The organism is Collinsella ihumii (genome assembly GCF_030385545.1).
Lineage (GTDB): Bacteria > Actinomycetota > Coriobacteriia > Coriobacteriales > Coriobacteriaceae > Collinsella > Collinsella ihumii.
In genome coordinates this window covers 1-57,671 of record NZ_JAUEIQ010000005.1, presented here as the reverse complement: position 1 = coordinate 57,671, position 57,671 = coordinate 1, and the positions used below count along the sequence as shown (strand labels likewise).

47 protein-coding genes and 3 tRNA genes (1 of these 50 running past the window's edge) are annotated in these 57,671 nt (G+C 60.8%); 27 read left to right on the top strand and 23 right to left on the bottom strand.

The features are described from left to right. A protein-coding gene (locus QVN30_RS06050) for an Hsp20/alpha crystallin family protein (RefSeq protein WP_087200864.1) crosses the window boundary here: on the bottom strand, window positions 1-155 show its start. It extends 274 nt beyond the left edge of the window; 155 of the gene's 429 nt are visible here — the first part of the coding sequence; it begins with the start codon at window positions 153-155; its stop codon lies beyond the left edge, outside the window. A 264-nt stretch (window positions 156-419) separates the two neighbouring features. Here QVN30_RS06050 and QVN30_RS06045 point away from each other — a divergent pair, with 264 nt between their 5' ends. Both QVN30_RS06045 and QVN30_RS06040 read left to right on the top strand, forming a co-directional pair. Next, complete coding sequence (locus QVN30_RS06045) at window positions 420-884, top strand: hypothetical protein (protein ID WP_289835789.1); 465 nt, start codon at window positions 420-422, stop codon at window positions 882-884. Between the two features lie 9 nt (window positions 885-893). Further along, the gene (locus tag QVN30_RS06040) at window positions 894-2,129 is read left to right on the top strand and encodes a cysteine desulfurase family protein (protein WP_289835788.1); all 1,236 of its coding nucleotides are present in this window, start codon (window positions 894-896) and stop codon (window positions 2,127-2,129) included. A gap of 103 nt (window positions 2,130-2,232) precedes the next feature. Here the strand turns inward: QVN30_RS06040 and QVN30_RS06035 are convergent, their stop codons facing one another. Continuing rightward, entirely contained in the window at window positions 2,233-3,927 is a 1,695-nt protein-coding gene (locus tag QVN30_RS06035; RefSeq protein ID WP_204570921.1) for a phospho-sugar mutase, read from the bottom strand. A gap of 1,486 nt (window positions 3,928-5,413) precedes the next feature. On the opposite strand from QVN30_RS06035, the gene QVN30_RS06030 reads away from it, so the two are divergent. Further along, window positions 5,414-5,923: a hypothetical protein gene (locus QVN30_RS06030; RefSeq protein ID WP_066830758.1), complete on the top strand. Its 510-nt coding sequence runs from the start codon at window positions 5,414-5,416 to the stop codon at window positions 5,921-5,923. A 330-nt stretch (window positions 5,924-6,253) separates the two neighbouring features. Here the strand turns inward: QVN30_RS06030 and QVN30_RS06025 are convergent. Continuing rightward, window positions 6,254-6,329, bottom strand: a tRNA-Ala gene (locus tag QVN30_RS06025). 64 nt (window positions 6,330-6,393) lie between these two features. Then, window positions 6,394-6,470 (bottom strand) — tRNA-Ile (locus QVN30_RS06020). 175 nt (window positions 6,471-6,645) lie between these two features. Here QVN30_RS06020 and QVN30_RS06015 point away from each other — a divergent pair. Beyond that, on the top strand, window positions 6,646-7,146 hold the full coding sequence (locus QVN30_RS06015) for a bifunctional nuclease family protein (protein WP_066830756.1): 501 nt from the start codon (window positions 6,646-6,648) through the stop codon (window positions 7,144-7,146). Between the two features lie 113 nt (window positions 7,147-7,259). Here QVN30_RS06015 and QVN30_RS06010 read toward each other — a convergent pair whose 3' ends face one another. The 8 genes from QVN30_RS06010 to QVN30_RS05975 form a co-directional block, all read right to left on the bottom strand. After that, the gene (locus tag QVN30_RS06010) at window positions 7,260-7,877 is read right to left on the bottom strand and encodes a helix-turn-helix transcriptional regulator (protein ID WP_289835787.1); all 618 of its coding nucleotides are present in this window, start codon (window positions 7,875-7,877) and stop codon (window positions 7,260-7,262) included. A gap of 304 nt (window positions 7,878-8,181) precedes the next feature. Further along, entirely contained in the window at window positions 8,182-10,950 is a 2,769-nt protein-coding gene (gene gyrA, locus QVN30_RS06005; protein ID WP_289835838.1) for a DNA gyrase subunit A, read from the bottom strand. A gap of 147 nt (window positions 10,951-11,097) precedes the next feature. Then, window positions 11,098-13,122, bottom strand: coding sequence for a DNA topoisomerase (ATP-hydrolyzing) subunit B (gene gyrB, locus QVN30_RS06000; RefSeq protein WP_289826852.1), 2,025 nt, complete (start codon window positions 13,120-13,122; stop codon window positions 11,098-11,100). Between the two features lie 126 nt (window positions 13,123-13,248). Further along, the gene (locus tag QVN30_RS05995) at window positions 13,249-13,800 is read right to left on the bottom strand and encodes a DUF721 domain-containing protein (protein WP_289835786.1); all 552 of its coding nucleotides are present in this window, start codon (window positions 13,798-13,800) and stop codon (window positions 13,249-13,251) included. Then, window positions 13,781-14,887: a DNA replication/repair protein RecF gene (gene recF, locus QVN30_RS05990; RefSeq protein WP_289835785.1), complete on the bottom strand. Its 1,107-nt coding sequence runs from the start codon at window positions 14,885-14,887 to the stop codon at window positions 13,781-13,783. The genes QVN30_RS05995 and recF overlap by 20 nt, the downstream gene beginning before the upstream one ends. 121 nt (window positions 14,888-15,008) lie before the next feature. After that, window positions 15,009-16,112 carry a DNA polymerase III subunit beta gene (gene dnaN, locus QVN30_RS05985; protein ID WP_087200879.1) on the bottom strand — a complete coding sequence of 368 codons (1,104 nt, stop codon included), beginning with the start codon at window positions 16,110-16,112 and terminating at the stop codon, window positions 15,009-15,011. A 241-nt stretch (window positions 16,113-16,353) separates the two neighbouring features. Beyond that, entirely contained in the window at window positions 16,354-18,075 is a 1,722-nt protein-coding gene (locus tag QVN30_RS05980) for a DnaA ATPase domain-containing protein (RefSeq protein ID WP_289835784.1), read from the bottom strand. Window positions 18,076-18,085: 10 nt separating this feature from the next. Then, window positions 18,086-19,291: an ATP-binding protein gene (locus QVN30_RS05975; RefSeq protein WP_289835783.1), complete on the bottom strand. Its 1,206-nt coding sequence runs from the start codon at window positions 19,289-19,291 to the stop codon at window positions 18,086-18,088. Between the two features lie 342 nt (window positions 19,292-19,633). Here QVN30_RS05975 and rpmH point away from each other — a divergent pair, with 342 nt between their 5' ends. The 9 genes from rpmH (at window position 19,634) to QVN30_RS05930 (ending at window position 25,855) form a co-directional block, all read left to right on the top strand. Beyond that, complete coding sequence (gene rpmH / locus QVN30_RS05970) at window positions 19,634-19,777, top strand: 50S ribosomal protein L34 (protein WP_022387171.1); 144 nt, start codon at window positions 19,634-19,636, stop codon at window positions 19,775-19,777. Between the two features lie 15 nt (window positions 19,778-19,792). Further along, window positions 19,793-20,125: a ribonuclease P protein component gene (rnpA, locus tag QVN30_RS05965; RefSeq protein WP_066830732.1), complete on the top strand. Its 333-nt coding sequence runs from the start codon at window positions 19,793-19,795 to the stop codon at window positions 20,123-20,125. Then, window positions 20,115-20,357: a membrane protein insertion efficiency factor YidD gene (gene yidD, locus QVN30_RS05960; RefSeq protein ID WP_066830730.1), complete on the top strand. Its 243-nt coding sequence runs from the start codon at window positions 20,115-20,117 to the stop codon at window positions 20,355-20,357. Before rnpA ends, yidD begins: the two co-directional genes overlap by 11 nt. A gap of 26 nt (window positions 20,358-20,383) precedes the next feature. Next, complete coding sequence (locus QVN30_RS05955; RefSeq protein ID WP_273355873.1) at window positions 20,384-21,154, top strand: YidC/Oxa1 family membrane protein insertase; 771 nt, start codon at window positions 20,384-20,386, stop codon at window positions 21,152-21,154. 42 nt (window positions 21,155-21,196) lie between these two features. Next, the gene (locus QVN30_RS05950; protein ID WP_087201010.1) at window positions 21,197-21,751 is read left to right on the top strand and encodes a Jag family protein; all 555 of its coding nucleotides are present in this window, start codon (window positions 21,197-21,199) and stop codon (window positions 21,749-21,751) included. A 115-nt stretch (window positions 21,752-21,866) separates the two neighbouring features. Then, window positions 21,867-22,637, top strand: a complete 771-nt coding sequence (rsmG, locus tag QVN30_RS05945; protein ID WP_289835782.1) for a 16S rRNA (guanine(527)-N(7))-methyltransferase RsmG — start codon at window positions 21,867-21,869, stop codon at window positions 22,635-22,637. Window positions 22,638-23,924: 1,287 nt separating this feature from the next. Continuing rightward, window positions 23,925-24,725 carry a ParA family protein gene (locus QVN30_RS05940; protein WP_066831096.1) on the top strand — a complete coding sequence of 267 codons (801 nt, stop codon included), beginning with the start codon at window positions 23,925-23,927 and terminating at the stop codon, window positions 24,723-24,725. Window positions 24,726-24,765: 40 nt separating this feature from the next. Beyond that, window positions 24,766-25,611, top strand: coding sequence for a ParB/RepB/Spo0J family partition protein (locus QVN30_RS05935; RefSeq protein ID WP_204586643.1), 846 nt, complete (start codon window positions 24,766-24,768; stop codon window positions 25,609-25,611). Next, entirely contained in the window at window positions 25,601-25,855 is a 255-nt protein-coding gene (locus QVN30_RS05930; protein ID WP_066830717.1) for a hypothetical protein, read from the top strand. Before QVN30_RS05935 ends, QVN30_RS05930 begins: the two co-directional genes overlap by 11 nt. Before the next feature lie 94 nt (window positions 25,856-25,949). On the opposite strand, the gene rlmN is transcribed toward QVN30_RS05930, so the two are convergent. After that, on the bottom strand, window positions 25,950-26,993 hold the full coding sequence (gene rlmN, locus QVN30_RS05925) for a dual-specificity RNA methyltransferase RlmN (protein WP_289835781.1): 1,044 nt from the start codon (window positions 26,991-26,993) through the stop codon (window positions 25,950-25,952). Window positions 26,994-27,129: 136 nt separating this feature from the next. Between rlmN and QVN30_RS05920 the strand changes: the two genes are divergently transcribed. Beyond that, window positions 27,130-28,092 carry a D-alanine--D-alanine ligase family protein gene (locus QVN30_RS05920; RefSeq protein ID WP_289835780.1) on the top strand — a complete coding sequence of 321 codons (963 nt, stop codon included), beginning with the start codon at window positions 27,130-27,132 and terminating at the stop codon, window positions 28,090-28,092. A 39-nt stretch (window positions 28,093-28,131) separates the two neighbouring features. Next, window positions 28,132-31,002, top strand: a complete 2,871-nt coding sequence (locus QVN30_RS05915; protein ID WP_289835779.1) for a helicase C-terminal domain-containing protein — start codon at window positions 28,132-28,134, stop codon at window positions 31,000-31,002. Between the two features lie 63 nt (window positions 31,003-31,065). Here QVN30_RS05915 and QVN30_RS05910 read toward each other — a convergent pair whose 3' ends face one another. Together QVN30_RS05910 and QVN30_RS05905 are read right to left on the bottom strand one after the other, a co-directional pair. Continuing rightward, window positions 31,066-31,986, bottom strand: coding sequence for a helix-turn-helix transcriptional regulator (locus tag QVN30_RS05910; RefSeq protein ID WP_289835778.1), 921 nt, complete (start codon window positions 31,984-31,986; stop codon window positions 31,066-31,068). Then, on the bottom strand, window positions 31,979-33,034 hold the full coding sequence (locus tag QVN30_RS05905) for a helix-turn-helix transcriptional regulator (protein ID WP_289835777.1): 1,056 nt from the start codon (window positions 33,032-33,034) through the stop codon (window positions 31,979-31,981). The genes QVN30_RS05910 and QVN30_RS05905 overlap by 8 nt, the downstream gene beginning before the upstream one ends. 283 nt (window positions 33,035-33,317) lie before the next feature. On the opposite strand from QVN30_RS05905, the gene QVN30_RS05900 reads away from it, so the two are divergent. Further along, the gene (locus tag QVN30_RS05900; protein WP_289835776.1) at window positions 33,318-37,274 is read left to right on the top strand and encodes a M28 family peptidase; all 3,957 of its coding nucleotides are present in this window, start codon (window positions 33,318-33,320) and stop codon (window positions 37,272-37,274) included. 45 nt (window positions 37,275-37,319) lie between these two features. On the opposite strand, the gene QVN30_RS05895 is transcribed toward QVN30_RS05900, so the two are convergent. Beyond that, window positions 37,320-37,562 (bottom strand): glutaredoxin family protein, encoded by a 243-nt coding sequence (locus QVN30_RS05895; RefSeq protein WP_289835775.1) that lies wholly within the window; start codon window positions 37,560-37,562, stop codon window positions 37,320-37,322. Window positions 37,563-37,706: 144 nt separating this feature from the next. On the opposite strand from QVN30_RS05895, the gene QVN30_RS05890 reads away from it, so the two are divergent. Then, a complete protein-coding gene (locus QVN30_RS05890) occupies window positions 37,707-37,862 on the top strand; it encodes a hypothetical protein (RefSeq protein WP_187119115.1) in 156 nt (51 codons plus the stop codon). Here the strand turns inward: QVN30_RS05890 and QVN30_RS05885 are convergent. The 5 genes from QVN30_RS05885 to QVN30_RS05865 all read right to left on the bottom strand — a co-directional run bounded on the left by QVN30_RS05885 (window position 37,859) and on the right by QVN30_RS05865 (window position 45,501). Continuing rightward, on the bottom strand, window positions 37,859-38,629 hold the full coding sequence (locus tag QVN30_RS05885; RefSeq protein WP_289835774.1) for a class B sortase: 771 nt from the start codon (window positions 38,627-38,629) through the stop codon (window positions 37,859-37,861). The genes QVN30_RS05890 and QVN30_RS05885 overlap by 4 nt on opposite strands. After that, a complete protein-coding gene (locus QVN30_RS05880) occupies window positions 38,630-40,111 on the bottom strand; it encodes an InlB B-repeat-containing protein (protein WP_289835773.1) in 1,482 nt (493 codons plus the stop codon). Window positions 40,112-40,414: 303 nt separating this feature from the next. Further along, the gene (locus tag QVN30_RS05875) at window positions 40,415-41,011 is read right to left on the bottom strand and encodes a hypothetical protein (protein WP_289835772.1); all 597 of its coding nucleotides are present in this window, start codon (window positions 41,009-41,011) and stop codon (window positions 40,415-40,417) included. A gap of 48 nt (window positions 41,012-41,059) precedes the next feature. Continuing rightward, a complete protein-coding gene (locus tag QVN30_RS05870) occupies window positions 41,060-41,578 on the bottom strand; it encodes a hypothetical protein (RefSeq protein ID WP_289835771.1) in 519 nt (172 codons plus the stop codon). Between the two features lie 14 nt (window positions 41,579-41,592). Further along, a complete protein-coding gene (locus QVN30_RS05865; protein ID WP_289835770.1) occupies window positions 41,593-45,501 on the bottom strand; it encodes a SpaA isopeptide-forming pilin-related protein in 3,909 nt (1,302 codons plus the stop codon). Between the two features lie 537 nt (window positions 45,502-46,038). On the opposite strand from QVN30_RS05865, the gene QVN30_RS05860 reads away from it, so the two are divergent. The 3 genes from QVN30_RS05860 (at window position 46,039) to purB (ending at window position 48,683) form a co-directional block, all read left to right on the top strand. Continuing rightward, window positions 46,039-46,692 (top strand): hypothetical protein, encoded by a 654-nt coding sequence (locus tag QVN30_RS05860; protein WP_289835769.1) that lies wholly within the window; start codon window positions 46,039-46,041, stop codon window positions 46,690-46,692. Between the two features lie 192 nt (window positions 46,693-46,884). After that, window positions 46,885-46,959 (top strand) — tRNA-Gly (locus tag QVN30_RS05855). A 380-nt stretch (window positions 46,960-47,339) separates the two neighbouring features. Beyond that, window positions 47,340-48,683: an adenylosuccinate lyase gene (purB, locus tag QVN30_RS05850; RefSeq protein WP_204538391.1), complete on the top strand. Its 1,344-nt coding sequence runs from the start codon at window positions 47,340-47,342 to the stop codon at window positions 48,681-48,683. 75 nt (window positions 48,684-48,758) lie between these two features. Here purB and QVN30_RS05845 read toward each other — a convergent pair whose 3' ends face one another. Continuing rightward, entirely contained in the window at window positions 48,759-50,315 is a 1,557-nt protein-coding gene (locus tag QVN30_RS05845) for a helix-turn-helix transcriptional regulator (RefSeq protein WP_289835768.1), read from the bottom strand. A gap of 123 nt (window positions 50,316-50,438) precedes the next feature. Here QVN30_RS05845 and QVN30_RS05840 point away from each other — a divergent pair, with 123 nt between their 5' ends. Both QVN30_RS05840 and QVN30_RS05835 read left to right on the top strand, forming a co-directional pair. Further along, entirely contained in the window at window positions 50,439-51,236 is a 798-nt protein-coding gene (locus QVN30_RS05840) for a YdhW C-terminal domain-containing protein (protein ID WP_289835767.1), read from the top strand. Between the two features lie 52 nt (window positions 51,237-51,288). After that, window positions 51,289-51,882: an iron-sulfur cluster assembly scaffold protein gene (locus tag QVN30_RS05835; protein ID WP_289835766.1), complete on the top strand. Its 594-nt coding sequence runs from the start codon at window positions 51,289-51,291 to the stop codon at window positions 51,880-51,882. Here QVN30_RS05835 and QVN30_RS05830 read toward each other — a convergent pair. Continuing rightward, window positions 51,852-52,064 carry a hypothetical protein gene (locus QVN30_RS05830; protein ID WP_289835765.1) on the bottom strand — a complete coding sequence of 71 codons (213 nt, stop codon included), beginning with the start codon at window positions 52,062-52,064 and terminating at the stop codon, window positions 51,852-51,854. The genes QVN30_RS05835 and QVN30_RS05830 overlap by 31 nt on opposite strands. A 258-nt stretch (window positions 52,065-52,322) precedes the next feature. Here QVN30_RS05830 and QVN30_RS05825 point away from each other — a divergent pair, with 258 nt between their 5' ends. From QVN30_RS05825 to QVN30_RS05805, 5 genes are all read left to right on the top strand, one after another. After that, a complete protein-coding gene (locus QVN30_RS05825) occupies window positions 52,323-53,045 on the top strand; it encodes a 4Fe-4S binding protein (protein WP_204538406.1) in 723 nt (240 codons plus the stop codon). 16 nt (window positions 53,046-53,061) lie between these two features. Beyond that, complete coding sequence (locus QVN30_RS05820) at window positions 53,062-55,302, top strand: aldehyde ferredoxin oxidoreductase (RefSeq protein ID WP_289835764.1); 2,241 nt, start codon at window positions 53,062-53,064, stop codon at window positions 55,300-55,302. 25 nt (window positions 55,303-55,327) lie between these two features. Then, window positions 55,328-56,008, top strand: coding sequence for a cytochrome c3 family protein (locus QVN30_RS05815; protein ID WP_066830664.1), 681 nt, complete (start codon window positions 55,328-55,330; stop codon window positions 56,006-56,008). Window positions 56,009-56,167: 159 nt separating this feature from the next. Continuing rightward, complete coding sequence (locus QVN30_RS05810; RefSeq protein WP_066830662.1) at window positions 56,168-56,434, top strand: TIGR03905 family TSCPD domain-containing protein; 267 nt, start codon at window positions 56,168-56,170, stop codon at window positions 56,432-56,434. Then, the gene (locus QVN30_RS05805; RefSeq protein WP_087200921.1) at window positions 56,431-57,642 is read left to right on the top strand and encodes a hypothetical protein; all 1,212 of its coding nucleotides are present in this window, start codon (window positions 56,431-56,433) and stop codon (window positions 57,640-57,642) included. The genes QVN30_RS05810 and QVN30_RS05805 overlap by 4 nt, the downstream gene beginning before the upstream one ends. Window positions 57,643-57,671 lie beyond the last annotated feature (29 nt).

Sequence of the window (57,671 nt, the reverse complement as noted above, 5' to 3'; positions counted from 1 at the left end):
ACCTCATAACCGTCGCCCGTATCCTCGACGTCGATGGGGAACGCCTTGCTCGCCAGCGGCGTGGAGGCGAGATCCATCATGTCATCGAACGCATCGAACAGCGAAGTCGTAGGACGAAGACCGAAAACCGAACGATAAGGAACCATGCTTGCCATATCAATCACTCCTTAGTGATGAGCCGCACCCCTCTTTGGGGCGAGGACTTCTTTTGTCGCTCTTGTTTATTCCCGTGACCCGGCAAGCTATTCATGCCAACACAGATTTTTTAAGCGTCACAGTATCATCAAATCTAAGTCATACTGACTAAGATTTAGCAAAGGAACCGTGTTGCGCATCTGAGGATATTCTTAAATGTGGAACCGCGGCCGCAGCTCACCCGTACAATATGGACAGCATCACCAACGGTTTGAAGGCTCACCATGGACGAACACACGGGCAATATTCCCATCCCATCGCATCAGAACGATCATGCTGGTGCCGAGGCCCCGCAGCCCGTTTTCCATCGCGCGGTGCGCCATATCACGCAGGAGCCGATCGACGACGTAGAGCCCGAATACGTCACGCGCCAACGCTACCAAACGCTTGAGGAGGCGCGTTCGCGCAGGGTGCACATGGGAACAGCCAGCAACGATGCCGACTATCTGCCCGCAACGCACGGAGCGGCGCGGTCGGGCTCGGCACTCCACCGTCAGCTTAAGGAGAAGACCGGCCCCAAGGGTCCCCGCAAACTTCACTACGAGCGCTACCTCGAGACGCCGAAGCCGGGAAAATCCATCTTCACCTCGCGACGTGAGCGCAAGCAGCGCCGCGCGCACCTCATCATCGGCATCATCGCGCTGCTCGCCGCGATCCTCGCCGTTGTGTGGTTCTTCTTCCTTCGATAGCGGGTCGATATGACAGAGACGACAGGCGGACAACTCCCCTATATCTACGCTGACAACGCCGCGACGACGCCCTTGTCCAAGCGGGCCCTTGACGAGATGATGCCCTATCTGACCACGAGCTTCGGCAACCCCGGCGGGATACATCGCGTTGCCAAGGAAGCGGCTTGCGCCCTCGGCGAGGCCCGGGCGCGCATCGCGCGGCAACTTGGAGCCGCGGCAGAAGAAATCTATTTCACGAGCGGCGGATCCGAATCCGATATGTGGGCCATTCAGGGCGCGACTCTCAGATATCGAGACCGATATGGGGCCGAGGCGCCCGCGTGCCTCATTACCAGCTCAATCGAACATCATGCCGTTTTGCATGCATGTCGCGCGATGGAGCGCTTCGGTGCGCGCACAACCGTGCTACCCGTCGACAGACAGGGACATGTGCGCCCTGACGATTTGAGAATCGCCCTTGAAGCGGCGCGGACAGAAGCGCGGCGGGCGGGCTGCGAGGCTCCGGGATGTGCTCTTGTTTCGATCATGCTCGCGAACAACGAGATCGGAACCATCGAGGATATCCCCGAGTTGGCGCGCATCGCCCATGAATACGGCATCCCCTTTCACACCGATGCCGTTCAAGCCGTAGGCCACATCCCCGTCGATGTGCACGAGCTCGGAATTGACGCGCTCTCGCTCTCGGCTCATAAATTCCATGGTCCGCGCGGCGTCGGGGCTCTCTACCTCAAGGATGGCTTCTCCATTCCGGCACTCATTGAAGGCGGGGGCCAGGAGCGCGGCGAGCGGTCGGGCACCGAAAACCTGGCCGGCATCGTCGGCATGGCAGCAGCGCTCGAGGAGTGCCGCGACAGACTTGTCGAGCGCATGGGTCGAATCACCTCTTTGCGCGACCGGTTGGTCTCCAAGCTCCAGGACGCCGTCCCTGACATCTACTACACGGGAGATCCGGTCAGGCGCCTGCCCTCCATCGCGTCGTTCGCCATTCACGACGTGGACGGCGAGCTGCTCGTTGTCCTGCTGGACCGTTCCGGCGTTGCGGCAGCGACGGGCTCCGCATGCTCAACGGGCTCAACCGAACCATCCCACGTCATAAGCGCGATTGGGATAACAGACCGTCGGTGGTCCCACGGGTCACTTCGCCTGTCGCTCGCCGATGATATCCGGGCTGAGGACATCGACATGCTCTGCGAGCGTGTGACGCGCTGCATCGAGCGAGCGCGACGCATCTCGGGCACGATGTAGTCCCCTCCCCTACCTCCATACTCCCAACCATCGCTTCTGACCTCGATACAAAAAGCGGGACGCTGATAGCGCCCCGCTTTTATCGGCATATGATGACAACCTATTAGGAAAGCAGCTCGCGACCGGCCGCCTCGATGGCATCGATCTGTGCGTCGGCAGCCGCGGCGTCGGCAGCCTTGGCGAAGATGTAGAGCTTGATCTTGGGCTCGGTGCCGGAAGGACGAACGATGGCCTTGTCCCCGCCCTCGAGATCGAACTCGATGACATTCGCGCTCGGCAGGCCGTTCACGCCCTCCTTGTAATCGACAACGCCCTCGACCTTGGAGCCCGCAATCTCCGCAGGAGGATTCTCGCGCAGCTCGGCCATGATGCCGGCCATCTTGGCCGCACCGTCGGCACCCGGATAGCTCAAAGAGATCGTCTTGTTGTGGTAGTAGCCGTACTTCTCGTACAGATCGCGCATTGCCTGAACCAGGTTCTTGCCCTGCAGCTTGTAGTACTGGGCCATCTGGCAGATGAGCATGGAGGCGTTGACCGCGTCCTTGTCGCGCACGTGATCGCCCGACAGGTAGCCGTAGCTCTCCTCGAAGCCGAAGATGAAGCGATCGACCTGGCCCGCGTCGGACAGGCCGGTGATGATGTCGCCGATGTACTTGAAGCCGGTGAGGCAGCGGCGCAGCTCAAAGCCGTACTCCTCGGCCAGCGCGTCGACCATAGCAGAGGACACGATGGTGGTCACCGCCACCTTGTCCTTGAGGTCCTCACCGCGCGCGGCACGCATCTTGCAGATGTAGTCGAGCAGCAAGACGCCCATCTCGTTGCCAGTCAGCAGCGTATAGTCGTCGCCATCCGCGCAAGCGACGCCGACGCGATCGGCATCGGGGTCGGTGGCAAGCAGCAGGTCGGGCTGAACCTCGCGGCACAGATCGATGCCCTTCTGCATGGCCTCGCGGATCTCGGGGTTGGGATACGGGCAGGTCGGGAAGTTGCCGTCGGGATCCTTCTGCTCGGGCACGACGGTGATATCGGTGATACCGACCTTGTTGAGGACCGTGGTCACGGGGATCAGGCCGGTGCCGTTCAGCGGGGTGTACACGAGCTTGAGCGGGGTGTTCTTGGACTGCTCCTCGGTCAGGTTGCAGACGGACTTGTCCACCACGGCGTCGTAGTAGGCATCGAGCACCGAATCATCGATCCACTTCACGAGCCCCTTTTCGACCGCCTCGTCAAAGTCCATGGTCTTGACGTCGGTGAACGGATTGGTGGCCTCCATGGCTGCGGAAATGGCATCGGCAGCCTCCGACGTGATCTGACATCCGTCGGGACCGTAGGCCTTGTAGCCGTTATACGGGGCGGGATTGTGGCTCGCGGTCATGCAGATGCCACCCGAGCACTCAAGATAGCGCGTGGCCCAGGACAGCGTGGGGACCGGCGAGATGCGCGGATATACGTAGGCGGTCACGCCGTTGGCGGCGAGAATGGCCGCCGTGGTCTTCACGAACAGCTCGCCGTTATTACGGCTGTCGCGAGCGATGGCAACCGTCGGGTTCTCGAAATTCTTGACAAGGTAGTCGGCAAAGCCTTGCGTGGCGCGACCGACCGTATAGATGTTCATGCGGTTCGTGCCGGCACCCAGCGTGCCGCGCAGACCGGCGGTACCAAACGCCAGGTCCTGGAAAAACGCATCGGTAATCGCATTCTCGTCGCCGGACTCTTTCATCTGCTTCAGCTCAGCCAGCAGCTCTTCATCCTTGACGTTGGCGATCCATGTGTCGAGAAGCTCATGTACGTCTGCCATAGCCTATACCTTTCCTTGCCATGTAAACGGTTTAATGACCTCGGGTACCGAGGGGGCTGGCTTATGCACGGACCCACTCGAATCGTACCCCATCTAGGTAAAGTTTTTGACTTTATACCGTTCGACGGCCGATTTGTCCGGTGGGCGCAATACCTTCTCCCCGTCTCCCCTACAGCTGTCTGCGCCATATCGGACAGGTGGCTCCGACGTTGAATATCGACCCACGGCTACACCACACCGTATCCGCTCCAGAGTGAGAACCATCGATCGATTCCCATCGAACCACTTCTTCTTTTGCAAGACCTTGTGAAGCATTTGCTCGCGCGGTGAATTCTCTTTTTTTAATCTGCTTCCATCGCCTTTAACAGCAGACATATCGGTTATTTCTTTATTGAGTCGATAACACAACTCATTCACCTATGCCAAATCAATCGATTCTCTGACTCAACCATTGAATCGATCTATACATCGTAACCCATCTGGCTCGATTCCATGCGACCCGCAATCGACAACATCTTGATGCCCTAAGGAAACGCTGACCTATTTCTTTCGTGAAAGCCTGACACTCCAATGGGTCATTTGGGGACGGGCTCGTTCCAACCCATCGGCGGCTTGCGCTGCCGATGGGTTGGAACGAGCCCGTCCCCAAATGACCCATTGGAGTTGGAATCCCCATCGTCTGTATTGACCCATCGCGACCTCCTCAATGCGATTCACTCATATGACTGAATCTGCATCCCCTCCCTATGAGTCCATGCAACGATTCGCGATAGCAGTTTGACGCGTTTGACCGAATACCTCGTCTGAGCAACCGCCATGCGCACTAATGCGATACGACCACAATGACCGAACCGGCAACACATCATGCGGCAGATGCGTTATTCGGTCGTCAACCGAATCAGGTTATCCGATATTCCGGCTGTCAGCCAATCAGGCATCGCATCGCTTCGACCCGTTCGGAGCGATCTTGCTTGTCTGATGAATCACACCGGCTCTATGCTCCGCCGTCCGATTCTCTCTGCGTCTTCAAATGAAACTGCTTGTGACCTGTCTAACCAGATTCATGCCGATGCTATCCATATGCTTATGGTTTGTTATTTCTCCAATCGAACCAACGATTCACCGTCAGTGCGTCTTGGACCGATCGTAAACGTACCCGATCGCTCGCCCAGCCCATTCCTCCGATCCAGGCGAAGTAGGCAAGGGGCAGAGCAACTCAGTCTTCGGGGCGATCTGGCGAAACGATGTAAGGTGCGCTCCCCTAACGCAGATATCAGCCCGGACCAAACAACGTGGAGCGGACCGCGGCGCAATGTACGACTCACTTGATGAATCGAATGTGCGACCGATGGTTGGATCGATTCACATCGCTTCACCCAAGTCGGGGAATTCGATTCTCTATCGAATCTCACGCTATAATGAATCGATGCATTGATGACGGCATGACTCAGTCATGTTTGAATAGGGGAGTAGTTAGGAACGAATCGTGCCAACCATTAAAGAGATTGCGGAAGCCACGGGCCGTGGAAAATCAACCGTCATGCGCGCCGTGAAGGAGCTCGGGCTCAGAGAGTCAGGTCACGCCAACCCCGACGGAGCGCGAGGGGCACTGATCATCGATGCCGAAGGTGCTTCCATGCTGGCAGACTTTCTGACCAAGAACGTCGAGGCGAAGCAAGCGGCGGGGGAGGGGGAGACCGAGTCCTCAAATCAGCCGCATATCGATGTGGAGGCCATCGTATCGGTGTACCGTGAGCGCATCGACGACCTTAAGGCCCAGATAGACAACCTTAACGCCCAGCTCGCCATCAAAGACAACCAGATCAAAGAGCTGACCTGCGCCCTCGATAATGCCCAAGATGCGGCCAAGGAGGCCCAGACCGAAACCCGCAGAGCGCACGATCAGGTTGTTTTGATGGCAAGCGCTGGAGTATGGGAGCGTCTAACGGGATTTAAGGGCCTATTAGGCCCTGGTTCGGACATGGACAGCCAGTAGGTCATTTTAGGGGCTCTAGACGCGATCTCAGAGCCCCATTTTTCTGTAGACCAGTCTAGTATCGCCAGTCGCCTTTGGGAGTGCACGCGCCACGAGGCCCTCAGATATGAAAAAAACCTCGCCGTGGCGAGGTCGACAGAATCATGGGGGAGGTTAGGGGAATCCGCGATTACTGCGCAATCGCTCAGCGTTGCGGCGCTTGCGCGCCTTGCGACGGCTCCCGGCAAACGCTCGCGCGTGTACTCGGGATCCGATCCCGAACGGGGTTCGATCCCCACACACGGTCCCCGGTTATGAAAAAACCTCGCCGTGGCGAGGTCGACAGAATCATGGTGGAGGTTAGGGGGATCGAACCCCTGACCTCAGGCTTGCAAAGCCCGCGCTCTCCCAGCTGAGCTAAACCCCCACTTAAGTAATAAACACCCCAGCGGCGACTCGGCTCTCGCTGGGGTGTTTATTGCGAAAGAAAGTGGTGGACCTGACAAGATTCGAACTTGTGACCTCCCGGTTATCAGCCGGACGCTCTAACCAACTGAGCTACAGGTCCATCGCGCGAAAAGAATATTAGCGCGCTTGGGGTTCGCGCGTCAACAACTTTTTTGAAAAAATTTCCGAGCATGTGAAAAGGGGAGGTATACGCGCACAACGTCACTGTTTTGGGTAGTATTACTATCCAGTTCATACCATGTACGCCAGAGAACAGCATTATTGGAGGTGCCATAATGATTCGCGTTGATATCGAGACTATTATTATGGCCGCTGGCCCCGTACCATCCATCATCGTGCTCCGCGAGCGCGGTGCCGAGGGTGCATCCGACGCCCCGCTGCGCGCGCTCTCTATTCAGACAGGTTCGTACGAGGCCGCTGCGGTCGGACGCGGCGTCGATGGAACAGAGGGCTCTCGGCCTATCACCCATGATCTCATGGTCGACGTCATCAAATCCCTGGGCGGCAAACTCGAACGAGTGGAGATCGACCGTGTCGACGCACCCATCTTCTACGCATCGGTGGTTCTTGAGAACGCCGACGGGGAAGAGCGCCATATCGATGCACGCCCGAGCGACGCGCTCGCCCTTGCGGTTCGCACCAACGCTCCGATCTACGTCGAAGACGACGTCATGAACCGCGCCGGAAACATCTCGTACCGCACCGAGGAGAACGAGGAAGAGGAGCTCGAACGCTTCGACAAGTTCGCGCGCTCCGTCTCTCCGGACGACTTCTAATCACGCGTCCCAAACGCTGAACCAAGGCCCTGACTGAGTCAAACTCAGTCAGGGCCTTGACTTACGCGGATCCACGGCGCCACCGAGACGCAGCCTGTTCGCCAAACAGCCACTCACCCGACCAGACGGTCCACGAGCATCGCGAAGCCGTAGCCAATGGCTGCCGCGAACACCATCATCCCGACAAAACGGATCGTTTTCATCCATACGGGAATCAGGCGCTCGCGACGGCTCTTTTCGGTATCGCGGTCAACTGGCTCACCGTACCAATACGACAGGATCTCGCGATACGTGACCAGGTCATGGCTCTTTTTGATTCGCTCCACCTGCACGGCGGCGCACAACGCGACGCACCACAGCACCAGCGCGAGCACGAAGGTCGGCACCGCATACGCAAGATCCCAGTCCCACACGACCGTCTGCACCACCAGCCAAGCGATGGCGGCAATCATGAGCAGTAAGAACACCACCATCACCCAAGCCATCTGCTTCATGGTGCGCACGTCTGAATCGATCGTCTTCGTCATGGCCATCACGTCCTCCTTGATCAGGCTGTCGACGGTCACGTCGAAGATTTCGGAGAGGAGCAGCAGGCTCTGCACGTCGGGGTAGGTCTTATCGTTCTCCCACGAACTGATCGTCTGGCGCGAAACGTAGATGCGCCCCGCAAGATCTTCTTGCGACATACCCGCACGCGCGCGCAGCGACTTGATGCGGTTCCCGATCTCCATGCTCCCTCGTTTTCCTCGTCGGACCCCTTCACCTCGAAGGCTCTCATGACTGGGGGCATCGTACCATCAAAGGATCCCGACATCGTGCCGGCAAGCGGCCCACCGCACCGTCAAATGTTCTTGACGCAATGCTAACCTGCGGAAACGCGGCTTCACACCATATATGGCGCAGCATGACTCAGTCGCGGCGACGCGGATGGCGCGCGCCCGACACCCACGAACGGCAGCATCAACGCAAAAGGCGGACCGGAGAAGTAACTCCTCCAGTCCGCCCTGTCACAGACGCTATGCGATGGCGCCGATGCTACTCGTCCATCAGATCCTCGAGCGCCTCGTCGCCGCTTCCGATATCGACATGATCGTCGCTCGGCGCCTCCAGAGCGCCCGCAGCGGCCAGATCAAGCGATTCCTGCCCCTCGGCCACCGCAGGGGCCTTAGGCTTCTTCTTAGCGCTCGTCATGCGCGCCACGGCGCACACGCGGTCGCCGTCGGCCACCGTCATCATCTTGACGCCCTGCGTGGCGCGACCGGTCTTGGAAATCTCCTCGGTCTTCACGCGGATAACCGTCGCGCCCTCGGTGATGATGAACAGCTCGTGCTGCGGGCCGACCGTCTTCATGGCAGCCAGATTGCCCTTCTTGTCGGTCATCTGGATGGTGTAGACGCCCTGACCGCCACGGTTCTGCTCGGGGTAGTCGGCAATCGGCGTGCGCTTGCCGAAGCCGCGCTCCGTGATGACGAACAGATCGCCGCGGCCGTTGGAGATCTCCATGCCGAGCACCGTGGTCTCGCCCTTCATCGTGATGCCGCGCACACCGCTCGTGTCGCGACCCGTGGCGCGCACCTGCTCCTCGGAGAACATGATCGCCTTGCCGGCAGTGGTGGCGAGGATGACCTTGTCGCCCTCGCGAACGCGGCGCACGTCGAGCAGGTGGTCGCCGTTCTTGAGGTTGATGGCGATGATGCCGTCGCGGCGGCTGCGGTCGTAGGCGCTCATCACGGTCTTCTTGACCATGCCGCTCGCGGTGGCGAACATAAGGTACTCGTTGTCGGGGAACTCGCGGCAGGAGATGACGCTCGCGATCTTCTCGCCCTCCTCGAACGGCAACAGGTTCACGATCGCGGTGCCGCGCGCCTGGCGCGTGCCGACCGGAAGCTCATGGACCTTCAGGCGGTACACCTTGCCGCGGTTGGAGAAGAACAGCACGTATTCATGCGTGCTCGCGATGAACATCTCGTCGATGACGTCATCCTCTTTGAGGTTCGCGCCCGTCACGCCCTTGCCGCCGCGCTTCTGCGCACGGTAGGCGGCCACGGGGATGCGCTTGACGTAGCCCGTGTGCGTGATGGTGACGACCATGTCCTCGTCGGCGATGAGGTCCTCGACGTCCAGGTCGCGCTCGGCGGCGCAGATCTCGGTGCGGCGCTTGTCGCCGTACTTGCGCGAGATCTCGCGCATCTCCTCCTTGATCACGCCGAGGATCTTCTCCTCGTGCGCCAAGAGGTCCTCGTAGTAGGCGATGGCGCGGCGCAGGCCGTCCAGCTCCTCCTGGATCTTGTCGCGCTCCAAACCGGTCAGACGGCGCAGCTTCATCTCGAGGATGGCCGTGGTCTGCTCGGGGCTGAAGCCGAACCGCTCGATCAGGCGGGCGCTCGCCTCGGAGTCGGTGCGCGAGGAGCGGATGATGGAGATGACCTCGTCGATGTGGTCGAGCGCCAGCAGGTAGCCCTCGAGGATATGGGCGCGAGCCTGGGCCTTCTTGAGATCGAAGCGCGTGCGGCGGGTGACGACGTCGACCTGGTGGTCGATGTAGCAACGCAGCATGTCGCGCAGGGACAGGCATTTGGGAACACCGTTCACGAGCGCGAGGTTGTTCACGCCGAACGTGTTCTGCAGCGAGGTGTACTTATACAGGTTGTTCAGGACGACCTGCGGGATCACGCCCTTCTTGAGCTCGATGACCAGGCGGATGCCCTTCTGCGTCGACTCGTCGCGCATGTCGGAGATGCCCTCGATGCGCTTCTCGTTGACGAGCTGGGCGATCTTCTCCTGCAGGTTGCCCTTGTTCACCTGATAGGGGATCTCGGTGAACACAAGGCGGTTGCGGCCGGTCTTGGTGGACTCGACATGCGCCTTGGCGCGCACGGTGATGGAGCCGCGGCCCGTCTCATATGCCTGGCGGATACCGTCCGACCCCATGATACGGGCACCGGTGGGGAAGTCGGGACCGGGCATGACGGTCATGAGCTCTTCCGTCGTGGCGTCCGGGTTGTCGATGAGCATGCAGGTCGCCTCGACGGCCTCGGCGAGGTTGTGCGGGGGGATGTTCGTGGCCATGCCGACCGCGATGCCCGAAGAGCCGTTGACGAGCAGGTTGGGGAAGCGCGCCGGAAGCACCTGGGGCTCGGCGAGCGACTCGTCGTAGTTCGGCTGCCAGTCGACCGTATCCTTCTGAAGGTCGCGCAGGAGTTCCATGGCCGGCTTGGCCAGACGGCTTTCCGTGTAACGCATGGCCGCCGCGCCGTCGCCGTCGATGTTGCCGAAGTTGCCGTGGCCGTCGATCAGGGGCGTACGCATGGAGAACCACTGCGCCAAGCGGACCATGGTGTCGTACACCGCGGCGTCGCCGTGGGGGTGGTACTTGCCGATAACCTCGCCGACCGTCCAGGCCGACTTCTTATGCGGACGGTTGGGGTAGATGCCCGACTCGTTCATGGCGTAGAGGATGCGGCGGTGCACCGGCTTCAGGCCATCGCGCACGTCGGGCAGGGCGCGCGCCGTGATGACCGACATCGAGTACTCGATGAAGGACTGCTTCATCTCGTGTCCGAACTCGGAGATCTGGAGCGATCCGCCGTTGATGTCCTCGCCGGCATCCTCGCCGCGGTCTACGGTGCCGAAGCTCTCCTCGAGCTCCTCGTCATCGTCTTCCTCGTCCTCGTCAACGGCGTCCGGGTCGTAGCCGACCGTCTCGCCGTCGTCGTTCTGCGTCTCGGCGCGGGCCAGCAGGCGCTTGAGGTCCTCGGGCAGGCCCTCGGTACCCTCGCCGCCGGCGGCGGGCGTGTTGTTCATATCATCTGCCACGTGCTACCTCCTGGTTTAGTCGTGGTCTGGTCTGGTTCGGTCTGACTCAGTCGCAGTCGGCCGCGGGTTGGGGGTTGGTTGGGGATGGGTCGGAACGAACCCGTCCCCAACCAACCCCCCAGCCGACTCAGCGCGCTAGGCGTCCAGGAAGCGCGCGTCGTGGGCGTGCTTCTCGATGTAATCGCGGCGGTACTCCACCTGGTTGCCCATGAGCTCGCGCACGGCGCGATCGGCGACCGCGGCGTCCTCGATGGTGACGCGCTGCAGGATGCGCGTCTTGGGGTCCATGGTGGTCGACGCGAGCTGCTTGGGATCCATCTCGCCCAGACCCTTGTAGCGCTGAACGGTGTAGCCGCGGCGCTTCTTGGTGATCTTGCCGGCCGCCGCCTCATCGTCGCCGTCATCGGGATTGAGACCGAGCGCGGCGATGCTCTCGCGCAGGATCTCCTCTTCCGCCTGGCGGCCGTTGGGGTAGACGTAGTGAATCTTGTTGCGAACCTTGATGCCGAAGATCGGCGGGCAAGCCACGTACACATAGCCGGCGTCGATGAGCGGGCGCATGTACTTGTAGAAGAACGTCAACAGCAGGATGCGGATGTGCGCACCGTCGACGTCCGCATCGGTCATGATGATGATCTTGTGGTAGCGGGCCTTGGTGATATCGAAATCGCCGCCGTCACCGCTGCCCGTGGTCACGCCGCAGCCGATGGCCGTGATGAGCGACTGGATGGTATCGCTCGAGAACGCGCGGTGGTCGCCGACGCGCTCCACGTTCAGGATCTTGCCGCGCAGGGGCAGGATCGCCTGGATGTCGCGGCGGCGGCCGTCTTTGGCCGAGCCGCCTGCGGAGTCACCCTCTACGATGAACAGCTCGGTCATCTCGGGGTCGCGCACGGAGCAGTCGGCCAGCTTGCCGGGCAGGCTCGCCGTCTCGAGCAGGCTCTTGCGGCGCGTCGCCTCGCGCGCCTTGCGGGCGGCGTTGCGGGCCTTGGATGCCTGCTGGGCCTTCTTGATGATCTCGCGCGCCTGCTTGGGGTGCTCCTCGAGGTATTCCGACAGGCCGTCGGAAACGACCTTGCGCACGAGCGTGCGCATGAACGAGCTGCCGAGCTTGGCCTTGGTCTGGCCCTCGAACTGGGGGTCGGCGAGCTTGACGGAGATGACGGCGGCGAGACCCTCGCGGACATCATCGCCCGTGAGGTTGGCGTCCTTCTCCTTCAAGATGTTCTGCTTGCGCGCGTACTCGTTGATGACGCTCGTGAGCGCGGTGCGGAAGCCCTCGAGGTGCATACCGCCCTCGGGCGTGTAGATGTCGTTCGCAAAGCTCATGACCGTCTCGGAATACGAGGTGTTCCACTGCATTGCGATCTCGACCTCGCCGGTGCGGTCGACCGGCAGGCCGGGCTCGGAGGCACCGGAGAGGTAGATGGGCTTCTTCAGGCCGTCGGGGATGTCCTTGCCCTCGTTCAGGAACTTGACGAAGTCGACGATACCGCCGGCGTAGCAGTACTCGTCGACGCGAGGGGCGAGCTCTCGCTCGTCTTTGAGCACGATCTTGAGGTTCTTGTTGAGAAAGGCGGTCTCCTGCAGGCGGTTGCGAAGGATGTCATAGTCGTAGACCGTCGTTTCGAAGATCTCCTCGTCGGGCCAGAACGTCGTCGTGGTGCCCGTCGTCTTGGACGTGCCGACCTCGATCATCTTCTGCGTGGTCTTGCCGCGGCTGAACTGCATCTCGTAGATCTTGCCGTCGCGGCGGACCTGGACGACCATCTTCTTGGACAGGGCGTTGACGACCGAGACACCCACGCCGTGCAGGCCGCCGGAGACCTTGTACGCTGAGTTGTCGAACTTGCCGCCGGCGTGCAGGATGGTCATGACGACCTCGAGCGTCGGGATCTTCTTGACCGGATGCTTGTCGACCGGGATGCCGCGGCCGTTGTCGACGACGGTGATGGAGTTGTCGGCGTGCACCGTCACCTCGATCTTGGTGCAGAACCCGGCCATGGCCTCGTCGACGGAGTTGTCGACGATCTCCCACACGAGATGGTGCAGACCGCTGGAGCTCGTGGAGCCGATATACATGCCCGGGCGCTTACGAACGGCCTCGAGACCTTCGAGGATTTTAATTTCGCTGCCGCCGTATTCGTTCTTATTCGCCACGCACATCTCCTTTTCCTTCAAGCAAATGCTAGTAATTTTCAATAGTTTAATGGAAAAGAAGGGGCGCCATCGCGCGTTTCAAATACCCCTACAAGACCACCAGACGCGATTTGCGCCCGTTTTGGCCTATCGGGAGTCTTCGCATTCAAAACTGGCCTTTATGGCCCGTTTGAGCGCATCCCTCAGGCGTTCGTCGGCGATGCCGGAGACCCTATCGTCAAGACGCGCGTCCTCCTCCGCCGTCAACGGGTGGCGCGCCACGGCGCGATGGGAAGCAGGGGAGGGGCTCTGGGCATGCGTGCGGGGAGCGCCCACCTTGGGACGCGCGTAGCCCTCGCGCGAAAGCTTGACCTTGATACCGGCGATATCGACCCCGAGCCGGTACATGCGCGCGCGGATGATCTCGCGCATCATGATGAGCTCTCCCACCCATGTCGAGCCGTCGGCGTAGACGATGAGCTCGTTCGACTCGGGCACATAGTGCAGGCCCGTCACGTGCTCGCCCTCCCGGGTCCCCGCGCACACCTGGTTCCACGCATGGTAGACGTCGTGCGTCGCCTCCGCGGCGCGCATCTGCGCGAGCTTGGTCTCGGACGCCCCGTCGAGGATGCGCCTGCGCTCGAGGGGGATGAAATCGGCCAGGCTGTGCGTCTCGCCCTTACGCTCGCTTCTCTTCACCAATGCCCACCACCTTCGAGGCATCCAGGATGCCATCGGAAAAATAACCCAGGTTCGTCGTGGTGATGACCGTCTGGATCTCGCCCTCGACGAACCGCATGATCGATTCACGGCGCGCGGCGTCGAGCTCGCTCATGACGTCGTCGAGCAGCAGGATCGGATAGCGGCCCAGGATGTCGTAGGTGACCTCGACCTCCGCGATCTTCCACGCGAGGACGAGGCTGCGCTGCTGACCCTGGCTGGCAAAGGAGCGCGCCTCGCGGCCGTCAACGAGAAAGACGATCTCGTCGCGGTGCGGTCCGACGAGCGTGAGCCCGCGCCGGACCTCGTCCTCGCGCGTCTCGGCGAGTGCCGCAGCGAAACAGGAGACGACCGCGTCACGGTCGCGGGCCGACGCCGCAGGTATATCGCCGATGGAGGCGCGGTACCGGACATCGACCGTTTCACGTGGAGCGATCCTGGCGTAGACGTCGACCAGGCGCTCGCGCACGCGCTCGAGCAGGGCCAAGCGATGCACCAGCACCGACGCGCCGGCGGTGATGAGCGCATCGTCCCACGCACCGAGCAGATCGTGCGAGGCGAAGCGGTCCTTGAGTAGGTTGTTGCGCTGCTCGAGAGTGCGCTCATAGGCGCCGACGAGCTGCGCGTAGCTCTCGTTCAGCTGCACACCGAAGTCATCGAGCGCGGCCCGGCGCACAGATGCCGAGCGCTTGATCATATCGAGGTGATCCGGGCAGAACAGCACGCTCGGCAGCACGCCCCGCACGCCCGACGCCGTCACCTTCTTGCCGTTCCTGGAAAACGCGCGCCGCCCGCGCTCGACGGTCATGCCCATATCGAGAACGCGGCCGTCGCCTTCCAGGCGCAGCTCGATCTTCGTGCCCGGGGCGCCGTCGCGCACGAGGTCGGAAGGGGAGGGGCGGCGAAACGATTGCCCCGCCGTCAGCAGCTGCAGCGCCTCCACCAGATTGGTCTTGCCCGCAGCATTGGGTCCCACAAGGACGGTGACACCCTCGTCGAGCTCCAGCTCATACAGCTCGTAGCTGCGATAGTTGTGAACCGTCAACGTCCGCGCGTAGATGCCCACCCGGGGTCGCCTCCTTTCCCCTGATGAATTTTTAGGGACAGTCCCTAAAAATTCAGCCGCACCAGCCCCCCCTGATGAATTTTTAGGGACTGTCCCTAAAAATTCATCAGGGGAAAGCCAGCTAGATGCGCACCGGCATGACCAGGTAGAGGTAATTGATCTTGTCGTATGCCTTGAAGATGCCCGCCTGGCTGTAGCTTTGCAGCTCGAGGGTAATCTCCTTCTCGCGGTTCAGCACGTTCAGGCAGCCGAAGATGTAGTGGTAGTTGAACGCGATGACGCCCGAAGCGCCCTCGACCTCGACGTCCACCGTCTCGGCGGCCTGGTCCTGGTCGTTGGAAATGGCTGACAGCCCCATCGTGCCCGCCTCAGCGGAGATCTCGAACTTCACCGCGGAGTTCGCCTGCGCCACGACGGCCACGCGCTTCAGGGCCGCGGAGAACTCCTCGACGTTGATCTTGACGGTCGTCGCGCAGGTCGGCGGCAACAGGGCCTTGTAGTTGGGGTAGTTGCCCTCGATGCGGCGCGACACGTACGTGGTGTTGCCGGCGGCGAACACGACCTGCGTATCGGTCGAGCCGACCATGATGGTGGGCTGGCCGCCCATGATGTTCAACGCGTCGTTGAAGGCCTCGGCGGGAACGTTCAGCTCGAAGCTCCCCTCGAGCGAAGACGTCTCGACCTGGGTGTCGCACACGGCCAGACGGTAGGAGTCGGTCGCCACGAGGCGCACGGTGTTGTTCTCAACCGTCATAAACACGCCGTTCAGCACCGGGCGGTTCTTGTCGGTCGACGTCACGCGCCACACGCGCGACACCATCTCGGAGAGGATGTCGCACGGAAGCTCGACGGAGCGCTCGAGCGCGATGGTCGGGAACTCGGGGAAATCGGTCGGGTCGAGCGTGTTCAGCTTGAACGAGCTCTTCTCACACGTGATGCGCACCTGGCGATCCGAGATCTCAAAGGAGACCGGCGCATCGGGCAGCGTCTTGGTGATGTTCGAGAGCATCTTGCACGGGATGACCGTGTCCCCCTCCTCCTCGACGCGCGCCGCGATGCGGTGACGGATCGAGATGGTGTAATTCGACGTTTGGAACTCAAGCACCCCGTCGGTGGCGCGAATCAAGACACCCGAGAGGATGGGGAGCGTGCTTGCGCTCGCTACGCCCTTCATGACTATTCCGAGTGCCTCCGCAAGTGCAGGCTGGCTGACGGTGAATCTCATGTGCTCGTCCCTTCCGTTTTATATCTATCTATATATACCTATACCAAATAGTAGTAATAAGCCCGTCGAATCTGTTGATAACCCGCGTTTGCTCAGGTCGGTGCAGAAAAGTTTTCAATCTGCGCGTGTCGAGAACTGAGGCTGTTTTCGACACGCGCCTGTGCGCCGCGAATTCATCCACAGTATCGCACGGTCTTTCGACAAGTTTTCTCAAACCTTTCACGCACTTTTCAACAGCCTGTCAGGACTTGATCAGAACGATGTTCGAGAGCTGCTGGAGCTGTTCGGAGAAAGCCGCCTCCTCCCCGCGCTTCTTTTCGATGACGTTCAGGCTGTGCACGACGGTCGCGTGGTTGCGGCCGAACAGCGAACCGATGGCCGGCAGCGACAGGTCGCACATCTGGTGGATGAGGAAGATGGCGACATGGCGCGGAAACGCGATGTCTTTGGTCTGCTTGCGGCCGATGAGGTCGGCATGGCTGACGTGGTAGAACTCCTCTACGACCGCCTGGATGGTCGCCGGCTTGACCACCTTGCGCGCCGTGTCGAAGTACTCGTCGGCCACGGCGTCGATATCCGCGGCGGTGAGCTCGGATCCCGCGCGCTCCTTCTCGTAGCTCAAACCCGAGCACCGCTCGCAGAAGCTTTCGAGCTCGCGGATGTTGTTGCCCGAGATCTCCGCCATGTGCCGCAGGTGATCGTCGGTGAGCGTGCCCTCCTCCAGCGCGATGCCATCCAGGATGGACGCGCCCGCGCCGTCTCGGGAGACGGGCCGCTCGGCGCGCAGCGTGTGCTCGTAGTAGTACTTGAGGATGCGGTACTTGGTCTCGAAGGTCGGCTCTGAGACCAGGCACAGCATGCCGGAATTGAAGCGGCTCGTGAGGCGCTCGTCCATGCCGAGCTTCTTGGGCGCACGGTCGCTGGCGATGACGATCTTCTTGCTCTCGCGGATGAACTCGTCGACGAGCTGGAAGAAGAACTCGATGGACGCTTGGCGGCCGATGATGTTCTGGATGTCGTCGATGATGAGGACGTCGGCGTTACGGTACTCGCGCATGATCGGCTCTCCGGGCCCGCGCTGGGCGCCCAGGTCGCGCATGTAGTCGTCGATATAGGCCTGGCTGTTGGCGTATTTCACGCGCATCCAGGGCTTCTCGGTCGCGATGTAGTTTTGGATCGCGAACAGCAGGTGCGTCTTGCCCAGGCCGGAGTTGCCGTAGATGAACAGGCTCGTGCACTGGCCGGGCTCGTCGGCGAACGCTGCGAAGCGCGCGGCCGACTGGTAGGCGTGTCGGTTCTCGTCGCCGAGGACGAAGTTCTCGAACGTGTACTTGGCGCTGATGCCGGCCGATGCCGCCGGGTGCTGCTGTTCCTCGATGGTGGGGGCGGCGGCCTCGGGCATGCGAGGCGCCGGCGCCGCGTTCCCGCCCTGTTTCATGGCGGCCATCATGCTTTTGAACTGCTCGGGCGACAACGTGTTGTTGATGCTGATCCGTCGGTCGCCCTCGTCCGCCCGTGCCAGGGTGGGGCCGCCGTGGAACTGCGGCGGAACGGGGTCGATCGCGGGGGAGGGCGCAGCCGGCGCCGTATAGGAGGCCTCTGCCGCCGCGGCCGCTTCCGCCGCGACGGACGCGGTGCCGGGGGCGGCCGCGGCCGGCGTGGAGGGGCTGCCAGCCTGCTCCGCCGCTTCCGCTGTCGGGCGAGCTGCCGCGGGGGCCTGCGGCGCGGTGACCATGAGCGCCAAGGGGGCGAAGGCGATCTCCTCGAGATAGCGCTCGATGGTCGCCCGCTGCTTGACGAGATAGGAATAGGCGAATCGACTGGGGGCCTCGATGGTCAGGGCGTCTTCATTCAGATCGGTCGCCTGTGCGCCGGCGAGCATGTTGACGAGCCGTGCGTCGAGCCCGTCGCGCTGGCAGCAGGCGATGACGTCGTCGAGAAGCAGTCGTGCATCGTTATCCATGGTTCACCCCTTACGCGTTCTGCTGGTTCTGCTGATGGTTTTGGGCCCAGAGCTGGCCCATCTCGGTTAAGAAGCGCTTTTGGCCGCGCTTGATGACGAGTCCGACCTGCGCCAGCGTCTCAAGCTCGCGCGACCAGGTCGGCGCCGACGAGCCGAACGCGCCGGCAAGATCGGTCGGCCCGCCGCTTCCGTGCTGCGCGAGGAAGCTCAGGGCGAGCGCTCCGCGTTCGGAAACGTACGGCTCGCCTGCATGCGGGGCCTCCTGCGGCCATCCGCCCGCACCCATGCCCGCCTGCGGGGCCCAGCCTTGGGTGGGGGGTGCGGGCTGTTGCGGCCAGGGCGCCTGGTAGGGTTGCTGATATGCGGCGGGCGGATACCCTTGCGGCTGATAGGCCGCATATCCCTGGGGCGCCGGGTACGCGCCCGGCGCTTGGGTGCCCGGCGCGCCGAAGCCGTATCCCTGCGGGTACGGCGTATATCCTGCCTGGTAGGACAGGGGCGCCCCCGCATTCGGTGCCATGGGGTTCGCGACCCCCGGCGCGCCCGGCATCTGCTGCCGGGGCATGGCCTGCAGCGGCTGTGCGCCGCGCACTGCCCCGCCGCGCTCGGCGGCATGCTCGATCTCCATGACGCGCGCAGGGTCGATGGAGACGGTCACCACGGTGCCCTGGTGCAGGTTGTCCTCGATGGAGACCGCGCCTCCGGCGTTCTCTAGATACTGTTGGACCATGGGAAAGCCGGCCCCCGTCCCTCGTATGTAGCGCTTTTGGTCGCGGTCGGCGCTCGTCACGCCGAACTCGAACGCCCGCTCCTTGTCCTCGATGCCCGGACCTTGGTCCGCAAAGCGGATCGTGTTGCCGTCGTCGAGGATCGAGATGATAGGTTCCACGAAGTTGGCGTGGATGAAGTTCTCGACGATCTCGCGGATGACCATCAACGAGATGCCGCCGCCTTGCTCGCGCATGCAGCGGTAGACCGTGTTGGTGATCTCTTCAAGATAGGAGCGCACGTCTTTGGGCGCGATGACGATGACGCGCGGGGTGGAGAGCATGTCGTCGTATACGGCGATGCGCGTGGCATAGGTCGCCTGCTCGGCAGACGGTGCCGTGCCGTCTGCGTCGACAGGGCCTGCGCCCGATGCACGTATACCGGTTATATGGGCGTTGTCCGGCGCCGGGTCACCGGAGTCAACAAAAGGGTAGAAGTCGTCAGACATGGTGCACCGCATTCTAGTTCGTTTGAGCTGCCCGTCTAGCATATCAGCTTGCACACCTTGTGCAGGGCTTTCAACAAGTTTTCTAAAACTGTTGAAAACTGAAGAAAAGTCGCGAAAAGTTATCAACATCTTCAACGTGACCTGTTGAAAAGTCGCTGAAAAGACGTGAAAGGATGCACTTGTTGACTGCGTGCTGTGGGCGCTTCGTGCGCAAAGCATGAGGTATTGCAAGCTTTTCGTGGTCTTTCATTGACATCGGAGCGCCGTATTCCCTACAATCTCTAAGCTCACGTGTCTAAAACGTGCAAATCGCACGCAAAATGCAGCAGGAGGAAATCAACCATGAAGCGTACCTATCAGCCCAATAAGCGTAAGCGCGCCAAGACTCACGGCTTCCGCGCCCGTATGGCAACCAAGGGCGGCCGTGCCGTGCTCGCCCGTCGTCGCGCCAAGGGCCGCAAGCGCCTTACCGTTAGCGATAAATAACCGTATGCGTCTCGCATGAGGACGATCAAGTCTAAGCAAGACTTCGAGCGCGTCTTTCACCAGGGGAGGTCCTATCGCCATCCCCTGATGCGCATGATAGCGTGCAACACTCTGGACGAAGGCGATCCCGGGCGGGTCGCCTTCGTCGCAGCAAAGCGACTTGGTTGCGCGGTCGTGCGCAATCGTTCCAAGCGCGTGCTGCGTGAGGCTGCACGCGCTTGTGCGTTTCCGCGCGCGGGGTTTGATGTGATCTTGTTCGCTACGCCGAAGACCAAGACGTCCTCACCGCAAGAGATGCAGGCCGCGCTCAGGTCCCTGTGCTCGCGAGCGGGTATCGATGAACAATAAGGTTTGTGGTCTTGCGCACCTGCCGCGACGCTGTGCCGTCGCTGCGGTGCGTTTTTACCAACGATTCATCTCGCCCTTGCTTCCCGACTCGTGCATCTACATCCCGACCTGTTCGCAGTACGCCGTCGAGGCTATCTCGAAATACGGCGTTCTCAAGGGCTGTTGGCTGGGGTTCCGGCGCATTCTGCGCTGCAATCCCTGGCGCGACGGCGGTTATGATCCCGTGCCGTAAGGCGCTTTACAGACGGAGGTTTATACATGTGGGACTGGATCGTTAACATCCTCTTCCAAATCTTAAAGGGTATCCAGAGCCTAGCGGTGGACTGGGGCCTGTCCATCATCATTCTCGTGATCATCGTGCGTCTGCTCCTGACCCCGCTGATGCTCAAGTCGTCCAAATCGACGGCTCGCATGCAGGTGCTCCAGCCCAAGCTCCAGGAGCTGCAGGAGAGGTACGCTGACGACCCTCAGCGCCAGGCCGAGGAGATGCAGAAGTTCTATTCCGAGAACAAATTCAATCCCTTCGGCAGCTGCCTGCCGCTGCTGATCCAGATGCCCATTCTGTTCGCGCTGTTCACGCTGCTCAACAACCTTCCGCAGTACTTCTCCGGTGAGAACTTCTCGTTCTACGGCATCCTTCCCGACCTGCAGGCCTCCGCGGCCGGCACGATCAGCCAGGGCTTTGGCCCCGCCGCGCCGTACCTGATCGCGCTCGCGCTGTTCGCCGTGCTGACGCTCATCCCGCAGCTGTGGATGTCGCGCAACCAGACCGGCCAGCAGGCTTCGAGCATGCGCATGATGGCCGTCGTCATGGCCGTCATGATGCTGTGGATCGGTTGGGGCCTTCCCGCCGGTGTTCTTCTGTACTACGACGTCTCCTCTGCGTGGCAGGTCGCTCAGCAGCTGTTCGTCACCCAGAAGGTTATCGAAAAGGCTAAGGCCGAGGAGGAGGAGCGCATGAAGAACGCTCCGATTGAGGTCAATGTCGTTCGTCGTGAGCGCAAGCAGCGCCCCCACAAGAAGAAGTAAGTGGATTGAGTTAATTTAGGTACCTAACTAATGGAGTATGCCATGTCTGAAGAGCTTGAAGAGGTGACCGAGGGCGCGGTCGAGGAGTACGCCGAGATTGCCGCCCATTACAAGGCCGGTGAGGGGCTTTCTGATGAGGAGCTCGACACCGTTGCCGACGTTGCGGTTTCCGTGCTCCGTGACATCCTGTTCTACTTTGATGCTCAGGATTCTCCCATCGACGAGTATGATGGCGACGAGGGAGAGCTGATTCTCGATGTGACCGCCCCCGATCTTGCCGTGTTGATCGGCCGCCATGGCCGCACGCTCGAGTCGCTGCAGACGCTGTTCTCCCTGCTGGTGAGTCGGAAGCTCGGGTTCCGTTATCCGGTCGCCGTCGATGTCGAAGGATATAAGAGCCGTCGCCATGACAAGGTGATCTCCATGGCTCGCTCCGCGGCCGCTCGTGCGGTTCGACAGCACTCCACGGTGTCGCTTCCGCCTATGAGCGCTTATGAGCGCCGCTTGGTTCACATCGCCCTGCGTGACAACAATCGTGTTGATACGCACTCTGAGGGCGCGGATCCCGAGCGTCGCGTTGTCATCACGGTGCTCTAGGATTCCTTGATTCCGCTATGCTAGGGGCGTGCCTTCGGGCGCGCCCTTTCTTTTTGCCATAAGTTCTCGATTCACGTATTCCTGTCATCTCTCTGCCATATGAAGGGATTGCATCATGGCTTCCTCGGACCGTCCGATCATCCTTACGCCTCTAGAGACTTCGGAGTCGGATATCAATCGCCTGGCAAATGGTCTGATCGACCTCGCTTCGTCGTGTCATGTTGAGCTGACGCTCGACCAGGCGCGTCTGTGTGTCGAGCATCTGCTCTATGTCGAGCAGATAAACCAGTACATCAACCTTACGCGCATTACGGATATCAACGAGGCTCTTGTTCTCCATATACTCGATTCGCTATCGCTGGTTCCCCTGATCGACGCAACGGTCACGCGTTTTCTTGATATGGGTACGGGTGCAGGATTTCCCGGAGTGCCGCTTCATGTTGCAACCGGTTTGCCTGGCGTGCTTCTCGATTCTGTTGGAAAGAAGATCAAGGCAGTGAATGCCTGTCTGAAGCAGCTGGGGATAGATCGCATCACCGGTGTACACGACCGACTCGAATCGTATGCCGCTGAGAATAAGAAGGCGTTCGATCTCGTTGTTGCGAGGGCTGTGGCTCCGCTTCCTATTCTGATCGAGTATGCGTCACCCTTCCTCAAACACAATGGACAGCTCTTGATCTCAAAGGGCAATCCTGATCCTGAAGAGCTTGCTCAGGGGCGCAGCGCTGCAAAGCTCTGTGGGATGGAGTTGCAGGCCCATGAGTCTTTCGACCTGCCCGATGGCTTTGGTCATCGCGAGCTGTATTCGTTCGTTCAGGTTTCCAAGCCGACGATAAAGCTACCCCGTTCGGTAGGGGAGGCGAGGAAGCGCCCTCTCGGTCAATAAGCTTGATGCTAGGCCCCGATGTTCCACGTGAAACATCGGGGCCTTTTCATGGTGCTGCCAGCGCGCTCCATCTCACTTATTGGGGTGGCGCGCGTTACGTGAAGTCAGACGGGACAATACCATCGGCTCCTTTATATATAGAGAGACGTAGGTGGCCAGATCACGCCGCAAGTCTGAATCATAGGATCTGCATTGCAGCTGTACCGACTCAACAGTTCATCGAGAAGTTTATCGATATCCACATTAGCGTACGCATACCTGTCGAAGTAGAGTGAGTAACCGTTGCGTAAGCAGCTCAATTCACGCAGCAATGTGCACTGGGTTCTCAACTAAGAATAATTCTGACCAAGTGCAGGGATACGGTGTCTCGATCCTTCTATGTTGCAATATTGATCATGCAGAGACGTTTGTGTGCAACGAGGATACTTGTATCAGCTCATAAGTGTCTGATTCTACTGAGTAGCGGGGATCACACGATTAAGGCTAATGGTGCAGAGTTCTGATTCGATATGCGTTATATCTCGGCGGCACACATCTGAAGTTCCCTAATTATAAACAGGCTGCAAAGGTATTAGTTATCAGACCTAGATAGCAGCTTGCGAAACTGGAATGTAAGGCGATCACAGTCTATTTCATGCAACACGTTGCATTGGATGCGATAGCGCATTCTGTTGGGACAGTGAATGACTTAAAACATTGAGACAGTCTGGCGAAATCAAATACACGGCGAGTCAACTCAGTTTGATCGTATACGTGGCCTTGATTACTGCAACCTATGCAATGGCAGAACAGTGATAGCTCGATTACTCTTATTTCAGAGGTTGGGCGGGAGGTTGTGCGACCTGCTGATTGTTCGTTCAATTACGGCTCAATCTCTCAAGAGCGACATAACCACGCGCTGTCGCTTTTCGTCTACAACGGACCAATTCCCAGTTCCTACAACCTTATGATGTCGAATATCCAGCAGAAACGCGTCCTACACCATTGCAGAATTCGTATATCGAGACTGGCGTGCGGATGTCTGGGCGCCAAGGAATGATTCTGGCCCCCTTTTATGAGCCATTCGTCAACCTAGTGCAATAGATGTTAGTCCGTCTTCCCCAATCGATTCTCTTGAAAGGATGTATAGAGGGCAGGGGAGGGCATTGAACCTTGCAAGTTGGTTTCACGTGAAACATAATGAACGAGTGATTCAGCGTGTTTCACGTGAAACCCTTGATGGGGATACGTTTCACGTGAAACATAGTGTTCACCTGGAAATGACTGTCTGTGGTGCAGGAGGGTGACGTGGGCTTTAGAGATGTCGAGCGTTCAAAAACGGAGATGAATACGAGGGTTATTGCCATCATCAACCAAAAAGGTGGTGTAGGTAAGTCGACCACCGCGGTGAATTTGGCTGCGGCCCTCAGTGAAGAGGGATATAAAGTCCTTGTCGTTGATTTCGACCCCCAGGGCAATACGACAAGCGGATTCGGTATCGAGAAGGAACAGCTGGAGAGCTGTGTGTACGACGCGTTGCTCCATGACGTTCCCGCAGAGCAGATTATCCAGGGTACGGATTGCGAGAAGGTGTTTGTCGTACCTGCGACCATCCAGCTTGCGGGTGCGGAGATCGAGCTCGTTTCCACAATGGCCCGTGAGTCACGTCTCAAGGATCTTCTTGAGCCGATTATCGATGAATTCGATTTCATCTTTATCGATTGCCCGCCCTCGCTCGGCCTGTTGACCATCAACGCGTTGACGGCGGCGGATAGCGTGCTCATACCGATCCAGTGCGAGTACTATGCCCTTGAGGGCGTTACAAAGCTGTTAGAGTCGATGCGCATGGTCAAGGGGCGCATCAATAAGAAGCTTGAGACGTTTGGCGTGCTTCTCACCATGTATGATTCGAGAACATCACTCTCGAATCAGGTTGTGGATGAAGTCAAGGGGTACTTCGGGGATAAGGCCTTCGAGACGTGCATCCCTCGTTCGGTCAAGGTCTCTGAGGCTCCCTCGTTCGGCATGCCGGTGGTAACCTATGCGCCCACCAATAAAGGTGCGCAGGCATATCGGGAACTTGCACGGGAGGTGATCGCACGTGCCTAGTCCAAAGAAGAAGGCACTTGGCCGCGGGTTAGGTTCATTGATCCAAGAAGCGCAGACCGAGGCGGCTGCATCAAATAACGACGCTACCAATATGGTGTCAATAAGCGAGATTCACCCGAATCCCAATCAGCCCCGCACTCACTTCAATGAAACTGAGCTTGAAGAGCTCAGCGAATCCATTCGTGCCCACGGCGTGCTTCAACCGCTTCTTGTTCGCAAGGATGATAATGGCTACGAGATCATCGCAGGAGAGCGCCGCTATCAAGCTTCTAAGATAGCGGGTCTTGAGGAGGTCCCTGTGGTCATCAAAGATGTGGATGACCAGGAGATGCTCCAACTCGCCCTCATAGAGAACTTGCAGCGCTCTGATCTCAATCCGATTGAAGAGGCCAAGGGATACCGTCAGCTCATCAAAGCGAGCGGTATGACCCAGGAGGCTCTTTCCAAAGCGGTCTCAAAGTCGCGCTCGACTATCACCAATTCGCTGCGTTTGCTGGATCTGCCCCAGCGTGTCCAGGATCTATTATTTGAGGGCAAGCTGACCGCCGGCCATGCTCGTGCGATTCTTGCGGTTCCGTTTGAAGAGCAGCGCATCAAGCTGGCGGAGAAGGTTGTTGCTGAAGGCCTTTCCGTTCGAGCGACAGAAAACCTTGCACCGTTGTTTTCTGTCGGTGAAACGCCAAAGCCCCCTCGTCCTGTCACACCTCAATCGTTCAAGAAGGCAGCACGTGTGCTTCGTCAGGTCTTTAATACCAATGTGAAAGTGAAGGCCACGCGAGGAAAGAATAAGATCGAGATTGAGTTCAAGGACGAAGAAGAGCTCGCTCAAATCTTGCAGCATGTGATGAATGATGCGACAAGTAGGGAGCTGGACGATGAAGAGTAGGATTATTTCCGCGATCATAGCCGGGGCCGCCGTCGCAGCAGGCGCCTTTGTCGGGTATAAGCTTGCAACAGATAGCGAGCTGCGCGGAAGGCTCACGCGAGGTGCAAAGGATGTATATCAAACATCCAAAAAGAAAGTTGGCGACATGACGGAAGATGTCGCTGTGAGAACCGCGCAAATGACCAAGAACCCCAAGATCAACCAAGACTGGGTTAAAAACCAGTGGGAAAGCATTGGTTATTAAGTAAAATAGAAAACATATAATAGAAAAGGCGCCGGATAACAATGCTGTTATCCGGCGCCTTAGGTTTCATGTGAAACAATCGATCAGTAGTTCCCTAGGATTGAATCAGGCGCTGCTTGAGCTGGCCGCAGGCGGCATCGATGTCATTGCCGCGCGAGTTGCGGATAGTTGCCTCGACACCATGCATCTGCAGGCGCTTCTGAAGCGTTTCGACCTTCTTCATGGGGGAGGGCTTGAGGAGCGACCCCGGGGTGTCGTTGAGCTGAATGAGGTTGACGTGGCAAAGTGTGCCGCGGCAGAAATCGATCAGGGCTTCCATCTCGGGATTGGTGTCGTTGATGCCGTCGATCATGGCGAACTCGTAGGTCGGGCGGCGTCCGGTCTTCTCGACATACGCTTGAATCGCCTCGTGCAGGCGGGGGAGCGTGTACTTCTTGACGCCGGGCATCAGCTTGTTGCGGGTGCTTTGAACAGCGGAATGGAGCGAGATGGCGAGCGTGAACTGCTCGGGGAGCTCCGAGAACCGTTTGATACCGGGAATGACGCCGCAGGTGGAAACGGTCAGATGGCGGGCGCCGATGGCGTAGCCATCCGGATCGTTGAGCATGCGGAGCGCTTTGACGGTCGCGTCGAAGTTCGCGAACGGCTCGCCCTGCCCCATGAAGACGACGCTGGTGACGCGCTCATCAAAATCCATGGCGACGTGACGGACTTGATCGACGATCTCCTGTGCGCTGAGTGAGCGTGTAAGGCCGTTGAAGCCCGTCGCGCAAAACGCGCAGCCCATGCCGCAGCCCGCCTGAGTCGAGACGCAGACAGCGAGCTTGTTTTTGCTGGGCATGCCGACGGTCTCGACCGACGTGCCGTCGCTGAACTCAAGGAGGTACTTGCGGGACCCGTCACGCGAAACCTGCTTGACGAGCTCCTCGGGAAGGCGGAAGGAGAAGTGCTCAGAGAGCTGTTCACGCAGCTTCTTGGGGATATTGGTCATCTCCTCAAACGAAGAGACGTGCTTGGTGAAGACCCATTCGCAGATTTGCTTTGCTCGAAACGCGGGCTGGCCGAGTTCCTGGACGAGCTCGGCGATTTCGTCGGCCGTCAGAGAGCGGATGTCGCGCATGCGATTTGAACGTTCCATACAGGACCTTTCAAGGAATCATGGGTAACAACTTACCTATACAATAAGGTAATTGCGCGGGTTCGTATTGAATGAACGACCCGCATTGGACAAACAACATCATGACGGGCCTGCCCGCGATAAAGGAGTGCAAACCATGGGAAGCGATCAACGAAGCGCTATGCGCATCGCCGTACTGGCGGGTGGAATGTCATCGGAGCGCGAGATCTCGTTCTCCTCGGGAAAGAATGCGGCCGCAGCCCTTCGTGAGGCGGGCTTTGGCACCGTTGATCTGCTTGATCCCGCCGACAAGGGTTTTCTGGATGATATCCGCGCGGGTGGCTACGACGCTGCGTTCATCGCCCTGCATGGCGCTGGCGGCGAGGACGGCATGATTCAGCACCTGATGGAGTACCTGGACATGCCGTACACCGGTTCAGATGCGCTTGCCAGCGCGTGCGGTGTCGACAAGGACCTTTCCAAGGCCCTCTATGAGCGCGCGGGTATTCCGGTGGCGGACGGTGTCGCCATCCGCCGCGGCGAGAAGATCGACCCGGATGCGATCGTCGCATCGCTCGGACACGACCTGTTTGTCAAGCCTGCGATCAACGGATCGAGCTATGGCGTGACCAAGGTATCCGATGCGCAGGAGCTGCCTAAGGCGATTGAGCGGGCATTTGAATACAGCAGCAAGGTCCTTGTCGAATCATGCTTGACGGGTACGGAGATCACCGTCGGTGTTTTTGGCGATGACGACTCCCTGCGCGCGCTGCCGATCGTGGAGATCTGCTGTCCCGACGAGGTCGATTTCTACGATCTCTCCGTGAAGTACGTGGTCTCGGACAGCATTCACCGCATTCCCGCCCGTCTCCCCGAGGACGTGTACGCGCAGGCGCAAGAGCTCGCCTGCCGCGCGCATCGCGCGCTGGGGTGCTTCGGGTTCTCCCGCACCGACTTCATCGTAACGAAGGACGGTCCGGTGATTCTTGAGACGAACACGATCCCGGGCATGACGGAAACCTCGCTGTTCCCTGACGAGGTGCGCCATGAGGGTCGTGCGTTCTCCGACGTGTGCGCCGAGCTGGTCGACATGGCGATCGCTCGCCATGGGTGCAAGTAGGGACATCGGATGCCGGATTTGACCATACGGAACGCGGTGATGGCGGGAACCCCCGAGTTCATCGTGCAGAATTACGAAACGCTGGCCGAGCGCGCACAGACGCGTTCGTTCGGCTTGATCGAGGAGGACGTGATCGTCCTCGATGCCGAGACCACGGGTCTTTCGGTCCAGGACAACCGGCTTATCGAGATCGCCGCGGCCCGTCTGAGGGGCCGGGAAATCGTCGACAGGTTCGACACCTTCGTGCATCCGGGCGTTCCGATTCCCGACGAGATCGTCCGTTTGACGGGCATTACGGATGCCGATGTCGCTCACGCGCCGTCTCCTGAGGAGGCGGTCGCCCTGCTCGAGGATTTTGTCGGCGGTTGCCCCGTTATCGCGCATAACGCCGCGTTCGACCGCTCGTTCATCGAGGCGGTCAAGGGAGGCGTTCGCGTCAGCGACGTGTGGATCGATTCTCTTGCCCTGTCGCGCATCGCGCTTCCGCGCCTGTCTTCGCACAAGCTGTCGAATTTGGCCGAATTGTTCGGGTGCAGCGCCGTCTCGCACCGGGCGATCGATGACGTCGAGGCGCTGTGCGGCGTCTGGCGCATCCTGCTGGTGGCGCTGAGCGACCTGCCGCGCGGACTGATGCGCCGCCTGGCGGATATGCACCCCGACGTTCCGTGGAGCTATCGCCCCATCTTCTCGTTCTTGGCGGGGGAGGATCCCGATGCGATCTTCTCGCTCGCCGCCGCCCGCACCGAGGTTCTTCGCGCGCAGGCTCCCGAGGAGCGTATCGACGCCGACAACCTGCCGTTTCTCTCGATGCCGACCTCCGAGGAGATTCGCGCGCACTATGCGCCGGGCGGCCTGGTCAACCGGATGTATCCCGAGTACGAGCCCCGCACCGAGCAGGTGCAGATGGCGTGCGAGGTGCGCGATGCCCTCGCGACCGGCACGCATCGCGTGATCGAGGCGGGAACGGGCGTCGGCAAATCCATCGCCTACCTCGTGCCGCTCGCCGAGGCGGCTCGGCGCAACCGCGTGACGGTAGGCGTCGCCACCAAATCGAACAACCTGGCCGACCAGCTCATCTATCATGAGCTGCCGCGCCTGGCGCGCGAGATCGAGGGAGGTCTGACGTTCTGCGCGCTCAAGGGGTACGATCACTACCCCTGCCTGCGCAAGCTCGAGCGCCTGAGCCGCTCCGATGCGGAGATCAAGACGACGCGTGACCCTGCTGACACGCTGACGGCCGTTGCGGTCATCTACGCATACGTCTGCCAGTCGCCGACAGGGGATCTCGATGGCCTTGGGATCCGATGGCGCAGCGTCAACCGCGCGGACCTGACGACCCCTTCACGCGAGTGCGCCCGCAGGCTCTGCCCGTTTTTCCCCGACAAATGCCTTGTGCACGGCGCTCGTCGGCGTGCGGCGCGCGTGGATGTCGTCGTGACCAACCACTCGCTGCTGTTCCGCAACGTTGCGGCGGACGGCAAGATATTGCCCCCGATCAGGCATTGGGTCGTCGATGAGGCGCATTCCATCGAGCGTGAGGCGCGCCGCCAATGGGCGGTGACCGTGTCGGCGGATGAGTCTCGTTCCATATTCGAGCGACTGGGCGGCGAGCGCTCGGGCGCCTTGGGGCAGTTGATTCGCAATCTCGCCGGGTCAGACGCCATGACGCTGTATATGGGACTGTCGGCCAAGGCGGTGGCGACGGTGCAGCGCGCCTCGCTTGCCATGGCCGAGGTGTTCGACGGGGTCCGCGACCTCGCGCGCCGCGGAAGGTCGGACGGGTATGACGCCGCGAACATCTGGATCGGTCCGGATATGCGCGAAAGCGACGGTTGGCAGCACTTCCTGCCAATCGCCTTGACAGCCGTCGATGCGCTCGAAGAGGCCCAGCGCAACGTGTCGTCGCTGGTGGAGACCGTTGCCGAGGACAAGCCCGACCTCGTGGTCGATGTGGCCGACGGGGCGCGCCGGTTGAAGGAGATGCTCGACGGCCTTGACCTCATCGTAAAGGGTGAAAACGACCGCTACGTCTATTCGCTTCAGGTGAATCGTCGCCTGCGTGCCGGGGGCGAGTCGCTGACCGCGGAGCTGCTCGATGTCGGCGAGATGCTAGCTGAGCGTTGGCTTCCCGAGGTGCACACGGCGATCTTCACGTCTGCTACGATCTCCATTGCAGGAGCTTTCAACCACTTTGAGCGCGCGGTCGGTCTCGATCGTCTCCCGCAGGGTTCCTCGCGGGCGCTGCATCTCGATTCGAGTTACGACTTCGATGAGAACATGACGGTAGTGGTGGCGGGTGACGTACCGGACCCGCGCAACCGCGATGCGTATCTGGGGACGCTCGAGCAGCTGCTCGTCGATGTCCATATCGCGATGGGTGGGTCGGCGCTCACGCTGTTCACCAACCGTCGCGACATGGAGGATCTCTATGCTCGCGTCGAGCCCAAGCTGGCCGCCGTCGGCCTCGAGCTCGCCTGCCAGCAGCGCAGTGCTTCGGCACGTCAGCTGCGCGATCACTTCATTTCCGAGAAGTCCTCGTCGTTGTTTGCGCTTAAAGCCTTTTGGGAGGGCTTCGATGCATCCGGGGACACGCTGCGCTGCGTGGTGATCCCGAAGCTGCCGTTCTCGAGCCCGACCGACCCGCTTGCGTGCGAGCGCGGCCTGCGCGAGGAGCGGGCATGGGCGCAGTATGCGCTGCCCGAGGCGGTTCTCGAGGTCAAGCAGGCTGCCGGCCGCCTGATTCGCTCGTCATCCGATGTCGGCGTGCTGGTGCTCGCCGATTCTCGCCTGGTGACCAAGGGTTATGGCAAGAAGTTCCTCAGCTCGTTGCCGACCTCGGGGTATCAGCGCATCGAGAGCAACCAGGTCGGGCGCTATCTTGAGCTGTGGAGGCGCGCTCACGAGCGCTAGAAGATATGACCGATACCTGAACGGTCGCAATGGGTTGGAACGAACCCGTCCCCAAATGACCCATTATGCTATGAGCAGGCTGCGGGCGTAGGCGACGAACCGGTCGCGTACGCCCTGCGGCTCGACGATGGTGCATGCGCCTCCCGCTGCGAGGATCTGGTCGAACAGCCATGGTTCGGAGGAATAGAAGACGGTGCACAAAGAAGTGCCCTTTCCATCCGAGACGACCTCCCCGATGCCAGCCCAATCGAGCTGCGCGAGGTAGCCGTCTTCCATCTTCAGGCGCGCTCGGTTGCCCGTGGTCCGTAAGCTCTCAGCTGTTGAACGGTGGACAGCGTCATGTGGAGAAACCGAGTCGTCGGTAAACTCAAAACGGTCAATACGGTCAAGACGATAGCGCCGCTCTGCGTCTTTATTGATGTCCCAGGCAATCAGATATACCGCATCGGCTTCTTCTTGCAGGGCAATCGGGTCGATCAGACGCTCGGTCGGGCTCTCTTGTGTGAGCGAACGATAGGCCATCGTGCAGCGAACGCCATCCTCGAGTGCCTCGCCGATCCGTGTGAACCATTGGCCGTAGCGCGACGGCTCTGCAAGTCCTTCGGTCGAGGGGGTCTCATCGAGTGGCATGAGGGAGCGCTGGACGCGTTCGCGCGTCGCCTCGTCGATATTCAGTACATCGAGCACGTGCGAGAGCACCATGCCCTCTTCGACGCTCAGCCTGAGCGGCATGATGAGGGCGGAATCCCCAACAAGGTGAATCGTGTTTCCCTCGAGGGAGAGGGCCGCTCGGGCGCCGCTCGATCGGTCGGAGAGCGCGCCGAGCGTGCTGACGATCGAAGGGATATCCTGCGCGGGGACGCCGAGTGCGCGTGCGGCATCGTTGATGTCGAGGGTTTGTTGGGGCGCGGCCGTGAGCGCCTCGAGCAGGCGGATGCCCAGGGCGATCATGCGCTCGGTGGTGATATTCGGTGTGTTAGCCATGCGATTCGACCGCCTTGTCAATCATCGTGTTCCATGCGTCGACCAGCTGCTTTGGACTCTGCGGGCGCATGCCCATCTGCGCGCGCGCCAGGGCGAACTGCGCCGCAGCGCGCATGTCGCTGACCTTGACCGTCCAAATCCATGCGCCCGTATCCGGCCGCCGCTCGAGCGCACTGCGCCCTTTGGTGAGCGACTCGATCTCCGCCTGTCCGATACCGTCGGGAAACCTGAAGCTCACGGCTGTGGTCATGCCGCCTGCCATATCGAATGGCATAAACAGGTAGTCGTGGATGTTGAACCAGCGCGGAATGGTGTAGTTGCCCGACGGACGCCACACACGCGTGATGCGGTCGCCGCGAAACGTTCGAACGCCCCCGCTCTGCTCGTCGAGCCCGACGTAGTAGCTGTGACCGTGCTGGGTGAAGATGCCCCAGATCGCCATGGTCCTCGATGTGTCGCGCCCGCGCGCGTCGCGATAGGCAAATCGAACCTTGCGCTTCAAGGTGTATGCGCTCCAAAGCGCATCGGCGATGCGGTCGCTTGGTGCGGTTCCGATCGCCGCGTGCGCATCTGCATCACGGCTGTCTGCGCCATCCGAATCACTCTGCTTGAGGGGATGGGTCAGTGCGTGGAGGCGGTGCCTGATGCTGATCAGGGCCCTACGGTAGGGAATCTCCTTGCGCGCGAGGCATTCGTCAACGGCTCTCAGCAGGGTGTCCGCATCCTTCTGCGTGATAATGCCGAGCGTGGCGTACGTGTTGGCGCGGTCGATGGTCCAGAGGCTCTCCTCGGTCTGCTTCGCGCCGGCGGGCCTCACCTCCACGATCGAGACACCGTGTTCGGCGAGCTTCTCGCGGTCGCGCTTGAACTTCTTGAGATCCGATGCGCGATTCGCCGAACCGTATCCAAGATCCGAGTCCTGGAGAATCTGCTCGGTGGATAGGGGGGTGGCGGACGCGTTGAGGATGAACAGAAGGTTGAGGACACGCAGCGCGGTCTCGTTGAGGTCTTCTTGCTGGAGCGATTCGGTGAAGCTGTCGATGTCCATCGTGCGCGCGCCCTTCTGCTGCAGATACGGTGATCGGAAAGGATGCGAGACGTCGCCTTGCGACTGCCATATGCAGGTGGAAAGAAACCGGCCGCATACGGCGCTTCCTTTGGCCAACCATTTTAGTCGATATGGAGATAGCCGGGTAAACGCACCCCTTTTGTCGGTAAGAGGGATGTAAAGCTGCAGGTAGTTTAAGTTCAGGGTATACTTTCGACTACATACGGATGATGTTGCATTATGCGCATCGTCTGCATATAAGGACAATCGATGTGGAGCCCACATGGCGAATACCCAAAAATATCTGAACCACCTGCTTCAGAACATCGGCATCACCCCCGCATGCAGCGAGGAGGAGCGCCTTGCTGCCGAGGAGATCTCGCGCATCTTCTCGCGGCACGGCTTCGAGCCGGAGGTCCAAGAGTTCACCTCCACCTCGTCACCCAAACTCGTGCGGGCCATTCTCTGCCTGCTGCTGTTCATCTCCACGGTCCTCATGGGGGTCGGGGGCTTTTTGGGCGTGCTCGGCACGTTGGTGACGATCCTGTGCGCGGCGCTGTACCTGCTCGAGCGCTTCGGCCGCATCACGTTCCCCCAGCTTGGTTCTGGCGGCCTGTCCCAAAACGTCATCGCCTACCACAAGGCTGCCGGCCCGCTCGCCTCGCCGCGCAACCGCCCCGTGGTCGTGGTCGCCCACTATGATTCCCCGCGCGCAGACTTCCTGGCGCAGCCGCCCTTCTCCGCATACCGCCCGCTGCTGGTCAAGCTGCTTCCGTTCGCGGTCCTGGTTCCCGCCATCGTCGTGGTGCTGCGCCTGTTCCCGCTCCCCGATGCGGCCAAGATCGTGCTGTGGGTGCTCGCCATCCTCGTGGCGTTGATTCCGCTGCTCAACGCCGTCGCCATCCTGTGTAACCGCTACGTGCTGCCGTATACGTCCGGCTCCGTGTGCAACAAGTCTTCCCTTGCCGCCCTGCTGGGCATCATGGACTCGGTGTCGCCCTATCGCGGCTCGCGCGAGTTCCCCGACGACGTGCCGTTCAGCGAGTACATGGCCGAGCAGCAGCGTATGTACGCCGAGCTCATGCCCGAGGGCGTGGAGCATCCGATGCCCGAGGTCGCCGACGAGGAAGAGCGCAACGCCCCCGCCTTCGAAGAGGATGCCGCGTACGCCGCCGATGAGCTCGCTCCCGCAGCGGATGCTCCCGTTGCGGCCGACGAGCAGAGCGAGGTGGCCGCTTTCGCAGGAGAGACCGTTCAGATGCCCGCGCTCGATGTCGAAGAGCCTGTCGAGGATGCCGGAACGACGACGGTCTTTGAGGTCATCGATGGCGAGCCCGCTGTCCAGAGCGAGCCGGCTATCCAGGAGGAGCCCGTCTCCGAGGCGCCCGCTCCCGTCGAGGAGGAGGCCGAAGAGGAGGAGGCCGAAGAGGAGGAGGCCGACGAGCTTCCCGTCAACTCCGCTGGCTGCTTGCGCTACGGCGTCGACGTCATCCGTTCGCTCGGCATGGTGGCCGAGTCCTGTGCAATCGAATACGAGCAGGGTGCGCTTCCCATGCCGAAGCCCAAGGCGGTTCTGAACTTCCGTCGCGCTCCGGAGCCCGCTCCGCAGCAGGTCGAACAGCTGCCCGCCGAGAAACCGGAGCCCGAGACGAGGACCGTCGATCAGGTCCCTCATATCGTTCCCGAGGTCGAGCCCGCGCCGGTGGAGCAGCCCTCCGACCGCATCGATGCGTCGGCGACCGTCTCCATGCCCCAGCAGCCCGCATCCGATGAGCCCCAGTATGCTCAATACGACGAGCCGATGGACGTGCCGGTCGTCAACGAGGTCTCTGAGCCCGCCCCCGCCGAGCCCGAGGCATATCCGGTCATGGATGATCCCTTCGCGTACAACGGATATACCGGTGAAGAAGACGAGGCGGTCGAGGAGACACAGGCCTACGCCTTTGCGGCCGAGTATGAGGAGATGCCCGAGGAGGGCTTCGAGGACGCAGGGGAAGACGAGGACGATTTCGAGGAGATCGACCCCGAGTTCCTCGACGAGTACCAGATCGATGAGCTCGACGAGCCAGTTATGGCTTCCTATGAGGTGGAGGACGAGAACGGCGGCTTCGTGCTTGCGGCCGATGAGGACGAATATGCCGACGGCGGTTACAAGCAGGATGCCTTTGATGAGGAGGCTGACAGCGAGGCCGAATACGATGAGGACGAGGCGGCCGAGTACGGGCAGCTCGACGTTGCCGAAGAGGCCGAAGAGGATTCGGATGATGTCGAGGACGAGGCCGCATTCGATGAGGGCGACGCTCTGGAGTATGAGGAAGCCGAAGAGGTAGCAGAAGACGACGCGATCGAATACGTCGAGTCCGAGGAGTCCGTCGAAGAGGATATCGAGACCGACGAGCTTCCTTACGATGAATCGATCGAGATCGAGGACTCCCAGGAGATCGATTCTGATGACGAGGCGCTTGAAGACACCGGCGCCACGACGGTCTTCGAGGCCCAGCCCCTTGCTGACACCATGATCATCGACGACGCCGTGTCCGAGGGTACGGACGATGTCGAGTCCGCCACCCTTGACGCGGACGATGCCGAGGACGATATCGTCTCCGAGGACGATGAGCCGATCGCTGCGGAGGGTGAGCCCGAGGACGCCGAGGAGGGCGCTTTCGACGCCTTCGTGTCCGACGACCCCGATGAGATCACGGACTTCAGCGACTTCGACTTCGAAGGTGACCTTGGCGTCATGGAGGCCATCTACGAGGAGGTCGACGAAGACGAGCCCGAGCAGGACGTTATCGAGAGCGTGACCGATGCGCAGGAGGATGAGTCTACCGACGATTCCGACGCATTCGAAGCGGAGGCTCAGCCCGTCAATCTCGACGAGACGATCTCCTTCGATATGGGTGCAGTCGAGCCTCTTGATCAGACCGCCGCGTTCAATCCCGATGCCGTCGATCCGCTCGACCAGACCGCCGCGTATGATCCCGACACCAAGGCACCGGCCGATGACTTAAGCTCCGACAGCCTCGCGCTCTTCCAGAGCGTGCTGGAGAAGACGGCTGAGGATTCAGATGACGTGATGTTCGATATGCCCGAGATCGCCGACGTCGATTCCGCGGCAGCGGTCGATCCCGTGACGGAGGCGGAGGATCAGCCGCATCCCGCCGAGCGCGAGCTCAAGGTTCCCGATGTGACGCCTGTCGCGGAGGCGGAAGAGCCGGAAAAGCCCCTTACGGGTGCGACACAGCTGTTCGACATGTCTTCTGCCGCCCCCGCCGCTCCTCAGGCAGCCCCTGCCAAGCCTACCGAGACGGTGGACTCTCTGATGGCGGAGATCGAGCATCATCCTGCCCGTCGTCAGCGCTCCATCAACGTCCCGGATATCGCGAACCCCGCTCCTTCTGCCCCTGCCGCACCGACTCGCCGCACCACGACGAATCGATCTGCGCTGCTGGATCTCCCCGATCCCTCCGCGGGCGGTTCCGATCCGTTCGCCGCGGTCGGGGCGACGGGCACCAGCCGGTCCGCCATGGGTTCGACGGCCCAGTTCACCGTAGTGAGCTCCAACGACCGCCCCGCCTCTTCCGCCCCCGCGTCCGGAACGTTCGACACCATCTCGGCGCCGGCACCGGATGCGCATAAGAAGAAGCGTCGTGGCTTGTTTGGTCGTAAGAAGCGCCGTGAGGAGAACCTGAACGACTGGCTCGATAACGACGACGGCTGGAAGGGCGGTGCCACGGGCAACGAGCTGCTGACCGAGGGCGATCTGCGCGAAGCGGTCGCCTCGCTCGGCGACGACGAGCTGCTCGGCCACGACATCTGGTTCGTCGCGACCGGTGCATCCGAGCACGGCAACGCCGGAATCCGCGAGTTCCTCGAGTCCCATCGCGACAAGCTGCGCGGCGTGTTCCTGATCAACCTCGAGTGCATCGGTGCCGGCAGGCTCGCGATGCTCTCGACGGAGGGCGAGCGCCGCGTGCTCAAGGGCGACAAGCGCATCATGCGCCTGGTCTCGCGCGTCTCCGCCGATTTCCATCATGAGATCGGCGCGGTCGATATGCCCTATGTCGACACCGACGCGCACGCCGCGATGGAGCGCAGCCTGCGCTCGCTGACCATCGCCGGTGTTGACGGCGCGAGCTTCGCTTGCTCGCACAGCCAGGAGGACATCCCGCTTAACATCGACACCTCCAACATCGCGCTGGCAGCGGATGTCGTCACCGAGGTCATTCGCCGCTCCTAGTCCGATATGAAAGAAAGGGCCCGTATCCGGGCCCTTTCTTTTGGCTTAAGCAAGGTGTTCAGCGAGGTAGTCGACGATATCCGATGACTCGTACAGCGGCTTACCGTCGATAAACAGGCAGGGCACCTGTCGCTTCCCGCCGACGCGCACGAGTGTTTCCGCCGCTTGGGGGTCGGCGGTGATGTCGCGTATCGGCATCTCGATATCGTGCTTTGACAGGAAGTTGAGTACCTTGTGGCAGTACGGGCAAGACGGCATGATGTAAAGCTCGTACGTTTCGCTGGTCATATGGGTGTCCTTTCTGGTGCATGGGTACATGTCACCTCGTATACCCGATAATCGACGCAGAATCGTGTCGAGGAGGAACTCCCGGCCGCGGCTGCGTAAAATGCTGCTAGCATACAAAGGACCGATACATCTTGAGGAGGTCACGTGTTCTCGTTTATCAAACGCCATTGGATTGCCTACCTCATCGGTGCCGTGGTGGCGTTGGCCCTCGGTTTCGGCTTGGCCTATGCGGTCGGTGTCGTCGGCTCCACACCCGAGGCCGTCCATACCGAGGAAGTGCTCCAGGAGTCCGGCAACTAATCTCTTCCCTCGACGTCGGTGAAGACGACGAGCGTGCGCCACGTCTGCCCAGGCTGCTCGCTTGAACAGGTGACCAGCGTCAGCACGCGAGTCGCATCCGTCATCTGTTTGGCCCACATGCGAGCCTTGGCCTGGGCGTCTTTCGAAAGAGAGCCGATCCATATCTGCAGGTCAACTTGGTCTGTAAATGAAAAGCGTTGGATGGTGTCGTATGAGGACTCAACGTTGAGGGCCATGCACGGATAGAACGTCTCCGTTTCCCCGTCGGGAGTGCTCCACGTGGCGGATCCTATCGCCTCGAAGATATCTTCCTGATACGCTGCAGCAATGCTGCTGAACATCGCGTCCGAGTTGTGCACATGATGGCCGTACACGAGCAGATGGTGCTTATCGGTGCCGCTTCGGTTGTCGATATAGGGGCATCCAAGCGGATTCCAATACCCTTGGACGTCGTGATCGAGATACCAGTCCCGAGGCGTCTCGGCTTCCGGCAAAACGACGGGATACGAGATCGACGTGTTCTCGACTGTGAGCCAGCCGGCGACTTCGGGGTTGATCGACAGCACGTCGGCCAGCGTCGTGGCCGAACCGCCCTCAGCGGTGTTTCCGCTCGATGCCGGGGTCGCCAGAGCGCTGCGCTCCAAAGCGTCGTACACCATATCTGAGGACTGCTCCTGCGCACAGGAGATCGCGAGCGACATGGTGCTTACGAGGCAGATCGCGCCGGCGATGCCTCGCAACGCGCGCCGCGCGATATCCAGATCCATCTACGACGCCTCCTCAAACGTAAACGTAACGCGGCAGACGGTCGTCGGTTCCTTCACGGCCCGACCGATAAGATCTGCGTTTTCCCGAGGATCGAGATCTCCTATGTGCCACGTGAAACATTGCGAGGACCCCTCAGCGATGTCAAGACGCCCAACCATCTTTCCGGTTCGGTAGATGCAGCCCGAATCGTCGGCGATCTCAACGGATACGTCATCGGCGAGGTACTCGGTTGCCATGTCCGATGCCATGACGGGCACCACCGATCGGTTTTCTATACGGTAGCCCGTTGGCTCGACCACGCTTCCGTCGGGCATGATCGTGCATGCGACGAGCGTGGGGACTCTCACGGAGATGATCGGCTCGTAGACGGGGTGGATGGAAAGGTCCTTCGTCACGCTGATGAACGAGGTGTCCCAACCGGAGGCCGTATATCCGTCAAGAGGGGGAATGCCGGGATCCGTCGCCGCCGATCCATGATCGACGGATTGTCTCGACAGCTCGCGTCCGTCGCGATTGTAGAACACCACGTCGTGCACGCGAATATAACGCGCGGTGATCGTCGTGTCGGCATCGATGTCGTCAAAGTTGGAGCTCCAGCGGTCGAAGCGATACCCCTCATGCTTCGGGATGGAGGGAACCTCCGCATCGTCGCCGTCATCGACGGTTTGGCGGTCGATGATCGATCCGTTGATGCCGTCGACGACCGTGACGCGCCAGGTCTTTACGAATCGAGCCTCGATGGTGTGATTGCTGTCAATCGAGGTGAAACGGTAATCGGGTCGGGCTCCGACCGATAGATCGTCCACGATAACGTTGGAAATGCGATATCCCGCATCCGCCTCGATGCGATATAGCTTCGATGTTCCCTCATAAGCAAGAGAAGGGCCGTCCGGCTTGATGGATCCGCCGGTGGCGGCTGTTGCGGTGATGACAAAGGGGACGTTGACCTCGAAATCCCAGCCGGCCGAAGTCTCCGTCCCCTCCCTGAACTTCTCTTCGATGCTGGTGATGTGATGCACCCCGCCGCCGGAGACGCTGAATCGAGCTTCTTGGAATATGGATTCACCGGGACCTGCCTGCTCGTAGTCGGGTCCGATATAGGCAACCTCTTCACCGTCGCAGTAGATCGTCTTGGTGGTGGTCCAGTACGCGAAGTTCGAGTCGACGCTGGTGAGCGTGGTCCGCACGATAACGTTGACGGTTCCATCGTCATTGGGTTCGCTTTCGATAAAGTAGTCGTTGACCTGCGTGATGCGTCCAGACGTGGAGCCGCCAAAATAAATCCAAACCCCGGTCTGATCCTGCTCGTCCGCTGTCCTCATACGTGATGTCGCGCGGAGGGGAAGCTCGACCACCGTGTCGCCCATGCGCTCGGCAAGGATCGTCAGATCGGATGCGAGGGCGCCACGCGGCGCCATGGCTGCTGCCGCAAGCAGTGCGAGACAGACAATACACGCGAGTTGTCGCAAACGATCGATCATGACCAATCCTCCTTTGATGACGACGGCTAACGAAGATGGGGTCGCGGGCGCAAGAGGGCGACTGCCGTTGCCGATCCCAAAGCGATTGCCGCGATAAGGCCTGATGAGTTCGAGACGCCCGTTTGCGGGAGGCCCTCCGGCTCCTCGGTGTCGGGTTCAGGCTGCTCGGCGGCAATCACGGTGACGTCGGTTGAGCCTCCAGCCGAAGAGGATGTGTCGGCGGTCGCGGCTCGGGACTGCAAAGGGCTTGCGAAGGCAAGCGCCCCGGCAAGGCCGAGTGCGGCAAGTGCCGGGGCGCTGCGCTTACGAAACATGCTGGCCAGGGGCAACAGTCCAGCTGATCGTGGCTATCTTGGCGCCGTCACCGGAAAGGTCGACGGTCGCGTGGGAGATGTTTCCATATGTCTCAAGTTGGATGGAGTCCGATTCCCCTCCTGCATAGTCCATGTCCCAGTTTTCGTTATCTGATAGGTCAATGCCACCTTCCTGAGAAGCGTTGAACGCATCGCGCACGTTCAATGACGGCCCCACCTGGAAGTCCACCGAGTTGTCCTGTCCGGCCGATTCGGCATCTGCGACCAAAACCCAGGGAGCCTCCTCCTCGACCGACATGTTGGTGACATGGATGCCAAAGACCGAGAGGTTCTTGATCAGCGTCTCGCTGGCCGTCGGTCCCACAAGCTCGCCGTCGCCCGCCGCGGCAAACGGAATGATGGTCGGGATGGAAAACTTGATGTTCTCGTTGGACGTTTGAACCGTTACATCGGTGGTTCCGTTGGTTCCGGTGACGACCTTGTCCTGCGCCAAGGCGATCGTGGGCGAGGCGAGCATGCAGGCGACGCCGACTGAGCAAGCCAGGGTCCCAAGGCGGTTCCGGGTACGTGTGGTTCGTGCACTCATGGTCGATCCTTTCTATTCGCGTGGCATATCCCTCATGCCACTGGGTGCCTATGATTCGTCGGCTTCAACGATCGAGATGTCGACGCGGGTCGGGCTGCCGTGGTCTTCGCTGGATTCCGGGTCGAGCGCCTGGATTTCGATGACAGCTGGACCGGCGGAGATATGGTCCGGATGACACGAGCTGACGGTCTTTCCCGGGTCGATCGTTCCGGACCGATACACGACCTCGCCATCTTGGATAAGCGAAAACCGCTGGGGGAATCGATTGCTTTCCTCATTGATGACGTTGACGGCAACATCGCCGTTCTCATCGAGGAGCGCGGTCGGTGCAACCGAGACGGTCATCATGTTCTCGCGCACCGTCCGGTCGAGCTCGGCTTGGATCTCTTCCCGCGTCATGCCTTCGTATTGGGTGACGACGGCCCCCTCGTCGGCCTTTCCGAACTGAAGAACCTGCCAACCCAAGAACAAGATGCAAAGCAGCAGGATGATCAGGGCGACGATCTGCCCTATCCGGCCGATCTTCCTGCGCTTGTCCTCACATGTGGCCGCAGCGGTGTCTGTCATGATGATTATCCTTTCTAGCGAATGGTTCGCGTCCGTTTGCCGAGACCCGCCCAAACCCCGAAGGCGCAGATGGCGCCGGTGCCCAAGAGCGTCCCGCCGATGATGTGGAAGCCCGTTTGATCGAGCGGGCGAAACTCCGGTTCACCCTCATACCGGACAAGGTCTGTGTCATGAGCCTCGAGACCGTTTCCGCCTCCGTTGCGGTACTCGTCGATCTGGACGGAGTTGACGACGGCGTCTCCCGAGACGTACGTTGCGCTCGCGCGCATCTCGATGCGCATGGGGGAGAGGTCCTCGGAGCCTATTTCCTCGGGTTCGACAGTGTCTTGCTCATCTTTGAGGAGGCTGGAGGCATCGAGGTCAGCCCTTGTCGTGAAGTCCTCTTCAACGCGTCCGAATTCAAACCGCACGGCGGTGATGAGGCTGCCGGTGGCGAGGTTGAGGTCGGCAACATCAAGCGTGGTCGCCTCGGAGGTGCTTACGCCCTCTGCCCATAGATGCCAGCCGTTGTAGTCGAGGACGCGCTGGTCGTCGCCGGTGATGAGCTCTTGCTGCTCCACTTCAAGTCGGGGGTTGCCCTCGTCGTCGGCGGTAGTCGCGTTCGCATCGCTCGTCTCGGGCTGCGCATCGGAGTCGGCGAGGTAGTACCACACGTTGAGAAGGCCGTCGTGATCGCCTTGCGCGATCGGCGTGGTGACGCTCGTCAACTCGACCAGACCCTGGAGGGCGCTATCGAGCGTATCGGTGACCGTGCACTCGTCGACCCATGACGAGCTGTCGTTCTTGGCATCGATCACATAGGAAAACGTTTCTCGGTCTCCCGAAGACCCCTCGCTGTTCACGCGTCGCTTGTCTACGAGAGCGGCGATTTCCACCGGGTCGTTGTACAGGGTGAATGCCTGGACCTCCGCCGTTTCCTCGATGACGATCTCCATGGCACCAGCCGTGTCGTATCCGTCGGGTGCTTCGGTTTCCGCAAGCTGATACGTTCCGGGGGCGATCTTTTCGATACGATGCGGTGTGTCGCTCGTTTCCCAGGAGTCGACCTCCTTGCCTTCGGCATCGATGAGCGTAAGATGGGCTCCCGTCAAGCATGACTCGTCAACTGAGCTGCGTTTAGAGATGTCGACCTTGGTGTAGTCGTTCTCGAACGTAAGGCTCAACGTCGAGGAGCCGTCAATCAAGCCGTCCTGGTCGACCGTGAATTCGCGCGGTGCGTCATCGACGAGATAGCCTGCGGGAGCTTCGAGCTCTTGAAGACGATAGGTTCCGGGGGCGAGGCGGGTGATGGCGATCGTGCCGTCCGCATCGGTCGTATAGGTGCTGCCGGGCTCCTCGACTATCGAGTCATCCGCAGGCTCGTCGGAATCCGGATTTCCTGGCTCCATGTCTTCGGCGGCACCCTGCGTGTTCTCGGCATCATCCGCTGTCGCTTCGTCTGAAGATCGGTCTTCGACGATGCCGGTGTCGCCCTCGGCATCGCTGCCGCTATCGGTGCCGTCATCGTCATTGACTCCGGTATCGCCCTCGGGCTCCTCAGCACCTATGTCGGGTGTCTCCTCCGCTTCTCCTGCTGAAGGTGATTCGGCCTGCTCGTCGATGCTCGTCAGGGCAAAGGTCGCCCCGGCGACAGGCTCTTGGTCGCCTTCAGACACCTTGGTGATGGTGACCGTTGTGGGATCGTTGGTGCAGGTGACCTCAGTGGTCACAACCTCGGTTTCCGGGTCCTGATATGAAAGCGTGAAGGGGACGGGATCCGGATTGACGACATAACCATCGGGTGCTGCGGTTTCGATAAACGCATAGGTCGCCTCGCCGGAACCCAAGGGAAGCTCTTTGGTGGTCGCGATGCCGTCTTCATCGGTGATCACCTGGTCGACGATCTCGCCGGTCCGAACCTGCACCGTACCATCGGGTGCGACAACATCCAGTTGCGCGACGACATCGAACGCGGCTCCTGCTAAAGGAGATTCATTTTGACTACCGGTCTTGACGATCTTGCCCTGTCCGGTCGCCGCGGCATCGGCGATCTCAACGACCACGGCTGGCTCATCGGATGAGGCTTCGACTTCAAAGGGAATCAATTCGTCGGCGAGAAGATACGGCTCGGGCGCTTGCGTTTCCTTGACGCAGTACGTCCCACGGCGCAGCTTCTGGGGAATGGCGACGGTGCCTGTCTCGTCTGTGGTGAACGTGTTCTGCTCCGGCGCGGTTGGGAACCAGGGGTCTGCCGAAAGCTGGTTGCCCTGGGCGTCGAGTATGCTAAAGGTAAAGCCCGCGAGGGGTATGGGCTGTCCCGTCGCCTTGTCTACCTTCACGATGGTGAGCTGCGATGCGACGACGGCGTTGTCGACATCGAATGACAGACTGACCCCATCGACGATCTGATCTGCCGTGATGTTCCACGGTTCTGCGGTCTCAAATCCATCGGGTGTCGTATCCGGGTCCTCGCGGACGGTGTATCCCGCAGCGTCGTAGGGAATCGCACCGGACGCGTTGTCGGGACGAGTGCCAGCGCCAAACCATGTGTCGGCTGTATCCGCGTGGCCCTCCTCGTCGGTCACGATCGTCCCGATAACCTCATCGGTCGTGTTCGAGATGATATCGAATGCGATGCCCTTGGCTGATTCATCGGCAGCCTTGCCATTTAGCGTCTTCTCAATCGCGATGTCGAAGGCAACGGGCGTGTTCTCAACGATAAGTTCCCGGGTAAGCGCGAGCTCATCGTCACCTTCCGCATCGCCAAGGATGACTTCATGAACCGTCTCGTCGAGTACGTAGCCCGTGGGAGCCTTCGTCTCCTGGACATAGACGGGTCCGAGGGGGAGGTTTTCAATCGTCGCCGTTCCCGTTTCATCGATGGTGCTCGTTCTTGTGTTGCCCTGTGCGTCGGTGATGGAGAACTCCGCACCCTCCAGGCTTAACGTCGGCTGCGCGTCGTTTCCGGTCGCTGCGTCCACCTTCTTGACGGTGAGTTGGAGCCGTTGGGGAGAGTCGGTCAGGATGATCTCGATGGCATCCTGTTCGGTGACGAACTCGATGCGCTCCTCGTTGAGCTCGTATCCGGCAGGCGCTTTGGTCTCGACGGCGTAATACGAGGTGTCCGGTTTAAGACGGCATGTCGCCCGACCCTCATCATCGGTTGTGAACGAAGTGACGAGGTTGTCGCTTTCGGCAAGGTAGATGCTGTATTCGGCGTCGGCAAGGCTGTACGCCTCGTTGTTATCGGTCACGGTTTCATCATCAGACACTTTGCAGAAGGTGACGAGCAGCTCTTTGTCGGCCGTGATGACCCCTTGGTAGCTGAATGTGCCATCGGCTTCGTATGCATTGCGATTGCTCCAGAACGTGGCGCAGCCCTCTTCGATGCCGCCACCGCCGTCCTCGGCGTAGTCGAGTGCTTCCTGGTACAGGTCGTATGCGGCTTGCTTGATCGACTCGTCCTCGATGCTCTGCCAGCGCTCGAGATACATCTTGTTGCCATGAAAGGGCTCATCCACGTTGGGAATGAAATTGAGGATGTCGCCGCGCTTGTCTCCGATGGCAAGCCATACGGCTGCCATGGTCGCCATCTCCGAGCGCTGCTCATCGAGGCCGTAGACGGAGGTGACCATGGTTCCGTCGTAGCCGTGGTACATCACGTAGTCGAGCTCGGGAATCTCAAGTGATCCGTAGCGCTCGAGGCTTTGGCCCTCGGGAGGAGTGATGAGCCAGCCTTGGGCGCAGTAGGCGACCGAGGAGGTCGGTCCTTCAACACGGATGAAGTGTCCCGTTCCGCCCTTTGAGTGTGGGTTGCTGACGAGCTGCGAGACCTTCACCGTGATCGGATCCGCGGCGGCAGGCTGGGGAGATGCGAAGACAAGATAGAGCAGCCAAGCGACAAAGCAGAGCGCGCATATGACCACGGAGGAAATCCTGTCCATGATAATTCTCTTGATAAACGACCGTTCGCGTCGTGATGAATTAAATTGCGATCTTCCATACGTTCTCAGATATGAACGACGCAATGAACGATAATCATCCCCTGACACCAGTCTCATGACCGACCTCCTTCACACACATGGGATTCGATCGTAGAAACCGGACGGGGGCGAATATCCCGTGGTATCTGCTCGCAGTCCGACAGGGTTCTTACAGCAAGCTGATTCCGCGCTAAATCTGCAGCGCTTGTCGGGCGGGGTTTCGAGATTCAGGTTGCAAGGCGAAAGATGGATGCCGGGCCGATTCCGCGCATCCATAAAACGAGCTGGGACTGTCAGCGTTATGCTCGGCCTGCACGTTGCTCCGGATCGTGATGGCTCTGCAGCGCGAAGCGTATAATGAAGGCAATATCCTTCTTCAGGAGGGGCGCATGACGACTTCCTTCTAGCCGATATGTCTGACAGGGACGCCGGTCGCTCGTCCCGGCAGTGCCGGGATGGTTCCGTGCGGCCCGAAATGAGATGGAAAGAAGGATAATCATGCTTCAGGCTGACACCGCTGCTATCAAATCCGTGCCGTTTTCGCTGGCCTGCTCCGTAGCGATGCGCGTTCTGACCGCGCCTATGCTTGTTGGGAAGGTCTTTCTTGAGGGAGGGCTTGTCCCCTGGATTGCTTCGGGACGCGATTCGAGGCGGCTTCACGGTGACGTGGACATATCGCTTCGCATCGCCGACATGCCCGATGTGCGCACCTGGCTTGTCGGCGAGGGTCTGTATGACCCTCGGCTCGATTCGCTCAATCTGCCCTGCAACGAGGAGCGTGGAGATTTCGGCGTGCATTCCGTGATCGACGGAGTGCTCGTGAGCTTTTGCCCATATTTCTTTGAGATTGATGAGTTGCACCAACGCAATGCTGCGCTTGAGGTAACCGACGGCTTTGACGCCTTGCTTGAGGCGGTAATTCCTTGCTCTATGGAGGCTGACCGCACCGAGTTGCGTCGCCTGCCCACCGGCGTAACCATCGGCTGCGCGACGCTCGAGGCGGTACGAGTATCCAAGATCATGAGTGATCGCGAGAAGGATGCACACGATATCGCCGAGATCAATCGCATCGGATACGACTTAGATCGCTACGCACGCATCGCCAAGGAATACGCCACCATGCGTATCGTCTGCGTAGCGCATGGCGAATAGACGGTCCAAGAGCGATTTATAATGGAGCCCTTATGTCGCAGCGTCTCCTCTCCCTTGACTCGAGTTGTCGTTGCCGCACGTCGCGTGAGCCGATTTCGTGCGGATTGGAATCATGCGGCCCTCTTCTTCTTGCCCATGAAAAATAGGCGGGTTATACTACTTCGTACGTCGCTTGATGCGACACTGACATACGCGGGCATCGCCAAGTGGTAAGGCATCAGCTTCCCAAGCTGACACTCGCGGGTTCGAGTCCCGTTGCCCGCTCCAGGATTTGCAGAGGCACCAGCAATGGTGCCTTTTTCATATGAGCACCGCTTCAGGGACTCGAACCCGTTGGGGTCGCGAGGCTGCGGAAACGCGTGAGCGTTTCCCAGCGAGCGTCCGAGGCGCGCAGCGCCTCGGAGCTGCGCGCTCGCGCCAGCGTGCGCGCGAGTCCCGTTGCCCGCTCCAGGATTTGAAGAGGCACCAGCGATGGTGCCTTTTTGATATTTTTAGGGACTGTCCCTAAAACGGTCACGTCCCCAAAAAGCTCTACATGAGCAAATCTGTCGAATGTGCCCACCCCCGAGGGCAAAGAGAAAAGAGCGCTCGCACCGCGTACAATAGAGCGGTACCAACAGCGTGCCAATATTCAAAAAGGAGCCGCCATGATCGACCGCTATACCCGTCCGGAGATGGGCCATATCTTCTCGCTGGAGAACAAGTACGCCATCTGGCAGGAGATCGAGGTGCTCGCCTGCGAGGCACAGGCTGAGCTCGGCAAGATCGGGATCACCAAGGAGGAGGCTGCTTGGATTCGCGAGCACGCCGCTTTCAACAAGGAAGAGGTCGACGCCATCGAGGCCGTGACCAACCACGATGTCATCGCGTTTCTCACCAACATGGGAGAGCATATCGACAGGGATGTTCCCGAGGGAGAGCCCAAGCCGAGCCGTTGGGTGCACTTTGGCATGACGAGCTCCGATCTGGGTGACACGGCCCTGTGCTACCAGCTCGTTCAGGCCACTGACATCCTGATCGAGGACTGCAAGAAGCTCGGCGAGATCTGCAAGCGCCGCGCGTTCGAGGAGCGCGACACGCTGTGCGTCGGGCGCACCCACGGCATCCATGCGGAGCCGATGACCTTCGGCATGAAGTTCGGTAGCTGGGCTTGGGAGCTCAAGCGCGATTACGATCGTCTGAAGGAGGCCCGTGCGGCCGTGGCGTTCGGCGCGATCTCCGGCGCCGTGGGAACCTACTCCTCGATCGAGCCCTTTGTCGAAGAGTATGTCTGCGAGCATCTTGGTCTCGTGCACGATCCGCTGTCGACGCAGGTCATCTCGCGCGATCATCATGCGTATCTCGCCGGCGTTCTGGCGACGACCGCCGCGACCTGCGAGCGCATTGCGACCGAGATCCGCAATCTGCAGAAGACCGATACCCTCGAGGCCGAGGAGCCGTTCCGCAAGGGTCAGAAGGGCAGCTCCGCCATGCCCCACAAGCGCAACCCCATCACGGTCGAGAAGGTCTGCGGCCTCTCCCGCATCGTGAAGGCCAATGCGCAGGTCGCATTCGATAACGTTGCCCTGTGGCACGAGCGCGACATCTCGCATTCGAGCGCCGAGCGCGTGGCTCAGGCTGATAGCTTCATCGCCCTCGACCACATGTTCCAGTGCCTGACTCGCATCGTCGACGGACTGATTCTGTATCCCGCCCGCATGATGGCGAACCTGAACAAGACGCGCGGTCTGATCTATTCCTCGAAGGTGCTGCTGGCCCTCGTGGAGACGGGTATCACGCGCGAGGAGGCCTACGCTATCGTGCAGGAGAACGCTATGGCGACATGGCGCGAGGTCCAGCAGTGCGAGCAGGGCTCGACGTTCCGCGAGAAGCTTGAGGCTGATCCCCGCTGCACGGTGACTCCCGAGGAGCTCGACCGCATCTTCGATCCGCGCTCGTTCCTGACGCGCGTCGATGTGGTGTTCGACCGCCTGGAGTCGCTCGAGTTCTAACAAGACGCCGATATCGTCTGTAGCAACGGGTCCCACGGCAGTGCCATGGGACCCGTTTCGCTTTTCGGCAACCGTCTATGGGCGGGGGCTGCCGTATTCGGCGATGTAGTCCAAGATCTCTTGGCGCGAATGCAGGTCCGTCTTCTCGTAGACACGCTTGATATGCGTATGGACCGTGTTGGTGGACAGCTTGAGCTCTTCGCTCACACGGGCCTGGGTGTGGCCCAGTGCATAGAGCGTGAGAACCTCGACCTCGCGGCCGGTCAGGCCGAAGCGCTGCCCCATCTCCATAACCGAGGTCGCGATGTGCACATCCGGCTTCTGCTGCACCATCGCGGGGTGCTCCTGCGGAGTGATGGCGAGCACGCCCATCAGCGGAACGCGCTTGATGTCCTCTTCGGTGATCGCCTCGCCCGCGGTCTGGCGCCGTTCCGTTCGCTCGCTCGGCGAGGAGAGGAGCTTGGTGAAGACCACCTGGGCGCCGATGAGCACGAAGAGGCTCATGATAGAGATGAGCACCGGCGTGTTGTTGGGGAACAGCTGCGTGATAAGGCCGTCGAGGCGCATGCCGGCGACGAACAGCAGCGTCATGGACACCCACGACAGCGTGCAGTAATAGAACGGATCCCGCCAGCCGAAGCTGATGAAGGCGATGGTGAGATACCAGACGAAGGTCTGCAGCACGAGCGAGGAGCCCATGATGAACGAGGCGCCGACCGAGATGGTGTTGGGCCAGATGGAGAGGAACACGGCGCCCAAGGCAAGCAGGACCTCCATGGCGACCCAGATGCTCGTGGTGATGGCGCGCATGCGCGACGCGAAGCCGTTGCGAATCCACAGGGCCGACACGATGATGACGAAGAGCAGCACCATGAAGCGGGGCACGGTGCTCATGTAGATGGCTTCGCCCGATGAGAAACCGAGGCCCATGCCCATGGGGACCGAGATGAACCAGATGCCCGGTGTCGCCACGGCCAAAAAGCTACGGTTGGAGAAGCGGTCCTCGTTCGTGCCGAAATACGATTCCGAAACGGCGGGGAAGGGGTCTCCCGCCGCTCCAAGCTCGCGGGAGATGCGCACGACGCTGAACTGGGCAAACGTGAGGATGGTTCCCGCGATATACCACATGAGCTCGCCGGAGAAGCTCAACGAGAAGGTGATGAACTCTGAGATGGCGAGCGCGCAGAACACGACGATGACGGCTGCCTGGGCGGATGTCCCGCGAAGCTTGCGGAGCCAGTAGAACTTGATGAACGTGGCGCCTGCGGCAACGCCCGCCTGCAGCGCAACGGCGCCGGTAAGGGAGAGCTGCACGCCATAGGCATGGAGCACGGCGAGCGCTAGGCAGCAGAGTCCTGAGACGACGATGCTCACGAAGATGAAGCGGGAGATGAATCGCTTGGTGAAGCGTTTGACCGCCAAGGTCGAGAGGAACAGCATGCCTGCGATAAGGGCGGCGATGATCATCGCCGTGCCGTTGAAGGTTGAGACACCGGTAGTTCGATGCGCCTGCTGGACCACGATATCGGTGGTGGTCGAGGCGAGGGTGAGGCCCAAGATGGGTGGAATCAAGACCCGATAGGTTTCAAGCGAAAGCGGGGGCATTGCCTGGCCGGTATCCTGTTGCGCCACGCGTCACACTCCCCCTATCGCATGGCCCGAGCCATTCAGACCATCTGTTTTAGCGATATTAGAGTATACCTTGTACTACACTTGGGCATGCAGATTGGTCATATCAATTTGTAGGGGGAGAATGTGGAGCAGAAGCCCGATGCGGCCATTTCGATGCGCTCGTCTGATATGTCGCGTGTTGCTGGCGAGGAATGCCTTCAGCAGGCGGGGCAAGATGATGGCGAGCTGTCCGTTGAGGAGCGAGAGAGGCGTCGCGCCCGCAACGAGATGATATGCGCGATGGATGACGCCCTCGCCGACATTCGCCAACGGTCATACGAAGGGAAGCTCACGCGTTCGTCCCGTTGGAAGAAGATGGCGTTCCAGCCGAAGGGCATGGACGCCCGCGCGTTTGAGGAGCAGATGCTGCTGTATATTGAGCAGCACGACCATGCCGATGACGCCCCGGCGATCGGCAAGCTCACAGCTCCTCGACCGCTGAAGGTGCAGCTGGGCGATCGGCAGATAACGGATGAAGAGGAGCTGCCCGACCTCGACGTGTCGGACATCGTGCTCATCTATGGTAAAAAGGGAATCTACCTGTATTCCAAGGCGCTCATGTCGCATAGCTACGCGCATGCGCTCTATCAGACGGCGGAAGATAGCGATATCGCCACCTTTGTGGACGTGGTTCGGTCGGAGTCGAGGGTCTACCCGCGTCCGGTCTCCGCGGACATTTTCATGAACGTGCCGTATCTATGGCCCGTATCCAAGACGCTCGACGTGTACGAGCAGGTGAAGTCGTCCGGGGCGTTCGCAGACATCTGTATGACGCGTACGAGTAGGGGAGAGGCGTACTTTTATTCCAACCTGTACCTGTCTGACGCGCAGGGCAAAGCCCTGGCGGAATGGTACGGTGTGGAGCGCGGCATGAATCCATAGCGTCCTGCAGCTGCATGCAGGACCGCCATGCTGGAGACGAGGGGGAAAGTTCATGGCAAAGATGAGGTTGACGGAAGATACGCCGTTTCTGCGTACTCCCGACATGTATCAGATTGAAAACGATGCGCCGATCACCGAGTATTCGGACAAGCTGCTCGACTTGATCGCCGACACGCCGAACGGAGGCATTCCCGACGAGGCGAACGCCTTCTGCAGCGTGGGCAAGGAGAAGCGCGGCACGGTGCAGATGCAGCTGTTTGCCGTGATCGATCCTGAGACTGAGTCATTTGGTGCAGTCGGTTTCAGGAGCCACGGATGCCTTGCCGCCATCGGATGCGCTGCCGCTTTGGCGGAGATGCTGCCAGGCAAGACGTTTTCCGAGGCGCTCGGTATCACCAAGGACGAGATTCGGGAGCGTCTCGGAGGCGTGCCGAGCTCGAAGCTGTACACGTTGATCTTGGCGACCTGCGCCGTCAAGGCCGTCATCGGCGACTACTACCTGCGCGTCAAGGGTTCATCGACCGAGGAGCTGGACCAATTGTTCGCATGTCAGAGCATGTCGGTCGACTGCCTGATGACCGAGAACTGCTCGCTGCGCGACCTTCGTGTCGATGCCTACATGAGGGCGTGCGGCGAGATCGAATAGGGGCGTCGCCAGCCGGTGAGTTTGGTGCCACAGGGGTGGATGGTGCGGACGATCGCGCCATCCACCCCTTCTGGCGCGGTGTGGTGCAGTTGTTTGTCGAAGCGTTCCGCATGCTGCCGCCACGCCCCGCCGCGTCTGTTTTTGGATGGTACGAAGGGTTCGCGACGCAGCAGCTCGCCCATGAGCAAAACGTTGACAGTCCGTTCCGCACACCCTATTGACGTGCGAATATGCCGAGATGGCGCTCCTATACCCTGTAACAGGTGACAGGTACGGGGACCATGAGGTGACAAGTTGACCAAATTACCCGCAAGCAGGGTACGGAATGTGAGGTCTTGACGGCACAATATCATCGAAGAGAAAGGTGTGTTTCGCCGCACACGTTTCAATAGAGGGTCGATCGCCCTGCGCGTTCGGCCTGTGGTCGTAAAGGGGGGACTATGAAAGGGAACACCGCATTGGAGCATGTGGGCTCCGGCGCGGACCATCTCGACTCCTTCTTCACCCGTCGCGGGTTCGTGAAGGTGTCGGGAGCGTTCGTCGCGGCCATGGCGGCACTCGGGCTTCTGCCCGATACCGCTGCAGCCGCCCCGACGAGCTCGAAGGGAAAGGTCGACTATTACGCGACCCCGTCCCATGTACTCAAGATCAACCGCGCCAAGTGCACCGGTTGCCAGCGCTGCGAGATGAGCTGCACGCTGCTCAACGACGGCAAGTCGCAGCCTGCCGCTGCCCGTATCCATGTGAACGACGGGTTCCAGTACGGCAGCGAGCTCGGCAGCGGTGACGGCATCTACTACTCCATGGAGTGGAACATCCGCACCTGCCACATGTGCACCACCGCGCTGTGCCAGACCGCGTGCCCGCACGGTGCCATCATCACCAACGACAACGGCGTGCGCGAGGTCGACACCGACAAGTGCGTCGGCTGCGGCGCGTGCGTGGCGGCCTGCCCGTGGCACATGCCCGTCATCAACACCGAGACCAACAAGTCCGCCAAGTGCATCGCATGCGGTCGCTGCGCCGAGCAGTGCCCCAACGGAGCCCTTGAACTGGTTGAGTGGGAAGACGTCAACCATTCGTCCGGTCCGACCCGCCAGGAGAACCCGCTTCCGCTCGTCAGCGAGGAGCAGGACTTCATTGCCGGCGGCAAGATCGCGTAAGTAGAGGAGAAACGTAATGGCTGATAACGTCTCTTACGGTTGGATGGGCTGGATCGCCCGTGTCAACCTTTCGACTGGCGAGATCACCGAAGAGTCCGATGAGGCGATGCAGAAGGACTACATCGGCGGTATGGGCTTCGCCAACAAGATCATGTATGACGAGGTGCCCGCAGGCGTCGACTGGATGGACGAGGAGAACAAGGTCGTCCTCGCCGTCGGTCCGCTGACCGGTGCGGGCGTGCCGCTGGGCGGTCGCTCCACCTGGGCCACGCTGTCCACCTTCACGACCGACCACCTGGTCGTCGACAGCCACTGCGGCGGCCAGCTGGGCGCCAAGCTCAAGTATTCAGGCCACGACGGCCTGATCATCGAGGGCAAGGCCGACAAGCCCGTCTACATCCTGATCGACGATGACGACATCTCGATCGAGGACGCCTCCGCGCTGTGGGGAAAGGGAACCCGCGAGACCAATGAGGCGCTGTGCAAGAAGCACGGCGTCGACGTGTGCGTGGCCGCCATCGGCCCTGCGGGCGAGAACCTGCTTCCGTACGCCTGCGTGCTCAACACCCGCAGCCATTCCGCGGGCGCGGGCCTCGGCGCGGTGCTCGGCGCCAAGAACGTCAAGGCGGTCGTCGTGCGCGGCACGAAGGGCGTCAACGTCGCCGACCCGCAGATGGTCGCCGACCTGTCCGACTACATGATCGACCAGGTCATCGGCTCCAACAACAACCACGTCGTGCCCTCCACCCAGCAGTCGTGGGCCGAGTACTACGACAAGGGGTCACGTTGGACGGCCAAGAAGGGCCTGTACTGGGCTGCCGCCGAGGGCGGCGCCATCGAGACCGGCGAGCCCAAGCCGCACGAGCCCAACACCATGGGCTACCGCTGCATGAAGTCGACCAAGGACCTGGGTCCCGAGGCCGAGAAGTACACCGTCAAGATGGCCGGCTGTCACGGCTGCCCCGTGCGCTGCTATTCCCAGGTGAAGCATCCGCAGATCCTCGAGAAGACCGGCTACGAGTCCATGGGTAACACCTGCGTGCCGAACTTCCCGTTCTCCTCCTATATGCAGAGCATGATGAAGGTGCCCGGCACCACCACGGAGGACGGCGCGCTCACCGAGCAGTCCGTGCTCTACAACCTGCTCATCCAGGCTGTCGTCGACGATCTGGGCCTGTGGTGCAACTACGCGCAGCTCTATCGCGACCTGGCCCACACCTACGTGGACGGCATCCTCGAGCGCGAGCTGGGCGACCAGTTCGCCGAGTACGGCTTTGACAAGATCATGGCGGGCGATCCGACGCCGTTCATCAAGATCCTGTCCGACATCGCTTCCAACGACACCGAGAACAAGCCGATCGCCTGGTTGGGCCATGGCCCGCTCGTGTGGACGGAGAAGTGGAACGATGCCAAGTGGTATGACGATTCCCGCTCCTGCCTGATCAACTATCGCGGCTGGCCCGTGCATCACGCCATCGAGTGCTTCGGCCAGGTCGGCGGCCTGTACAACATGGTCTTCAACCGCGACGACATGATCCACTCCGCCGTCAACTTCCAGGGTTGCGGCCTGCCCATCGACCTCAAGAAGGAGATGGGCGCCGAGATGTGGGGCGAGGGCGCGGTCGACGCCGACAAGAACTACACCCCGATGAACGAGTCCAAGGCCGAGTTCGCCTGGTGGAGCATCGTCACCGACGTCCTGCATGACTGCCTGACCCTGTGCAACTGGGTGTGGCCGATGGCCATGGCCCCCGACAAGGACCGCAGCTACCGCGGCGACCTCGATCTCGAGGCGCAGTTCTACACCGCGGTCACCGGTCAGGAGGTCACCATCGACGACCTGTACAAGGCCGGCGAGCGCGTCATGACGCTCCAGCGCTGCAACACCGCCCGCGGCATGCTCGACAAGGACGGCAACATGGGCTGCAACGACTTCCGCGGCGTCCACGATGTCATGACCGACTGGCCGTTCACCAAGGATCCGGACATCGAGCCGTTCACCGCCGGCACCGATAAGATGGAGCGCGAGGACTGGGATAGCGCCCTCACCATGCTCTACAAGCGTTTCGGCTGGGATGAGAAGCTCGGCTGCCCCACGAAGGAGTGCCTGGAGGATCTGGGCCTCACCGATCAGGAGGCTGAGCTCGAGGAGCTCGGACTGCTTACCGAGGGCGGCGTCGCATATGACGAGCGCACGCGCACCTACGACCATGTGCTCGAGAAGTACTGCGGCGACAACCCGGCGCTGAACGCGTAGGGCTCGGTCCCGAGAGGAGATAGAAATGGCTGACGAGATCAAGGAGACCGCGGGGACCGAGACCCCCGAGCAGGCTCCCAAGAAAAAGAAGAGCTGGAAGGGCAAGCGCCTTCCCATCGTCATCGCCGCGGTCGTCGTCGTGACCGTGCTGGGCGTTGCCGGTTGGGCGTGGCGCGCGACCCCGCAGTTCTGCGACACCATCTGCCACAGCACGATGGGCAAGTACTACGACTCGTTCGTGAACGACTCGACGAGCCTTGCCTACCAGCATGCTTCCGCCGTGAACAACCAGTGCCTGGGCTGCCACGAGCAGACGCTGTCTCAGTCCATGCACCAGACCCAGGCGCAGCTTGCCGGCAGCTACAGCGAGCCGTTCGAGAAGGTCGTCTTCTCGAATGACTTCTGCCTGCAGAGCGGCTGCCACACGGGCGGCGGCGTGATGCCGGGCGCGACCGAGTCCTCCACGGCCGATTACCCGTTCGACCCGCACAGCACCTACCATGGCGTGCAGCAGTGCAACTCCTGCCACCTGATGCACGACCAGAGCGTCTTCACGTGCGCGAGCTGCCACCAGGTCGGTGCGTGGGAAGGCGAAGGCGGCGTGCCTGACGGCTGGGTCGTCATGGAGCTGGGCGATGGCAAGACGGGCGGCGTGCCGGATGGCTGGACCACCCCGATGCTGGTTCAGCAGGAGCGCGGCGAGTAGCCGCCTGCAGCGACACGCATGTTTTGAGGGACGGGCCGCACGGTCCGTCCCTTTTCTGTGCAGGGGCTGGGAAAATGGCGCTGCGGGCGCTTTTCCCGGTTTCGCTTTGAGACGCGCCCATATAATGGTGCGCAGACGAACGAAGAGGGGATATAACCTATGATCAACTACGATTACACTCCGCACGGCGTCTGCTCCCGTGCCATCCATGTCAGCCTGACCGACGACGGTTCGACCATCGACCACGTGTCGTTCGAGGGCGGCTGCAACGGCAACCTCAAGGCGATCTCCAAGCTGGTGGCAGGCCAGCCGGTCGCAAGGATCGTCGACATCCTGAAGGGCAACACGTGCGGCCCGCGCCCCACGTCGTGTGCCGACCAGCTCACGCATGCCCTGACGGAGGCGGCCGAAAAGGCTCGTGCATGAAGCTGTTCGGCAAGAACGGAATCACAAGGCGCCGCTTTCTTATAGGCGGCGCCGCTGCTACCGCGGCCACCGCCGCAGCCGTCTCCATGGGCGGCTGCTCGGGTAACGACAATACCGACGAGAGCGGCGAGCCCCAGATCGTCGACGACGAGTCGCAGGTCATCGACGCGCTCGACGAATACTCGGACGTCTCGGGCGAGTTCAACAACATCGCCACGTGGCAGCTGCCGCTCGGAACGCTGCTGTTCCATAGCGACGGCGTCTGGTCGGCGGCGATGATGGCACCTGAGTCGGCAGCCTCTCCCAACACCGTCGGTGTGCTGTCGCTGACATCGGGAAACCTGGTCACGCTGGTGAGCTCCGCCACGCGCGGCCGCCGCTACAACTTCCACGACGTTCGCTGCGGATCGGGCGTGTTCGCATGGCTCGAGGTCGACTACTCGTCGTTGACCTGGGTGCTGCTGGCGGCGGGATTTGCCGACGGGCAGCTGACCGGAGATCCCGAGCAGCTCGACCAGGGCGATTCCGATTGGGAACCCTCCATGTTCACGGCGGTGGGCTCGACGGTCTATTGGCAGAAGATGCCCAGCACCAACGGTTCGAAGACCACTGAGGCGAGCCACTGCTACCGTTGGTCGGTTGGCGATTCCGATAGCGAGGAGGTCTGGGAGTCCCCCGGCCGCTTCGCCACGCATCCGCGCGTCTGCGACAACGTGCTCACGATCTCGCCGCGCGTGCGCGCCGACGAGGGAACGTACTACGGCATGACGGCAGTCGACCTGAGCGATTCCAATTTCCGTCAGATCGATCAACTGGTCCTGCCGGCGGGCGTTCGCCCCTTCGAGGCGGTCTACATGGGGAGTTCGTTCGCCTTCGCCATCGAGGCGAGCTATTCGGGCAGCGGCATCCTCGGCAACATGGGCACGTTCATCGGCCGCGAGGGCGGCCCTTACGTCTATGTCGCGCGCGAGCCGGCCGCATGTCCGGCGGGCAAGGGCACGCGCTATCTCATCAAGACGCGCGCGTCGCACTGCATGATCGACACGGACGCGCAGACCTACGCGGTCTTGGCCTGTCCGGACCGTTCGCTCGACTACGGGGACTATCCTGCGAGCGAGGGGACGTGCGACCTGTTTGTGACCTATGCCACCACGAAAGATACGCAGGGCATTCCCGAAAGCGTCGTGGCCCGCGTATTCCAGCTGTAGCGCGGCCCGGATGGGTCCTTTGGGGACAG

What these genes read in the sequence shown, in the direction of transcription:
- QVN30_RS06045 (WP_289835789.1), top strand. Translation starts at nt 420, where the DNA reads ATGGACGAACACACGGGCAATATTCCCATCCCATCGCATCAGAACGAT.
- QVN30_RS06040 (WP_289835788.1), top strand. Translation starts at nt 894, where the DNA reads ATGACAGAGACGACAGGCGGACAACTCCCCTATATCTACGCTGACAAC.
- QVN30_RS06035 (WP_204570921.1), bottom strand. Translation starts at nt 3,927, where the DNA reads ATGGCAGACGTACATGAGCTTCTCGACACATGGATCGCCAACGTCAAG.
- QVN30_RS06015 (WP_066830756.1), top strand. Translation starts at nt 6,646, where the DNA reads ATGATTCGCGTTGATATCGAGACTATTATTATGGCCGCTGGCCCCGTA.
- QVN30_RS06010 (WP_289835787.1), bottom strand. Translation starts at nt 7,877, where the DNA reads ATGGAGATCGGGAACCGCATCAAGTCGCTGCGCGCGCGTGCGGGTATG.
- gyrA (WP_289835838.1), bottom strand. Translation starts at nt 10,950, where the DNA reads ATGAACAACACGCCCGCCGCCGGCGGCGAGGGTACCGAGGGCCTGCCC.
- dnaN (WP_087200879.1), bottom strand. Translation starts at nt 16,112, where the DNA reads ATGAGATTCACCGTCAGCCAGCCTGCACTTGCGGAGGCACTCGGAATA.
- QVN30_RS05980 (WP_289835784.1), bottom strand. Translation starts at nt 18,075, where the DNA reads ATGGATAACGATGCACGACTGCTTCTCGACGACGTCATCGCCTGCTGC.
- QVN30_RS05975 (WP_289835783.1), bottom strand. Translation starts at nt 19,291, where the DNA reads ATGTCTGACGACTTCTACCCTTTTGTTGACTCCGGTGACCCGGCGCCG.
- rpmH (WP_022387171.1), top strand. Translation starts at nt 19,634, where the DNA reads ATGAAGCGTACCTATCAGCCCAATAAGCGTAAGCGCGCCAAGACTCAC.
- rnpA (WP_066830732.1), top strand. Translation starts at nt 19,793, where the DNA reads ATGAGGACGATCAAGTCTAAGCAAGACTTCGAGCGCGTCTTTCACCAG.
- yidD (WP_066830730.1), top strand. Translation starts at nt 20,115, where the DNA reads ATGAACAATAAGGTTTGTGGTCTTGCGCACCTGCCGCGACGCTGTGCC.
- QVN30_RS05955 (WP_273355873.1), top strand. Translation starts at nt 20,384, where the DNA reads ATGTGGGACTGGATCGTTAACATCCTCTTCCAAATCTTAAAGGGTATC.
- QVN30_RS05950 (WP_087201010.1), top strand. Translation starts at nt 21,197, where the DNA reads ATGTCTGAAGAGCTTGAAGAGGTGACCGAGGGCGCGGTCGAGGAGTAC.
- rsmG (WP_289835782.1), top strand. Translation starts at nt 21,867, where the DNA reads ATGGCTTCCTCGGACCGTCCGATCATCCTTACGCCTCTAGAGACTTCG.
- QVN30_RS05930 (WP_066830717.1), top strand. Translation starts at nt 25,601, where the DNA reads ATGAAGAGTAGGATTATTTCCGCGATCATAGCCGGGGCCGCCGTCGCA.
- rlmN (WP_289835781.1), bottom strand. Translation starts at nt 26,993, where the DNA reads ATGGAACGTTCAAATCGCATGCGCGACATCCGCTCTCTGACGGCCGAC.
- QVN30_RS05920 (WP_289835780.1), top strand. Translation starts at nt 27,130, where the DNA reads ATGGGAAGCGATCAACGAAGCGCTATGCGCATCGCCGTACTGGCGGGT.
- QVN30_RS05915 (WP_289835779.1), top strand. Translation starts at nt 28,132, where the DNA reads ATGGCGGGAACCCCCGAGTTCATCGTGCAGAATTACGAAACGCTGGCC.
- QVN30_RS05910 (WP_289835778.1), bottom strand. Translation starts at nt 31,986, where the DNA reads ATGGCTAACACACCGAATATCACCACCGAGCGCATGATCGCCCTGGGC.
- QVN30_RS05905 (WP_289835777.1), bottom strand. Translation starts at nt 33,034, where the DNA reads ATGGACATCGACAGCTTCACCGAATCGCTCCAGCAAGAAGACCTCAAC.
- QVN30_RS05900 (WP_289835776.1), top strand. Translation starts at nt 33,318, where the DNA reads ATGGCGAATACCCAAAAATATCTGAACCACCTGCTTCAGAACATCGGC.
- QVN30_RS05895 (WP_289835775.1), bottom strand. Translation starts at nt 37,562, where the DNA reads ATGACCAGCGAAACGTACGAGCTTTACATCATGCCGTCTTGCCCGTAC.
- QVN30_RS05885 (WP_289835774.1), bottom strand. Translation starts at nt 38,629, where the DNA reads ATGGATCTGGATATCGCGCGGCGCGCGTTGCGAGGCATCGCCGGCGCG.
- QVN30_RS05880 (WP_289835773.1), bottom strand. Translation starts at nt 40,111, where the DNA reads ATGATCGATCGTTTGCGACAACTCGCGTGTATTGTCTGTCTCGCACTG.
- QVN30_RS05875 (WP_289835772.1), bottom strand. Translation starts at nt 41,011, where the DNA reads ATGAGTGCACGAACCACACGTACCCGGAACCGCCTTGGGACCCTGGCT.
- QVN30_RS05870 (WP_289835771.1), bottom strand. Translation starts at nt 41,578, where the DNA reads ATGACAGACACCGCTGCGGCCACATGTGAGGACAAGCGCAGGAAGATC.
- QVN30_RS05865 (WP_289835770.1), bottom strand. Translation starts at nt 45,501, where the DNA reads ATGGACAGGATTTCCTCCGTGGTCATATGCGCGCTCTGCTTTGTCGCT.
- QVN30_RS05860 (WP_289835769.1), top strand. Translation starts at nt 46,039, where the DNA reads ATGCTTCAGGCTGACACCGCTGCTATCAAATCCGTGCCGTTTTCGCTG.
- purB (WP_204538391.1), top strand. Translation starts at nt 47,340, where the DNA reads ATGATCGACCGCTATACCCGTCCGGAGATGGGCCATATCTTCTCGCTG.
- QVN30_RS05835 (WP_289835766.1), top strand. Translation starts at nt 51,289, where the DNA reads ATGGCAAAGATGAGGTTGACGGAAGATACGCCGTTTCTGCGTACTCCC.
- QVN30_RS05830 (WP_289835765.1), bottom strand. Translation starts at nt 52,064, where the DNA reads ATGGGCGAGCTGCTGCGTCGCGAACCCTTCGTACCATCCAAAAACAGA.
- QVN30_RS05825 (WP_204538406.1), top strand. Translation starts at nt 52,323, where the DNA reads ATGAAAGGGAACACCGCATTGGAGCATGTGGGCTCCGGCGCGGACCAT.
- QVN30_RS05820 (WP_289835764.1), top strand. Translation starts at nt 53,062, where the DNA reads ATGGCTGATAACGTCTCTTACGGTTGGATGGGCTGGATCGCCCGTGTC.
- QVN30_RS05815 (WP_066830664.1), top strand. Translation starts at nt 55,328, where the DNA reads ATGGCTGACGAGATCAAGGAGACCGCGGGGACCGAGACCCCCGAGCAG.
- QVN30_RS05810 (WP_066830662.1), top strand. Translation starts at nt 56,168, where the DNA reads ATGATCAACTACGATTACACTCCGCACGGCGTCTGCTCCCGTGCCATC.
- QVN30_RS05805 (WP_087200921.1), top strand. Translation starts at nt 56,431, where the DNA reads ATGAAGCTGTTCGGCAAGAACGGAATCACAAGGCGCCGCTTTCTTATA.